This window comes from Lentisphaera araneosa HTCC2155 (assembly GCF_000170755.1).
GTDB lineage: Bacteria > Verrucomicrobiota > Lentisphaeria > Lentisphaerales > Lentisphaeraceae > Lentisphaera > Lentisphaera araneosa.
Window position 1 is genome coordinate 1 of record NZ_ABCK01000027.1, and the last position, 57671, is coordinate 57671.

General features: G+C 41.1%; 47 protein-coding genes (1 of these 47 running past the window's edge). 21 read left to right on the forward strand and 26 right to left on the reverse strand.

The window, feature by feature from the left end; genetic code table 11:
* The first annotated feature begins 171 nt into the window (after positions 1–171).
* From LNTAR_RS20070 to LNTAR_RS20080, 3 genes are all read left to right on the forward strand, one after another.
* Positions 172–1650: a sugar ABC transporter ATP-binding protein gene (locus LNTAR_RS20070; protein WP_007280596.1), complete on the forward strand. Its 1479-nt coding sequence runs from the start codon at positions 172–174 to the stop codon at positions 1648–1650.
* A 137-nt stretch (positions 1651–1787) separates the two neighbouring features.
* Positions 1788–2816, forward strand: a complete 1029-nt coding sequence (locus tag LNTAR_RS20075; protein ID WP_007280597.1) for an ABC transporter permease — start codon at positions 1788–1790, stop codon at positions 2814–2816.
* A 135-nt stretch (positions 2817–2951) separates the two neighbouring features.
* Positions 2952–3533 (forward strand): RNA polymerase sigma factor, encoded by a 582-nt coding sequence (locus LNTAR_RS20080; protein WP_007280598.1) that lies wholly within the window; start codon positions 2952–2954, stop codon positions 3531–3533.
* A gap of 1 nt (position 3534) precedes the next feature.
* Here the strand turns inward: LNTAR_RS20080 and LNTAR_RS20085 are convergent, their stop codons facing one another.
* The 4 genes from LNTAR_RS20085 to LNTAR_RS20100 all read right to left on the reverse strand — a co-directional run bounded on the left by LNTAR_RS20085 (position 3535) and on the right by LNTAR_RS20100 (position 10099).
* Positions 3535–5718: a protein kinase domain-containing protein gene (locus tag LNTAR_RS20085; protein WP_007280599.1), complete on the reverse strand. Its 2184-nt coding sequence runs from the start codon at positions 5716–5718 to the stop codon at positions 3535–3537.
* Positions 5719–5830: 112 nt separating this feature from the next.
* On the reverse strand, positions 5831–7006 hold the full coding sequence (locus LNTAR_RS26160) for an EF-hand domain-containing protein (protein WP_007280600.1): 1176 nt from the start codon (positions 7004–7006) through the stop codon (positions 5831–5833).
* 9 nt (positions 7007–7015) lie between these two features.
* Positions 7016–8983 (reverse strand): monooxygenase, encoded by a 1968-nt coding sequence (locus LNTAR_RS20095; RefSeq protein ID WP_007280601.1) that lies wholly within the window; start codon positions 8981–8983, stop codon positions 7016–7018.
* Between the two features lie 111 nt (positions 8984–9094).
* A complete protein-coding gene (locus LNTAR_RS20100; RefSeq protein ID WP_007280602.1) occupies positions 9095–10099 on the reverse strand; it encodes an aldo/keto reductase in 1005 nt (334 codons plus the stop codon).
* Between the two features lie 274 nt (positions 10100–10373).
* On the opposite strand from LNTAR_RS20100, the gene LNTAR_RS20105 reads away from it, so the two are divergent.
* The 4 genes from LNTAR_RS20105 (at position 10374) to LNTAR_RS20120 (ending at position 17208) form a co-directional block, all read left to right on the forward strand.
* Positions 10374–10814 carry a hypothetical protein gene (locus LNTAR_RS20105; RefSeq protein WP_007280603.1) on the forward strand — a complete coding sequence of 147 codons (441 nt, stop codon included), beginning with the start codon at positions 10374–10376 and terminating at the stop codon, positions 10812–10814.
* Positions 10815–11122: 308 nt separating this feature from the next.
* Complete coding sequence (locus LNTAR_RS20110) at positions 11123–12049, forward strand: sugar phosphate isomerase/epimerase family protein (RefSeq protein ID WP_007280604.1); 927 nt, start codon at positions 11123–11125, stop codon at positions 12047–12049.
* A gap of 9 nt (positions 12050–12058) precedes the next feature.
* A complete protein-coding gene (locus LNTAR_RS20115) occupies positions 12059–15442 on the forward strand; it encodes a PVC-type heme-binding CxxCH protein (protein ID WP_040915429.1) in 3384 nt (1127 codons plus the stop codon).
* Positions 15443–15450: 8 nt separating this feature from the next.
* On the forward strand, positions 15451–17208 hold the full coding sequence (locus LNTAR_RS20120) for an arylsulfatase (protein ID WP_007280606.1): 1758 nt from the start codon (positions 15451–15453) through the stop codon (positions 17206–17208).
* Positions 17209–17250: 42 nt separating this feature from the next.
* Here LNTAR_RS20120 and LNTAR_RS26165 read toward each other — a convergent pair whose 3' ends face one another.
* From LNTAR_RS26165 to LNTAR_RS20150, 6 genes are all read right to left on the reverse strand, one after another.
* Positions 17251–17778: a hypothetical protein gene (locus LNTAR_RS26165; protein WP_007280607.1), complete on the reverse strand. Its 528-nt coding sequence runs from the start codon at positions 17776–17778 to the stop codon at positions 17251–17253.
* Between the two features lie 9 nt (positions 17779–17787).
* A complete protein-coding gene (locus tag LNTAR_RS20130; RefSeq protein ID WP_007280608.1) occupies positions 17788–18921 on the reverse strand; it encodes an ABC transporter permease in 1134 nt (377 codons plus the stop codon).
* Positions 18921–20069: an ABC transporter permease gene (locus tag LNTAR_RS20135; RefSeq protein ID WP_007280609.1), complete on the reverse strand. Its 1149-nt coding sequence runs from the start codon at positions 20067–20069 to the stop codon at positions 18921–18923. The genes LNTAR_RS20130 and LNTAR_RS20135 overlap by 1 nt, the downstream gene beginning before the upstream one ends.
* Entirely contained in the window at positions 20056–20754 is a 699-nt protein-coding gene (locus LNTAR_RS20140; RefSeq protein WP_007280610.1) for an ABC transporter ATP-binding protein, read from the reverse strand. Before LNTAR_RS20140 ends, LNTAR_RS20135 begins: the two co-directional genes overlap by 14 nt.
* On the reverse strand, positions 20747–22084 hold the full coding sequence (locus LNTAR_RS20145) for an efflux RND transporter periplasmic adaptor subunit (RefSeq protein WP_007280611.1): 1338 nt from the start codon (positions 22082–22084) through the stop codon (positions 20747–20749). Before LNTAR_RS20145 ends, LNTAR_RS20140 begins: the two co-directional genes overlap by 8 nt.
* A gap of 97 nt (positions 22085–22181) precedes the next feature.
* Positions 22182–22586 (reverse strand): hypothetical protein, encoded by a 405-nt coding sequence (locus tag LNTAR_RS20150; protein WP_040915430.1) that lies wholly within the window; start codon positions 22584–22586, stop codon positions 22182–22184.
* A 228-nt stretch (positions 22587–22814) separates the two neighbouring features.
* Here LNTAR_RS20150 and LNTAR_RS20155 point away from each other — a divergent pair, with 228 nt between their 5' ends.
* From LNTAR_RS20155 to pdxA, 8 genes are all read left to right on the forward strand, one after another.
* Positions 22815–23918 carry a protein kinase domain-containing protein gene (locus tag LNTAR_RS20155; protein WP_007280613.1) on the forward strand — a complete coding sequence of 368 codons (1104 nt, stop codon included), beginning with the start codon at positions 22815–22817 and terminating at the stop codon, positions 23916–23918.
* 181 nt (positions 23919–24099) lie between these two features.
* Complete coding sequence (gatC, locus tag LNTAR_RS20160) at positions 24100–24390, forward strand: Asp-tRNA(Asn)/Glu-tRNA(Gln) amidotransferase subunit GatC (RefSeq protein WP_007280614.1); 291 nt, start codon at positions 24100–24102, stop codon at positions 24388–24390.
* Positions 24390–25856, forward strand: coding sequence for an Asp-tRNA(Asn)/Glu-tRNA(Gln) amidotransferase subunit GatA (gene gatA / locus LNTAR_RS20165; RefSeq protein ID WP_007280615.1), 1467 nt, complete (start codon positions 24390–24392; stop codon positions 25854–25856). Before gatC ends, gatA begins: the two co-directional genes overlap by 1 nt.
* Positions 25857–25858: 2 nt before the next feature.
* Entirely contained in the window at positions 25859–27328 is a 1470-nt protein-coding gene (gatB, locus tag LNTAR_RS20170; protein WP_007280616.1) for an Asp-tRNA(Asn)/Glu-tRNA(Gln) amidotransferase subunit GatB, read from the forward strand.
* A 47-nt stretch (positions 27329–27375) separates the two neighbouring features.
* Positions 27376–27753, forward strand: coding sequence for a Dabb family protein (locus LNTAR_RS20175; protein ID WP_007280617.1), 378 nt, complete (start codon positions 27376–27378; stop codon positions 27751–27753).
* A 7-nt stretch (positions 27754–27760) separates the two neighbouring features.
* On the forward strand, positions 27761–28720 hold the full coding sequence (locus tag LNTAR_RS20180; RefSeq protein WP_007280618.1) for a calcium/sodium antiporter: 960 nt from the start codon (positions 27761–27763) through the stop codon (positions 28718–28720).
* Positions 28720–30255 (forward strand): YiiX/YebB-like N1pC/P60 family cysteine hydrolase, encoded by a 1536-nt coding sequence (locus LNTAR_RS20185; RefSeq protein ID WP_007280619.1) that lies wholly within the window; start codon positions 28720–28722, stop codon positions 30253–30255. The genes LNTAR_RS20180 and LNTAR_RS20185 overlap by 1 nt, the downstream gene beginning before the upstream one ends.
* On the forward strand, positions 30242–31222 hold the full coding sequence (gene pdxA, locus LNTAR_RS20190; protein WP_007280620.1) for a 4-hydroxythreonine-4-phosphate dehydrogenase PdxA: 981 nt from the start codon (positions 30242–30244) through the stop codon (positions 31220–31222). The genes LNTAR_RS20185 and pdxA overlap by 14 nt, the downstream gene beginning before the upstream one ends.
* Positions 31223–31297: 75 nt before the next feature.
* Here the strand turns inward: pdxA and LNTAR_RS20195 are convergent, their stop codons facing one another.
* From LNTAR_RS20195 to LNTAR_RS20220, 6 genes are all read right to left on the reverse strand, one after another.
* Positions 31298–33145: a hypothetical protein gene (locus LNTAR_RS20195; protein WP_007280621.1), complete on the reverse strand. Its 1848-nt coding sequence runs from the start codon at positions 33143–33145 to the stop codon at positions 31298–31300.
* Between the two features lie 218 nt (positions 33146–33363).
* Entirely contained in the window at positions 33364–35925 is a 2562-nt protein-coding gene (gene acnB, locus LNTAR_RS20200) for a bifunctional aconitate hydratase 2/2-methylisocitrate dehydratase (protein WP_007280622.1), read from the reverse strand.
* Between the two features lie 198 nt (positions 35926–36123).
* Positions 36124–38016 (reverse strand): response regulator, encoded by a 1893-nt coding sequence (locus LNTAR_RS26170; protein WP_007280623.1) that lies wholly within the window; start codon positions 38014–38016, stop codon positions 36124–36126.
* Between the two features lie 12 nt (positions 38017–38028).
* Entirely contained in the window at positions 38029–39165 is a 1137-nt protein-coding gene (locus LNTAR_RS20210) for a cysteine desulfurase family protein (protein WP_007280624.1), read from the reverse strand.
* The gene (locus tag LNTAR_RS20215; protein ID WP_007280625.1) at positions 39149–39682 is read right to left on the reverse strand and encodes a DUF84 family protein; all 534 of its coding nucleotides are present in this window, start codon (positions 39680–39682) and stop codon (positions 39149–39151) included. The genes LNTAR_RS20210 and LNTAR_RS20215 overlap by 17 nt, the downstream gene beginning before the upstream one ends.
* The gene (locus LNTAR_RS20220) at positions 39682–40524 is read right to left on the reverse strand and encodes a hypothetical protein (protein ID WP_007280626.1); all 843 of its coding nucleotides are present in this window, start codon (positions 40522–40524) and stop codon (positions 39682–39684) included. Before LNTAR_RS20220 ends, LNTAR_RS20215 begins: the two co-directional genes overlap by 1 nt.
* A 236-nt stretch (positions 40525–40760) precedes the next feature.
* Here LNTAR_RS20220 and LNTAR_RS20225 point away from each other — a divergent pair, with 236 nt between their 5' ends.
* The gene (locus LNTAR_RS20225; protein ID WP_007280627.1) at positions 40761–42257 is read left to right on the forward strand and encodes a glycerol-3-phosphate dehydrogenase/oxidase; all 1497 of its coding nucleotides are present in this window, start codon (positions 40761–40763) and stop codon (positions 42255–42257) included.
* A 6-nt stretch (positions 42258–42263) separates the two neighbouring features.
* On the opposite strand, the gene LNTAR_RS20230 is transcribed toward LNTAR_RS20225, so the two are convergent.
* From LNTAR_RS20230 to LNTAR_RS20240, 3 genes are read right to left on the reverse strand one after another with little or no spacing between them, the layout of a single operon-like run.
* Positions 42264–42461 (reverse strand): SlyX family protein, encoded by a 198-nt coding sequence (locus LNTAR_RS20230; RefSeq protein ID WP_007280628.1) that lies wholly within the window; start codon positions 42459–42461, stop codon positions 42264–42266.
* Entirely contained in the window at positions 42458–43171 is a 714-nt protein-coding gene (locus LNTAR_RS20235) for a glycerophosphodiester phosphodiesterase (RefSeq protein WP_007280629.1), read from the reverse strand. Before LNTAR_RS20235 ends, LNTAR_RS20230 begins: the two co-directional genes overlap by 4 nt.
* Before the next feature lie 2 nt (positions 43172–43173).
* On the reverse strand, positions 43174–44319 hold the full coding sequence (locus tag LNTAR_RS20240) for a leucine-rich repeat domain-containing protein (protein WP_007280630.1): 1146 nt from the start codon (positions 44317–44319) through the stop codon (positions 43174–43176).
* 249 nt (positions 44320–44568) lie between these two features.
* Here LNTAR_RS20240 and LNTAR_RS26790 point away from each other — a divergent pair, with 249 nt between their 5' ends.
* Positions 44569–45240 carry an IS30 family transposase gene (locus LNTAR_RS26790; protein ID WP_007280631.1) on the forward strand — a complete coding sequence of 224 codons (672 nt, stop codon included), beginning with the start codon at positions 44569–44571 and terminating at the stop codon, positions 45238–45240.
* Positions 45241–45303: 63 nt separating this feature from the next.
* On the opposite strand, the gene LNTAR_RS20250 is transcribed toward LNTAR_RS26790, so the two are convergent.
* From LNTAR_RS20250 to LNTAR_RS20260, 3 genes are all read right to left on the reverse strand, one after another.
* Positions 45304–45846: a MerC domain-containing protein gene (locus tag LNTAR_RS20250; protein WP_007280632.1), complete on the reverse strand. Its 543-nt coding sequence runs from the start codon at positions 45844–45846 to the stop codon at positions 45304–45306.
* A gap of 88 nt (positions 45847–45934) precedes the next feature.
* A complete protein-coding gene (gene arsJ / locus LNTAR_RS20255; protein WP_007280633.1) occupies positions 45935–47134 on the reverse strand; it encodes an organoarsenical effux MFS transporter ArsJ in 1200 nt (399 codons plus the stop codon).
* Positions 47135–47143: 9 nt separating this feature from the next.
* Positions 47144–48151, reverse strand: a complete 1008-nt coding sequence (locus LNTAR_RS20260; RefSeq protein WP_007280634.1) for an ArsJ-associated glyceraldehyde-3-phosphate dehydrogenase — start codon at positions 48149–48151, stop codon at positions 47144–47146.
* A gap of 183 nt (positions 48152–48334) precedes the next feature.
* Between LNTAR_RS20260 and LNTAR_RS20265 the strand changes: the two genes are divergently transcribed.
* Positions 48335–49171, forward strand: coding sequence for an Opr family porin (locus LNTAR_RS20265; protein WP_007280635.1), 837 nt, complete (start codon positions 48335–48337; stop codon positions 49169–49171).
* A 450-nt stretch (positions 49172–49621) separates the two neighbouring features.
* On the opposite strand, the gene LNTAR_RS20270 is transcribed toward LNTAR_RS20265, so the two are convergent.
* Positions 49622–50716: an IS110 family transposase gene (locus LNTAR_RS20270; RefSeq protein WP_007276754.1), complete on the reverse strand. Its 1095-nt coding sequence runs from the start codon at positions 50714–50716 to the stop codon at positions 49622–49624.
* Between the two features lie 126 nt (positions 50717–50842).
* Here LNTAR_RS20270 and LNTAR_RS20275 point away from each other — a divergent pair, with 126 nt between their 5' ends.
* From LNTAR_RS20275 to LNTAR_RS20285, 3 genes are all read left to right on the forward strand, one after another.
* Positions 50843–51235 (forward strand): porin, encoded by a 393-nt coding sequence (locus LNTAR_RS20275; protein WP_337998512.1) that lies wholly within the window; start codon positions 50843–50845, stop codon positions 51233–51235.
* Between the two features lie 109 nt (positions 51236–51344).
* Positions 51345–51815 carry a DUF6746 family protein gene (locus LNTAR_RS20280; RefSeq protein WP_007280637.1) on the forward strand — a complete coding sequence of 157 codons (471 nt, stop codon included), beginning with the start codon at positions 51345–51347 and terminating at the stop codon, positions 51813–51815.
* Between the two features lie 260 nt (positions 51816–52075).
* Positions 52076–54292 (forward strand): TonB-dependent receptor family protein, encoded by a 2217-nt coding sequence (locus LNTAR_RS20285; RefSeq protein ID WP_007280638.1) that lies wholly within the window; start codon positions 52076–52078, stop codon positions 54290–54292.
* A 202-nt stretch (positions 54293–54494) separates the two neighbouring features.
* On the opposite strand, the gene hisD is transcribed toward LNTAR_RS20285, so the two are convergent.
* The 3 genes from hisD to LNTAR_RS20300 all read right to left on the reverse strand — a co-directional run.
* Positions 54495–55781, reverse strand: a complete 1287-nt coding sequence (hisD, locus tag LNTAR_RS20290; RefSeq protein ID WP_007280639.1) for a histidinol dehydrogenase — start codon at positions 55779–55781, stop codon at positions 54495–54497.
* A 2-nt stretch (positions 55782–55783) separates the two neighbouring features.
* The gene (locus LNTAR_RS20295) at positions 55784–56425 is read right to left on the reverse strand and encodes an IMP cyclohydrolase (RefSeq protein ID WP_007280640.1); all 642 of its coding nucleotides are present in this window, start codon (positions 56423–56425) and stop codon (positions 55784–55786) included.
* A 121-nt stretch (positions 56426–56546) separates the two neighbouring features.
* Positions 56547–57671: the 3' portion of a DEAD/DEAH box helicase gene (locus LNTAR_RS20300; RefSeq protein WP_007280641.1), read on the reverse strand. Its footprint extends 189 nt past the window's final position; only the last 1125 of its 1314 coding nucleotides appear in the window; its start codon lies beyond the right edge, outside the window — the gene reads right to left on this strand; its stop codon occupies positions 56547–56549.

The following is a 57671-nucleotide window of genomic DNA, read 5'->3' on the forward strand; positions in this document are numbered from 1 at the left end:
AGTCGATTAAACTGCTTCATAAATTGGCTCAAGGAAAGACTCCTGCTGAAGTTGGAGTTCCCGCCAATCAGCAAATCATTATACCCACAAAAGCTTTGACTAAAGGTCAGGGTATGGAGTATAAAAAGTATTGCGATGATCTAAAAGCTGGCCTTAAAGAGTAAGCTTATTATGTCTGTTCTATTAGAAATGCGTCAAATCACCAAGGAATTCCCTGGAGTCAAAGCTTTGGATCAAGTGAGCTTCAGTATTGCACCTGGGGAATGCCTCGCACTGATTGGGGAAAATGGAGCAGGCAAATCAACCTTGATGAAAGTCATTGGTGGCGTTCATCAGCCGACTTCAGGTGAAGTCTTTGTGTATGGTAAAAAAGCCGAAATTCATTCCGTTGCAGATTCTTCTGCGCTAGGGATAGGTTTTGTTCACCAAGAACTCAATGTTTTAGATAATATCGATGTGGCGGGCAATATTTATCTCGGTCGCGAAGAACGCAAATTTGGCTTGATTCGCAAGAATGAAATGCACAAAAAAGCAGAACCTTGGCTTAAACAATTAGGCCTCAATATATCCACTTACAGCAAAGTGAAAGACTTAACCATTGGTCAACAGCAGATGGTGGAAATTGCCAAGGCACTCTCAATGAATGCGCGCTTGATTATTATGGATGAGCCCACTTCGAGTTTAACTCTCCAAGAAACAGATCAGCTCTTGGCGACTATTGAATCACTTAAAGAGCAGGGCATTGCAGTTATTTATATTTCCCACCGCCTCAAAGAAATTGAGCAATGTGCCGACCGTGTGGTTGCCTTGCGTGACGGAAAAAATGCGGGGGAACTTGAGCGTAAAAATATTAATTACGATGCCATGGTGAAACTCATGGTGGGCCGAGAGCTCAATGCGATTTATCATAAAATTGAGAGTGAGAAAACGCCTGGCTACTTTAAAGTTCGCAACTTGCGAACCAGCACTTACCCAAATGACGAAATAAACTTTGAGCTCGCAGCAGGCGAAATCCTCGGTTTTGCGGGCTTGGTGGGAGCAGGGCGCTCTGAAGTAGCTCAAGCGATTTTTGGGGTTGATCCAGCTTTGGCGGGAGAATTAGAAATTGATGGCAAAAATCTGACCCTCAATACCAAAGAAGCCATTAAGAATGGTCTTTATTTAGTGCCAGAAGATCGCAAAAAGAGTGGGCTTGTTTTAGAGATGAGTATTCGAGAAAATATGAGCTTGCCTTCACTCTGTGATTATTCTAAAAAAGGCCTCATTGCGAAAAGCGCAGAAAAAAAACTTGCCGGTGAACAAATTGATAAAATGCGTATCAAAGTTCCCGATGATAGCTATACGGCGAATACTTTAAGTGGCGGCAATCAACAGAAGATTGTCTTGGGAAAATGGATGTCAATGAATCCACGAGTGATCATTTTTGATGAGCCAACTCGGGGAATTGATATCGGCGCACGTAGTGAAATTTATGATTTGATGAACGAGTTAGCGGGGAAAGGCTGTGCGATCATCATGATTAGTAGTGACATGGAAGAAGTCTTGGGCATGAGTGACCGCATTTGCGTAATGCATGAAGGGAAACTCACGGGAACCCTAAATAGAGAAGAATTTAGCGAAGAAGCCGTCATGCAATTGGCAGTAAATTAGTGATTTTAATTTGGGCGTAGCCCCGTTCGCCTGGTTAAGGACTGGCAAGTCCTTACAGGGGAGTACGAGGGGACAGAGTCTCTTCGTGGATAAACTTTAAACTCGTCAGAGTTGAATAGATAAAAGGAATAAAAAATATGAATCAATTTTTAAAATCACATCGTAAAGAAGTGGGTATGACTATTTTGCTTATTATACTATGCATTTGGACGGCAGTGGGCTCTGGTGGGCGTTTTCTTTCTCCGATTAATGTAAGTAACCTTTTGCGCCAAGTTGGGCTTTTTGGTATTTTCAGTATGGGCATGGGCTTGGTAATTATTAGTGCGGGGATTGATCTTTCAGTGGGCTCATTGATGTCACTACTTGGGGTAATTTTCTTTTACACCCTCACCGGGGATTCACCTGTGATATGGATTCCTGAGCTCTCTTGGCCCCTTGGCTTGGCACTTGTGCTTGGGGTATCCTTATTTGTTGGTTTTGTCTATGGTTTACTGATTGGTAAATTCAAAATGCAGGCCTTCATCATTACCCTCTGTGGGCTTTTATCCTATCGAGGGCTGTCGCGCTATATAGCAGAAGATACTTCCGTGGGCTACATCGATGCGAAACAGAATTTAGATTTCCTCTATAATGCTTGTGCGGGGACGATTAGTATGGGTTTTGTTAAAGTGCCCATGGCTTTTATCTACATGCTTATCATTGCGGCTATCATGATTGTTGTACTGCATAAATCGGTGTTTGGGCGTTACCTCTATGCAGTTGGTCGCAACGAAGAAGCCACTAAGTACTCTGGGATTAATACGAATAAAATTATCATTGCCGTTTATATGATTAGTTGTTTGCTAACGGCTTTTTCTGCTATCCTTTTCGCCTTTTACACCAGTTCAATCACTCCCTCAGTTCATGCCAACTTTTATGAACTTTATGCGATTGCCGCTGCCGTTTTAGGTGGCTGTAGCCTGCGTGGTGGAGAAGGCTCTATCTACGGTATTATTGTGGGAACGGTCATTTTACTCGTCATCCAAAATATGATTAATCTTCTCGGCTACCCAAGCTCTCTCGCGGACGCGATTACTGGCCTCGTGATTTTCTTCGGTGTGCTCTCTGACGAAGTACTCAGTGACAAAATCATGGGGTTTTTCAAGCGTAAGCCTACTAAAGCTTAGTTTCTTATTGAATAAGTTCGAGAAATTTGATTTCTTAGTCCAAAATTCCTTTCCTGCTGCGTTCATCAGTTTATAAGTCTTTTGAAATTGAATTTAGAAGGCTTTATTGATGAGATAATGGGAATACATTGAGCTATGAAGCAAACGAGACAAACTTTAATTGCCAGACTGAGGGATCAGCACGACGAAGAGTCGTGGGAGACTTTTGCTCAAATTTACCGGAGGTATATTTATGTCGTCATTCGGCGTATGAATTTAAGTCATTCGGAAGCCGAGGACTTAGTTCAGGAGATTCTTTTTAAAGTTTGGAACAAGTTACCGGAACTCAATTATAATCCGCATAAGGCGCGTTTTAGAACCTGGCTGAGTACCGTGATAAAAAACCATGTCATCAGTTATATCCGTTCAAGTCAAAGTCATAGTAATAAGCTCAGTAAAGCCGCAGAGGAAATGAATGAAACTTATTCTGATCATGAAATCGACGAAATTATTCGCAAGGAATGGGAAAATTATATTAGCAACATGGCTATGGAACGCATTAAGAAAAGTTTCCCTGGGCAGGCTTTAAAGGTTTTTGAAATGAGTTTGGAGGGTAAGTCCGTTGCGGAGATCGCAGAAACTCTTAATCTCAAAGAGAATAGTGTGTATAAGTCTAAAAATAGGGTGAAGGCACGTTTAATCGAAGAGATTAGTCTATTGCGCAGCGACTTGGAATAAATTAATTCTTTTCCGCCTCAAGAAGCTTCTTAAATTCATCGAGCTTAAAGGTGTTAATTTCTTTTACCGAAATAGATCCATTCTTGTCTTTATCACAAAACTTTAAGAAAAGCTTCAATTCCCGTTCTCCATATTGATGAGCTGCTTGCAGGAGTTCGTTCATTGAAAGTTCTCCACTCCTATCTAAATCAAGAGCTTCAAATGAACTGAGTAGTCTTTTAACTCCTTTGTCAATATTACTACTTGGGTTTGCTTTGCTGTATTCAATTTGAAAGGGCCACTTTCCTCTCGCCATTTTACTTTGGTCTTGACTAAGGACCACTTTTTTTATGCTGGGCATTTTGAGTAGGGGTCTAAGATCTAAAACTAAGCTGTGACTGATATCCAGAGACTCGAGTTTTAAACCCTGAAGTTGGTCGAGCTTGCTAAAGTTTGTGTTGCTGAGGTTTAGAGTTTTTAAATTGAGGAATTTGAATAGGGGAAAACTGCTGGAGCCGGGAATGACTTCACTATCAACATAAAAAAGACCGGAGTTATTGGAGACATCTAAAGAATTCTCGGCATATATAAAGTTGAAATTCTCGGCTTTATTGCGCTTTTCCAAATAGTACTTAACAAGCTGGCTGTGCTCATCGAGCTTAGCGCGATTTTGGCCGTCGTAAATAAAGAAAAAACTCAAGACAAGCTCAGGTTTTTCTCCAAAACCTTTTATGACTTGCAGGGTGTCATCGATATTTAACATCCCTTGATTATTCATATGCTGTGCAGATATGGCTTTGGCTTTTTGAATTTCATTTTCAAAGCCGGATTTTTCAAAAGCCTGATGAGCTTCGGCAAATTGATGTCCAATAAAATGAGCATAGCCTTTCACCAACCACGCTTCGGCGTTTTCGGGGTGTTGTTTAACAGCGTAGTTGAGGTGTTTTAAAGATTTATTGAGCTCAAAGCCATGGAGATTATTTTTTGTCGCCTCAACTAGAAGAGCTGAAAAATGCCGGGCAATTTCTTCTTTGTTTTTCTGCTCAGCTTTGTACATGACTAAGTTTTTTTCAGCTTGCTCTTTTTGCTTCATAACTATTTTTCTGCCCCGCTTAATATCAGAGATGTAGCTATTTAAGATGAAGCTGATTAAAAGTATAAATGCCAATACGATGGAGCAGGTCAGGGTGTTTCGTTTAATGAGCAGCTTAAGTTGTTTCAAGAAACCGGCATTTTCTGCAATTGTCGCATAGCCTTCTCTGAATTTATTGATGTCCTGTTTGAGCTCTTCAACACTGGAGTAACGCTTACTGGAATCAACTTGAAGTGCTTTTGTATAAATAGAGCTAATGCCAATGGCTAATTTGGAACTCGCAGGTCTGACTTTGCCCTCGGTTGTGTTTTTTAAGATGTCCGTCATGTTTTTCCCAGCGAAGGGAATATAGCCATTGAGCAAGGTATAGAGCAAGGCTCCTAGCGAAAAGATATCAGCCTGAGGAGACTTGTCGTTTTCCATTCTTTCGGGTGCCATGTAACCTGGAGTTCCACGAAAGTAGCCATGCATGGTTTTATCATTTTGTAGATCAAATTTATCCAGTTGGTAGTCTTCGGTATTGGGTTCATCTGAGTAGAGAATGTGGCCCAAGCCCCAGTCACAGACAATTACTTCACCATAGCGACCAAGTCGGATGTTTTCCGGTTTAATATCTAGGTGAAGAACGTTCTTGGAATGAGCGTAGGCAATGGCATCGCAAATTTTATTAAAAATATCGAGCCTTTCAAATAATGGCCAAGTTTCCAGCTTATTGCGGTGGTTTTGAATTTTTTCTTCCAGTGACTGACCTTCAATAAGCTCCATGCTAAACCAAGGGTAATCATCGTAAGCGATATCGTAAATTCGAATGATATTGGGGTGCTGTAATGATGCGGTTAGGCGAGCTTCTCGAAGAAAGCTTTCAACTGCTTTTGGATCTGAGCTGTCGCGTAACTTTGCTTTGGCGACTTTTCGTCCGCTTGGGAGATCTTTGACTTCAAAGATTTCCTTCATGCTTCCTGAAGCTAGCTTTTTCGAATCCTGAAATTTATCAACTAAGCCTTGTAGTTCTTCCTGAATGGGAAAGAGGTGTTCAGCTGATTGATGATCGGGCTCATAAAAACCAGAGAGCTTGGGATTCATCGAATCAAAAAAGTCCTTGTCATCATTCATTCAAAATTACTCATAAGTTTATTTAGATATCTATGGGGAATAGTATAATTGCTTAAGGTGATAAAGGAAAGAACTAAAATTCTCTTGTGAAATTGAGGGCTTTATAACGAACTTATTTTTTAAGCTCTCGAATTAAAAAGCCGTGAAAAGTATCATCTTCCGGGTTGTCATTAATTCCAATAGCATGAGCGTGGCATTGATGCCTAAGGCCGACTTCTTGAGCTTTGTCTTTTAAGGCTTTTACGTGAAGAGGATGGTGCTGGACATGACCTTTGTCATTTATATCCACTTTACCGCCGCGCGTCTTGTTATTCGCATAGAGGGGTGGGTCATCTTTACTTATATGATTCACAAGGTCAGCGTCCTGAATGTGGCGCTGTCCTTTCTCAGTCTTAAGTTCTCCTGGTTTAAGACCGTAAAAAAACTCGAGCTCAGCTTCGTTACCCTTTTGAGGTTCAAGTTCAAACATAGCTGTCCATTTTGTGAAGTCATAAGAACATTGTGTATTTAGAGCAGCTACAGCGGCCACTCTTGTGGATTCTTTTAGAATTGGATCGCTATTGTTCGGATCAGCCATGTCGTCTTTGTATGCTAACCAAAGGCAAGTTCCTGCACCGGCACTGCCTCCGCACAAAGCAAATTTACTTCTGTCTAGGTTCCATTCTTGAGCTTTACTACTGATGAATTGTAGTGCGCGCTTAGAATCGTTAAAACAATCGAAGACGCCATTGCGGGTCTGTGGAAGGAAACGGTAATTAATAGCAGCAAAAGAAATTCCTTCTTTTAGGAAGCTATCTCTATAGCGTAAGCCTTTCTTTTTATCGCCACCTTTAAAGCCACCACCGTGAATATAAATAACCATGGGGCTTGACTGATCTGATTTCGCTAGCCACACATCCATGACATTGCGCTCGTGTTCACCATAGCTGAGGTTGAGAAATGATTTACTTTCGTAGGGGCTTGCTTCAATATTACTACTAGGTTCTGAACTTACTTTTGTGCTTAAATTTCCATTGGAATTGAGTACTGTCTGTAATTCCATTTTACTGATTCCCTTGTCCGAATTTTTGTCTAAATGATTGATGAGTTTTTCTAAGCTAAAGTTTTTGTTTTGTGCCATTTTCTTCTGAAGAATTTGCAGCTCTTCTTGCGATAAGTTTCCATCTTGATTTCTGTCGAGTTGATCAAAATGCTGGAGTAGTTTATTTAAGGGTTTAAGCATTTTGTTATTCGCGCAAAGGCTTGCGGATGAAATGATGCAGATGAGAGTGAATAATTGAAGTCTCATGATGTCCTCCTAAAGTTGGCTAAATTGATTTTTTAAAATATGGACGTATTGCGGTACTTTGTCTTTTTGATAAGCTCCAGTTTTGACTCCTTTTTGGATGTTTTTTGTAAGTAGATTTTTAGCTTGTTGACGATTGAGTTCTCCAGAGATTACTTTTTCTTTAATCTTTAGCGCATATTTCTTTAAAGAATTGGGTAGTGGTTCTTTGGTACTTTTCACTTGAACTTTTGAGGATGAATTTGCGTTCTCCGCATACCAATTGAAGTAGCCAATCATCATTTCATCATCGGTTTGTTCTCCTGCCCGTACAGTTGCATTGGGGTTGGGATTAGCTTTGTTATTTGTTGAATTATCGTAGGCCGCCGTTACTAATAATTTTGCTCCTTGGGGAACGTAAACCGGTTCAGCCAGTTGATAATCCATTTGCCAGTTAAAGTCATAATTTGGAATATTGAGTAGAATCTGTTTTTTACCGTTGGCTTCAACTAGTTCATATTTGAAAGATTTACCGCGGAGGTGAGCATGGGGATTGAAGGCCGTTAAGAAGCCGCTCTGATGAAATTTATGTTCAGCAGTGATAATATGGTTTTCGGCGTGAGGTGGAATATGGATTTTCTTGCTATAGGCAGATTTGACTTCAAGGATGTGCTTAGGTGGCTCGTCGTAGAAGTCAAAAACTAGTGATACTTGGTCCTCAACTGGAGTGCCATTGGGAGTGTAGTGAAGTTGGATGATGAGGTAGGAATCCTTAGGTAGAAGTTTACCCATGCCTTCAGGGTAAGTTTGTGTTGAGGTTCCAGGAACGTATCCGGAGAAGTAGCCTCTAATGGCATTGACGTTTTTTTGGTTTTTGTTTTTGGTCACAAAGGATAAAGCGTGATGAAGAACCTGTGGGTTTTCAGTTCTCGTTTCAATAGATCTCACCCACTTATCTTCTGTAATGGGGATTTTTACCATGACATGCTCATAGTCCATAAAACCTTCTGCCTTGACCTTGACTTTAGGGAACTTAACTATGAGGTCGGGATTGGTGATGTCACCTTCACTTGACCAGTTTTTAGGAGCCGGGGCATGAGCTATGTCTCCTTCAGGACTTCCTGATTTGAGCCAGTTCAGCAGCGTTTCTTTTTCTCTTGGTGATAAATCGAAGTTGTGGAGCCAGGGACCGCCTTCTTCTGCAAACCAGGGTGGCATTAAACCTTTAGTAAGCACATAATCAATCATTTTTCCGCGACGTTTAGCCTGGGAATAGCTCATGAGTTTAAAGGGACCGACGCCTCCCTCTCTGTGACATTGCTGACATTTATTTTGTAGGATTCTGGCAACATCTTTGTGGTAAGTGATTTCCTGTTTCTGTTTTACTTCATCCGCACTAACCATGCAGCCGGGAGCTTCCGTAAGCGCATAGGTTATATTTCTGCCTTGAATCACGGCTTTGAGAGCATCTTTCAAATAATGATTTTCAGGCTGCTTTTTGGTGATGTTGATGCCATACTGATCGTCAAAAGCTCCCCTGTAGAGCAGAGTTCCTTTATTATCGATGACAAAGTTTTCGCAAGTCGTTTTTACATTGAGAGTTTGAATAAATAACTCGTTGTTATCATTGAGAAGTTGCCCTGTGTACTGACGTTTTTGAAACTGTTGCGCCACTTCCTCGGTACTTTCTAGGTCATTAATATAAACGTGTTGAAACTTGAGTTCGGGAAACTCCTGTTCAAGTCTTTTTATCTTCGGAGAAATCTTGAGGGCTAGGGGGCAATCAAAGTCAAATATGCTAATGACGGTGAGTGGACTCTCTTTGCAGTAAAGATCCAGCTCCTGCCCATTGGCATCTTTGAGTTTAATATTTTCGATATAAGTCCCGACCTGATTTTCAAAAAGGTCTGTTTGTGGTTTTACCGCCCATCTTTCGATGCTGTAAGAGCTTATTCCAAAGCAGCCCACAAGTAAAATAAAAAAGTTTTTCAGTAGTTTCATCTTGCTTCCAGTTTAGTTGGTTTGAACTGTTGAACGCAAGTACTTTTAAATTTTGGACTCCTTTCGGGAAAATAATGTAAATTATTTAATCTGTTCCTTAAAAGCTTTTAATTAAGCCTTAAAGTTTTCCATTTTTCCCGTTTCGGCAGCAGGGCGGCAGCGCTCGATGAGTTCGGCCTGTTCTTTGCTGGAGAGCGGCTTGAAGTTCCAGATGTTTTTCAGGTTATCGTGGATTTGCTGAGGTTCATCGACGCCACTCACCAGGGTTGAAATGGGTAGAGATAGGGCAAAGTGGTGAGCCTGAGCAATGCTGACTTTATTGGGGATGACACTTGGGACGTCCTTATAGCGGCGACCTGATTTACCATTACCGAAAAAGCCACCATTACAGAGTGACTTCATAGCAAGAATTCCCATTTTTCTCTCTGTCATGGTTTTCATAGTGCTGTTGATAAAACTCTTGTAGGATGGATCAGCCAGGTTGATGGGCATGAGGCAGGCCTCAATTTCGGGTAGATTTTTATTGAGAAGGTGAACGTGAGCTTCAAAATCTCTATGCCCAGTGAAACCTATGTGTTTGATCTTACCTTTCTTTTTATATTCTATTAAAAGATCAAGAACACCATTTTTGAGACGGTTATCCACATCTGATGGACTGCCAATACTATGGATCATAAAGAGGTCGATGACATCGACTTTTAGACTTTCGAATGATTGATCTAAGTGTTTTTGTAGTTGAGCACTATTTTTAGCCATGCTCTTACTCATGATTTCTACCTGCTTGCCGTATTTCGGAGTGAGAAACTTCCCATAATGTCGCTCACTTTTACCGCCTTGATAAATATTTGCGGTATCAAAAAAGCGCACACCTTGCTTGATAGCATTTTCAATGATGCCTTGTGCGCCGAGTTCAGTCTGTCGGCCCACATGCCAACCGCCGACCGTGTAGACTGTTGGATTTAAAGATGTTTTGCCAAGCTTTCTACGAGGAAGCACTTTACCAAATTGATCATTTTCTGAACTTGAGTCCTCGTAGGCTTGAGTACTTCCTGCCAACATCAGTGCTGAAGAAAGTTGCGCGGAACGGCTAATGAACTGGCGTCGAGAATAAGACATGGAAAACATCCTTTTAAGATTGAAAGCTTTAAGAAAATTATTTTAATGAATTAAGCTAAGTCATTTAGCATTAATAAACAAGAAATATTTTTCCGAGTTACATAAAGCCTATGCTTTTTTATCAAAAAGTACCTTCTCGAATATGCAGAAACTAAAAAGGCGTGACTTTAGGGATAAAATCACCTTTGAAGATGAATCCTTTTGAGGATGGATTTGCGAATCTTTTGAATGCGGTTCTTGTATGAGAATTTAAGAGATAAAACGAGGATTATTAATGAAGTATGTATTATTAATGTTTTTAGCTTTTTCGCTAAATGCCAAAGATCTAAAAGAAGATATTGATGATTGGTTAGCGGGACGAAAAATTCAGATATTAAAAACCACTGTAAAAGATTTTTGGCCCGACAAAACTGAGAAAAAAGAAGAGCGCATTACTTTAGCCAAAGTAGAGAATCAAAAGATTTTAATTGATACCAATGAAGAATTAGCCGTCTTAGTAAAAGTTCCAGGACTCAAAGAAATTGGCAAAGGTCGTACGGATGGAGTTGTAGTAACGAGTTTTAAATATAAGCATGATGGCAAAAGCTTACGCATTTTAGCTGTTTTTGAGTACAAGAAAGCCCTAACAAAAAGGACTTTAAGTCAAGTTACTTTTAAAACGAGTCATGTCCAAGAAAGTAAAGTTCGTTACGCGATCATCCCCTCTCAGCCCTAAGGATTTGGTGTTTTCATTCAGTGTTTTTTACTAGTTAAACTTATCAAAATCGACCAATTCACCAAACTTCTGTAAGAAAAGTTAGTTCTTAATGAACTAGCTTTTTTTGTGCTCATTATAGCAATAGTTCGAAATTTAAGTCACTAATGGCTGTTAAGGTCTGTAGTACTTTTGGTATTTATCTTTATAAAATCTTCTTTTTTTGAGTCACATGTTTTATTTTAAGGACAATTTATGTGAAAGCTGTCCATCTGTGGTCTGTTGGAACGAAAGAGGATGAAAGAACTTAATTAAAATAGGAATGAATCATGACAGAAATTAATCGTAGAAATTTTTTTAAAGGCGCAAGTGCAATTACTGCAGGATCATTCCTTTCAGTTTCATGTGAGAGCAAAAAAGAAGTTTCAGCTCAAGCTCAAGAAGAAGGTCTATTGTTTGATCTGTCTTTAGCTCAATGGTCGCTTCATAGAAAGTTGAAAGCAAAAGAATTAAATAATCTTCAATTTCCTGAGTTTACCAAAAAAACTTTTGATATTAATGCAGTCGAATACGTCAATAAATTCTTTCAAAGTACGGATAAGAATTATTTACGAGGCCTTAAGCAGCGTTGCGATGACAATGGAGTCAAGAGTTTACTGATTATGTGCGATGGTCTTGGTCAGCTCGGTGATGCTAATGAACAAAAGAGAAAACTTGCCGTAGAGAAACACTATGCTTGGGTGGAAGCAGCTAAGTATTTGGGCTGTCATTCTATTCGTGTCAATGCACGTTCTCAAGGTTCATATCTTGAACAGATGGAACTAGCGACTGATGGTTTAAGTTCTCTATCTCAATTTGCCTCAGATTATAATATTAATGTAATAGTTGAAAATCATGGAGGCTTATCTTCTAACGGTCAATGGCTTTCTGGTGTTATGCGAAAAGTGAATATGCCCAATTGTGGTACACTTCCAGATTTTGGTAATTTCAAAGAATATGATCGTTATAAAGGTGTGAGAGAGCTTATGCCTTATGCTAAAGGTGTAAGTGCAAAAAGTCATGATTTTGATAATGAAGGCAATGAAATCAATACTGATTATCATAGAATTATGAATTTAGTAATAAAATCAGGCTATCGCGGTCATGTGGGTATTGAGTATGAGGGTAAGAAATTAGGTGAAATTGAAGGTATCAAGATGACGCGTGATTTGCTTATTAAATTACGCACTGATTTTAGCAAAACATATTCAGTTTAGGGTGACTTTATGATGAAGTTTACTGATAAATTTCTGAGGCTAACTTCCTTAGCTTTGATGCTTGGAATGAGCTTGCAGGCTAAGAGTCCTAAGGATTACGAAAAAGCCGAAGCTCAGAAGATGAAGAATTTTAAAATGCCTGAAGGTTTTAAGGCACGTTTATGGGCAGATAAATCTCAAATCACGAATCCCATGGCGATTGCTTTTGATTCGAAGGGACGCCTACTGGTTACGGAGATTCACCGTTGGCGTTTTGGTGTGGATGATATCCGTCACCGTCCCTACATGCTTTTAGATGATATCCTGATTCAATCGAGTGAAGATCGCTTGGCGATGTATGAAAAACATTATGATAAGCACCCTGAATCACATTACACTGCCAAGCAAGATATTATTAAAGTCCTCGAGGATACAAATGGCGATGGCCGTGCGGATAGCGCAAAAGTATTTGCCGATGGTTTTAACGATATCCTTGATGGCCCAGGTCTCGGCATTATTGAACGTGATGGTAAAGTGTATTACACCAATATTCCTCATTTGTGGATGATGGAAGATACAAATGGCGATGGTTTATCGGACAAAAGAACTTCTCTACAGGACGGCTTTGGGATTCGCATGAGTTATTCCGGTCATGATATGCACGGTCTGTCTTGGGGACCAGATGGGAAACTCTATTGGTCGATTGGTGATCGCGGTTTTAGCTTCACAACTAAAGAAGGCAAGAAGTTTCACGGTCCCAATGAAGGAGCTGTCTTTCGTTGTGATCCTGATGGTTCTAACTTAGAAGTTTTTTACGATCGTTTGCGTAATCCGCAGGAGTTGGTTTTCGATGATTACGGCAACCTTTTTACGGCGGATAACGATTCTGATAAAGGTGATTTGGAACGTATCAATTATCTTGTGGAAGGTGGAGATTCGGGCTGGCATGCAGGTCATCAAAATCTCTTGGCTTTTGCTTCTAAATTAAACTTTCGTTCTTACGATTACGCTGAAAAAAAGTCTTTAAATAGTTCCTGGATGACCGAGCGCCTCTTTTATGCCAATGATGAGAATCAACCGGCCTATGTCATGCCGACAATAGGTCAGATTCAGGGCGGCCCGTCGGGCTTTCTCTACAATCCATCTAATTCACTAGGCGATAAATACGATAATAAGTTCTTTGTGAATATTTTTAGAGGCGGTGTACCCAGAACGAATATCTCTATGTTTGATGTGGAAGAGGCTGGTGCGGGCTTTAAGATGATTAATCTCGAAGATTTCTTTGTGGGCTGCAATATGGTGGATATGGATTTTGGACCCGATGGCAAAATGTATGTTTCCGAGTTCAATAATGGTGGCTACCTCAATCGTGACGAAGGCAATATTTTTACCTTGGAAGTGCCCGGAGAGACGGATAAAGCCGAGGTGCGTGAGAATGAAAAAATCCTCACAAGTGACTTTACTTTAAAAACCAGTAATGAGCTTTATTCGCTACTCGCAAGAGATCATCAGCAAATTAGGCTTCGAGCTCAATTTGAACTGGCCAAGAGGAATGATGCCGCAAAGCTTTTTGCGAAAGCCGCAAAAGATCAGTCAGCGCCACAGCTTCAACGTGTTCATGGTGTTTGGGGGCTCGGTATGCTGGCGAATAAAGATCGTTCGCTTCTCGCTCAATTGAAAAATCTTTTGTTGAATGATTCAGATGATCAAGTGAGAGCGCAGTGCGCACGAGTTCTAGGTGATCACCGAGATTCTTCCGCGCTAAAAGAAATGATCCAAGCACTTGAAGACAAGTTTCCTCGAACAGCAATGTACGCAGGCATTGGTCTCGGTCGCATTGCGGACGCATCTGCGATTCCCGCAATCATTGAAGCTCAGCGTAAAAATGCAGGTAAAGACCGCTTCCTCCAACATGGCTTGATGATGGGGCTCGCGGGCATGAAAGATTCTAATTCTTATGTGAAGTATGCCCAAGACTCTTCTCCTGCAGTTCGTATGATCGTTCTTCTCGCCATGAGAAAAAATTTAGATCCAGCAATTCAGGTTTTCTTAAAAGATAGCGATATGAAAGTTCGTTATGAAGCCATGCGAGCAATTAATGATCGCGTCATTGAAGGTGGTGCACAAGAAGCCTTAGCCAAACTCTTACTTGATTTGCCTAAGCCGCAAAATAAAGTTGATGAACTGATGCATTTACGACTTATCAATGCGAACTTCTATCTCGGTGATAAAGCGTCGGCAGAACGTTTACTGAAATACGCAGCTCGTCAAGATTTAAGCGAAAGCATGACTCAAGAAGCTGTGGCAGCCTTACAAGCTTGGGATGATAAAGCTCCTTTGGACAATACTACAGGTCTGCCTCGAGAATATAAACTTGAGAGGCAGGACATAAAACAAGTCCTCCATGCTCAATTGGGAGAACTCTTTAAAGTTGCCAAAGGTAAACTTCTTGCCCAAGTGAATCGTTTAGCAACGAGATGTAAATTCCCCGTGACTTCGGAAATCTTAGTGGCACATTTGAATAATGTTGCGCTCATTGATGAAGTTCGTTTGGGAGCTTTTCAAGCCTTGCATGAACGCCAAGAATTAAAAACGCCTTCAGTGATTAAATTATTAAATGACAAGAGCATCGCCATTCGACTTAAAGCACTTAGGGTTTTAAATGATTTGGACGCTTCAAAAGCCCAAGTTGAAGCAGGGAGAATTAGTCAAAAGGGCCAGGTGCAAGAACGTCAATTAGCCTATGATCTTATGGCGAAAAGTTCAGTAAATGATGCAATTCTGCTCAAACAAGTGGATTTAGCCACAGAGGGAAAAGGTGATAGAGAAGCCTTATTAGAGATCCTTAATTCATCGAGAACTAAAACAAGTGAAGCTTTTAAGTCAAAACTAGCGACTTATGATGCCAAGATGGCAGCGGGGAAAAATACTGATAAATTCGCTTATGCCATTGAAGGTGGAGATATGAATCAAGGTCGAGATGTCTTTTTTAATCACGGCGCAGCTCAATGTTTACGTTGTCATAAAGTCAATGGCTTTGGTGCGGATGTGGGACCCGACCTCACTTTGATGGGGAAAATGTATGACCGTCGCTACTTGTTAGAAGCCATAGTTGATCCTGGTGCCGCAGTTGCCCCAGGCTACGGAATAACAAGTGTGACGACTAATGACGGAAAAACTCATAGTGGCACTTATATGGGAGAAAACAAAGCCGTAGTTAAAGTCAAAGGAGCCGATGGTAAAGTTACTGCCTATCAACGCTCTAAGATAAAAACGATGATGCCCCCGGTTTCACCCATGCCACCAATGCATATGCTCATGAAGCCCGAGGAATTAAGAGATGTAGTGGCCTATTTAAAAAGTTTAGATACGCCCCTCAAGAAAAAGAAGAAAAAAGATAAATCAGCTCACTAGGATATTTAATGAAATATATTGCCTTAGTACTTATCGCCTTAATTCAGTTTATGGCAGCAGAAAATAAAAAACCTAATATCATCATTTTTTTAACGGATGACCAAGGATGGGGTGACCTAAGTATCAATGGCAATAAAGATATCTCAACGCCCAATATTGACTCTCTCGCTCACGATGGAGCCCTGTTTGAAAACTTCTATGTTCAGCCTGTTTGTTCTCCAACACGGGCTGAACTTTTAACTGGGCGTTATGCCTTTCGCAGTGGAGTCCGCAGTACCTCTGAAGGTGGTGAACGTTTTAACCTTGATGAACAGACAATTGCTGATGTGTTTAAAAAAGCTGGGTACGCAACTGGCGCTTTTGGGAAATGGCATAGTGGAATGCAGTATCCCTACCATCCAAATGGTCGAGGCTTTGACGAATTTTATGGTTTTTGTTCAGGTCATTGGGGGAATTACTACTCGCCCATGTTGGAGCACAATGGCAAAATAGTGAAAGGGCAGGGCTTTTGCGTTGATGATTTTACATCCAAGGCAATGGACTTTATTGAAGAGAACAAGGAAAAACCTTTTCTAGTTTATTTACCCTATAATACACCGCACTCACCCATGCAGGTTCCAGATCGTTTTTGGGAAAAGTATCAAGACAAAACACTCACGATGAAAAATACCTATAACAAAAAGTGGGGGCATGGCGAAGACTTCGTTAAGGCAGCTTTGGCGATGTGCGAGAATATTGACTGGAATGTGGGACGCGTGCTAAATAAATTAGATGAACTTCAAATTGCTGATAATACCATTGTTTTATACTTCAGTGATAATGGCCCCAATAGCCCGCGTTGGAATGGTGAGATGAAGGGCAAGAAAGGTAGTGTAGATGAGGGCGGCGTTCGTTCGCCACTGCATTTGCGCTGGCCGCAAAAAGTGGCCCAAGGTCAAGTGATTAAAGAAGTGACAGGGGCGATAGATTTACTTCCTACATTGAGCAGTATGGCGGGAATCGAGTTTCAGAGTAAGAAAAAGCTCGATGGCCTCGATTTTAGTTCCCTACTTACCGGCAAAGAGAAAAACTGGAATGATCAAAGAACTATGTTGGCTTATTGGCGAGGCAAAATGACACTGCGTTCTCAGCATCATCGCTTAGATAGTCAAGGTCGTCTTTATGATATGAGAAATGACCGAGCACAAGAAAATGATTTGAGAAAGGAGCTAAGTCATTTAAAAACTCAACTTATGAGTGAACTTAAAATTTATGATCGTGAAGATAAACAACTGATGTCACAGAAGGATGGGCGTCCCTTTGTGATTTGCCATAAAGATTTTGAGTGGACTCAAATTCCTGCTCGTGATGGTCGGGCATCAGAAGGAATCACTCGTTCTAATAAATTCCCGAATTGTTCTTTCTTTACTAATTGGAAAAAACTTTCTGACTCGATTTCTTTTGATGCTAAAGTTCAGCATGCCGGTGAGTATGAAGTCGAAATTTACTACACCTGTCTCAAGGGCTCCGAAGGTTCTGAATTCAGGATTAGTTTTGGTGATAGCTCTATCGATGGGAAAATTACTAAAGCCCATGATCCGCCACTCTTTGGTATGAAAGAAGATCGCTCAAAACGAGGGGAATCCTACGTTAAAGACTTCAAGGCTTTAAAGCTTGGAACAGTCGTCTTAAAAGAAGGCCAGCAAAAGATCGAAATGCGTGCTCTAAAAATTCCCGGCGATCAAGTCATGGACTTTCGCCTTATGATGCTTCGTAAAGTGAAGTGATGAAATGCTAATTCCTCTTGAGGAATTAGCATTTAGGGGAATTTACTTAACTTGGATGGCAGTGGCGTTGATGATCATGGCTTGCTCACTTGACTGTGGTGAAACAGTGCCTTGAACAGTTAGCAAAGCGAGTTCTTTGAGGCCACTTTTTCCCTTGAGGCCCGTTTTTAAAACCATGCCATTCTCATCTGCCAACTGAACACTTAGAGTATTCGCAGTTATATCTTTGCTATCTTCGCAGCAGACATCCCAAGGGGACTTACAGCTGTCACCTTCGCGAAGATCGCAAGAAGTGAGCTTTTCGGGATCGCCCATCACAAAAGAGGCGCGGCCATCAACAAAGACCGTATTAGTACCCATGATTTTCCCATTGACAGTAACTTGATCTCCTGCTTTGAGTTTGCGGGCTTCGCTAATAGTGACGCCCTCATCAAGTTTTTGACTGAAAAGTGTCGGGTCGAGAGTAATCTCTGCTACGGGAGCTTTTGCGGGGGTCGCAGCTTTTTCTTCTTGGCATGAAGTGAAGATAAGTAAGCTGAGAGCCGCGAGTGTAAGGGTGAGGTATTTCATAATGAACTCCTAATCGTTAAGGGTGCTGTTAAGTTGAGGATGGAGACAGTGCCATCCAGGAAGAATAATGACCGCAAAAGCAAGGACGATTGCCAGTGCAAAGCCAAAAAAGATTTGTAGGTGAGTGATTCCCAAAGTGAAAAAGGTACTTCCGAAATTGATATTCACCATAGGAAAAAAATACATGGCAGATGAAATGGCAAACACATAAGCGGCCAAATGAATAAGCAGTGATTCACCATACAAAGAGAGGAAAAGTTTACTGCGTTGGAAGCCGATGGCCTGTAAAGTGGCAAGCTCTTTTTTACGGCTTTCGACGGCGGCATAAAAAGTATTGAGTCCACCAAAGAGAGCGCCCGAAGCAATCAGTAGGGCTGTGAGCCAGGCCATGAATTGAATCGGCTCATAAAAGGAACTGACTTTAGCGTAGTAATCCTGTTCACTAATCGCAGCCACTTGCAAGTCGAGCCTTTGTTTAGCAAAGAGATCCACGTCATCAAATTCAGCTTGATCGAGTCGCAAGGTGATGGACGAAATACTATCTCTTTGAGTTAGAGAAATCATGTCGTTGAGGTTTATCCAGATTTCGGATTCCATCAAAGTGCCAGGTGCAGCAAAAATGCCTGCGATGGTGAACTCCTGTTTCTCAAAAATAATGCTTTTGCCAATGCTAAGTTCACTTGGGGTGAGGCCAAGTCTTTTCCAAGCAAAACGTCCCACCATGATTTCTCCGCTATTGGGAAAGTGACCTTCGTGGAGTTCGAGTGCAGGGTAGACGTTTAATGCCGTTTTTTGAACGCCACGAATGAGTGCTTCTTTGTCGACGCCATTAAACTGCAGAACAGAATTGTAGTGGATTTCAGGTGATACGGCACTTTGATCAAAAGATTTCTTCAGCCCAGGGATCGTTTTAGCTGCCGCAATTGCACTTTGATGAACTTCGCTGCGCTCTAGACTTTCTTCACTTCCCGTACCAAGAAGAATGACATTTTTGTCATCGCTATTGACTGAAAGGCTCGAAGACATGCTCTCTTGGAAAGATGAGGCCAATAAAATGAGCATAAATACTAGGAAGCAACTAGCGAATAATTGCAGACTTCGCAAAGGGGATTTGACTAAGTTCATGAGTGTATATGTAAACATTAGTGACTCCTTAAACGATTGACTAAATGACCTTGGATCGAATGGAATGCAGGATAAATACCCGCAACAAAACTGATTGCCAAAGCCAAGACGCTCGCTTTTAAAACTGTTTCGAGATGAATGTTAAAGACAATGCTTAAGCCCTCTGCGGAAATCGCAAAGTTGCCATTAATGAGGAAGAGGTAGGCCCCCGCAATCCCACTGAAACCGCCAATGAGGCCCATGAATAAGCCTTCGGCAAGAGTCATCCAAACGAGGTGTTCCATTTGGAAACCCATAGCTTGCATAACGGCATTTTCAGTGACACGACCTCGAACAGCAATAATCACTGTGTTGGTGATGAGAAAACTGACGGCTAATACGGCAGCCAGACCCAACCAGCGCGTGAAAGAGATGAGTTCAATCATGTCTTTTGCGGTATTCGCAATAAAGGCTTTCTCAGGACGCGTGTGAGTGGGCTCACGATCGTAACGAAAAGTTTGGTCAATTTCTTTGGCGACTCGATCGAGTTGAGTATGATCATTGACTTTAACGTTAAATTGCGTCACTTCACCGAGCCCACGCTTAGATGATTTCTGCAAGAAATCGAGGTGAACAAAAGCGGTGTTTTGATCCTGGGGGTCATCAGATTGTAAGATACCTGAAACTCTCACGGTAATGCCTGCGGCATCAAAACGATCGCCGGCTTTGAGTCCTCGGCGCTCGGCAAATTCTTTGCCGAGTATCGCTGAATCTGACGCCATTTTCCAAGACTCATAGAGACTGGGATCCATGTCTTTTCCAGCGAAATAATTCTGAAATTCACCTGCGGGGAACCCACGGAAAGTTATGGTGTCGAGACTCGTTCCACAGTTATTAACAATGACTTGAACGGGAACCACACTTTTGACGCCGTTTATCTTTGCGATCTTGCTCGAGTAATCTTCTGGTAAGCGACTGGTAAAGGGGCAGAAACGTTTATCGCGGTAGACAACGAGTGTGTCGTCTCCTGCTTGCATTTCCGTTGCGCTTTTTAAGCCATCTTGGAAAGTTTCGACCGTCATAAACAAAAACATACCACAAGCCGTGCCCGCAACTGTGAGAAGCGAGCGCAACCAATGTCGCCGAATTTGTTTAAAAGACAGTAGGCTGAGGTTAATGAGCCACATGATGGTCACCTTTGATTAAGACTCCCTTTTCGAGGAAGAGGGTGCGATCCGCATAGGCGGCAGCTTTTGGGTCGTGGGTCACCATGACAACAGTCTTGTTGAGTTCTGCACAAAGTGATTTCAAGAGCTTTAAAATCGCTTGGGCTGATTCTTGGTCGAGATCACCTGTGGGTTCATCCGCAACAATAAGAGGAGGATCAGTGACTAGGGCACGCGCAATTGCTACGCGTTGTTCTTGACCACCGGATAATTGTTTGGGATAATGATCGGCGCGGTCGGCAATATTCGCGAGTTCAAGCGCACGGCAAACGCGATCATGACGTTGCTTGGCTGAGAGTCTATGCGTCAGTAGGGGGAGTTCAACATTTTCGTAGGCAGTTAAGACGGGGATTAAGTGATAAAGCTGAAAGATATAAGCCATGTTTTGCGCACGAAAATTGGTGAGCTGTCGACGCTTGAGTTGGCTGATGTCTTGCTCTTTAAAAAAGAGTTTGCCATGAGTCGGGGAATCAATGCCAGCAAGGATGTTGAGGAGGGTTGTTTTACCACTGCCAGAAGGTCCCATGAGGGCGAGGAACTCGCCTTGAATGATTTCTAAATCGAGTTCGTTGAGGGGAGTGATCTCCTGTTTGCCTTTGAAGTAAACCTTTGAAATTCCTTGGCAAGAAATAAGTGTTTTATTCATGGATGCTCCCAGTCTTTACAGAAAGACCATCTTTGAGTTGAGTGTTGGGTTGGAAAATGGCTTTTTGACCGGCTTGTAGACCGCTGGTGACCTCAATCCATTCGCCATTTTTTTGATTTCCTACTTGGACTTGTTGGATTTTGATTTTTCCTTCTAGATCAATGAGGTAAAGAGACTTGTTTAAGAGACATTTTTCATGGATAAACACACTCGATTGGCTTTCGTTTTTAGTGCTTTGCTTAGAAGAAATGAATTCAACTTGAGCAAGCATTTCGGGACGTAAGCTGAGGTGACCTTTCGGTATGGCGACATGAACCTCCAAAGTGTTTTTTTGGTAATCTGCTTCACCTTCAAATGAAACGACTTCACCAGAAAGTTTTTCTTTAATTGATTCGAGACTGATGCGAGTTTTTTGTCCAATTTGTACTTTGCTGAGCTCATTGAGCGGGACGTCGACTTTTACTAAGATTTGAGTCGGATCAAAGATTTCAGCCACAGTGGTAGAAACCGCATTGTCAGAGTTGAGCATCTGCTTACGACCTACGCGGGCGTGCATAGTTTGGATAATGCCATTGACGGGAGCAGTGATGGTGCAACGCTTCAAATTAAGTTCAATTTTTTGAATTCGGACTTCTTGAATAGCGACTTGTGATTCGGCAATGGCAATGAGCTGTTGTGTCTGCTTTATTTGGGCTTCGATCACTTGGTTCTTAAATTTGTACTCATCGACTTTATTAAGTTTTTCCACATGCTCTAATTCAGCTTGCTCTTGGGTGAATTTCGAGGTGCCAGGTCCCGCTTGTTTGAGGCGTTTTTTACGATTGTTTGCGGTGTCCGCAATAGCACTTGCGGTTTTCTTCAAACTCTCGTTTTCTTTGATCTTAGCGTTTAAGACTTCAATACTTAGGAAGTGTTGTGCGACGTTTAGATTAAGTTCTTGGAGTTTGTTATTAGCTTCCATGAGCTCAAGCTTGATATCTTCCTTGTTGAGCGTGGCGAGTACTTGTCCCTTTGTGACCTTATCTCCGCCTTTAACAAAGATTTCTTCGACCACACCACTGACGAGAGCCGTGGCGCGAATGGGGTAGGGGTTGGCTTGGATCCAGCCAGCTGCTTGGAAGAGCGTCTGCCCTTCTTGAAGACTTTGTGCACTCGTTGAAACTCTAGCTCGAGCAATATCGTATTGAGGAGGGGGAAAGAACTTCTCTTTGCCAGCGCTGAATAGGAAGCCAGCAATGGCGAGAAGGAGTAAAATGGGGATAAGATATAAAAATCGTCGCTTTGGAGTTTTTATATCTGATTTATTTTCATTATCAAATAAGCTTTTCATTACGTAATTCAATTTATTTTTTGCTAAAAGGGAGGGGAGGAATGCCGTCTTTAAGTTGAGGGCAGGGATTAGCGTCCGAAATCAATCGGAAAATAAATTAACAGAGGTAGGAATTATGTAATTTAAATAGGGGTGATGAAGAAGCTCGGGGAGGAGGCGCATTTGAATAATGGGTCTGCTCACTTGAATCATAGGCGTGGAGTCCATCTTCAAAGATATGATAAGCCAAAAGTTGTGCTTGTTCGAGCTCAAGATTTTGATTCAAAAATGTGTTATAGACAGGGGATGTAGTGTAATCTAATTGTTCACAGCATTTAGTATCAAGGTTTTGTTTGGCTTCGCTTGAGTGGCCACAGCAGCTTTGTTTTTCTTCGCCCGGGTCAAAACATTCCATACTGATGTGTAGAGTATTTTCTTTTAGACACTTCCATACAGGAACTGTACCGATTAAGATATAAGTCAGTACACTTAAAAGGAAAATGCTGTTGCTAAAAATCTTCATTTATACTCTATTGTTTGTTAAATATATAATCTAGAAGTTAAGAATCAGCAAATCTTTTCATGAATAAAGTCTAATTTAATCTTGAACTTGAGGGGAAAGGCCTTAACTGTTTTTTAATTAATTGATACTAACAATTGTAACAGAGCGTTTTATATTAAAAGATTGTTAAAATCGAAGTGCCTTAGCGTTACTATAGAATTCATTAGTCTTTTTTACTTGGAGCAAAACATGAGCGATACGTCTACTAAAGATTTGAAAAAAGATCTTAAGTCGTCCGATACATTAAAGATCGTTGCAAAAGATCTTGATATAAATAAGATGCTCACGAAAGCTGATACAATTCGGATTAAGGAACCTGATAATATCCAAGTTAGTGCCTCGTCTGGAGGTAGTTTAAAAATTAAAATCCCCGCAATGAAGAAAAAAGAGGGTGGTTTTGCCATTCGAATTATTTGTCCTTCTTGTGAGTTTAAGAACTGTACCAATATTCAAAACCTTTTTGATAAAGTTTCCTGCCATAAATGTTCCACCCAAATCCGTGTTCCTGTGGAAACTCCGAAATTCATTTATGAAAATTATATTGCGGAAACTCCCTGCCTAAATATCTTCAAAGCTTATAATAAGAAGCATGATTTTCATGGCGATGTGGTGACTTACGAAAAGTTAGAATTAGGTGAACACGACCCCGCCAAACTTGAAGCGAGATTAGGTAGGCTGAAAGATTTAGAAGTCAAAAATTATATAAACCCTCGTTATTTTCAGCATGATGAAACAGGCTATTTTGTGACTCGTGCGAATGCGAAATACCGCATGAATGTTTATTTACAGAAAAAAGGGAAAGTTGATCCTCGCAAAGCTGCACAGATCCTTTATCAAACTTCAGTTATCGCTGATGACTTGGCCAAAGAAGGTGTTTTTGGAGCTTTCTTACCGACTGATATTATGTTAGATGAAAATGGTGATGTGAAATTATGCGACTACGGTGTGCGCGATGGTATTTTTGAAGAAATGAATGAGCATCATCATGTGTTCATTGACTCATTGGCGCCAGAAACAATTAGTCACCGTTTTCATGATGAGCATTCAGCTGTTTATTCCTTGGGGATTTTAACAATTTTGTTTTTGACTGGAAAAAGTCCTTTTCAAGAATTCAGCCCTTCTAGAATTAGTAAGGAACGTGAGAATTACTGGAGCCATTTAGCAGAATATGAATTGCCAGGTTTTCTCGAGTATATGCTCGATATGAACGTGAATGCGAGGCCAAGTCTGGATGAATGTAGTACTTACTTCTTGCAGATGATCGAAAATTTAGATACGCGTAATCATTATTAGATTGTAGCTAAATATTCATCTTTTAGCCCGCTTTTCGCGGGCCTTTTTTTTGCTTGGATTCATAGCTGTTAACTTTGCTTTAAACTAAGTGCGTAATAGGGCTTATGAGTGGCTTGAACAGGGGACAGATGGAGATAGTTTTGGAGACTAAATTTTTTATATAATTAAACAGAGGTTCAGAATGAGCGATTTTGATGTAGAGCACTTTGCTAAGCTCTCGCGATTGAACATAAATGAAGAAGAGAAAGTGACTTTGCAAAAGCAAATGAATGATATTCTCGGTATGGTAAACGAGCTCATGGAGCTCGAACTTGATGGCGTTGAAGGAACAAACTTTGCCGTTCAAATGGAAAATGTAATTCGTGAAGATAACTCAGCGCCTTCATTGCCTGCGGAAGTTGCAGCGGCAACTTTCCCTGATAGAGAAGAAAACTTGAACCGCACGCCGGTGATTCTTGAGGATAATGACTAATGAGCTTAATTAATCTTTCACTCCACGAAGCTGCCGACAAGCTCGCAGCTGGCGAAGTTACGTCACGTCAACTCTGTGAAGCTTTATTGGCACAAATTGACAAGGTAGAAGGCAAGGTTGGTGCTTTGGTATCAATCAACAATGAAAAAGCTTTAGCGGCTGCGGATGCATCTGATGCGCGCCGTGCAGCTGGTGAAACGCTTGGCCGTTACGATGGCCTGCCGATTACGATTAAAGATAATATCGTTGAAGCTGGCGAAGAAGCCAAATGTTCTTCATCAATTCTCGATGGTCTCGAAAACGTGTATGACTCAACAGTTGTTCGCAAGCTTAAAGAAGCGGGCTGTGTTGTTTTTGGTCGAGCCAACATGGATGAATTTGCCATGGGTTCCACCACTGAAACAAGTCAGATCAAAAAGACTTCTAACCCGCACAATCTCGATTGCGTTCCCGGCGGTTCATCTGGTGGCTCTGCAGCGGGTGTGGCGTCCAAAGAATTTTTAGGTGCCCTCGGTTCCGATACGGGTGGTTCTATTCGTCAGCCAGCATCATTTTGTGGTATCGTTGGTCTCAAACCAACATATGGCTTGGTTTCACGTTTTGGTCTCGTTGCTTTCGCATCTTCACTCGACCAGATTGGTCCGATGTCAAAAGACGTTCAGGATTCAGCGCTCATGCTAGATATCATCAATGGTGAAGACGAAAAGGATTCTACTGCGATTCCGGGTAAAATTACTGATTTTGAAGCCTCACTTCAAGGTGCAGATGTTAAAGGTATGAAGCTCGGTGTACCAGCTGAGTACTTTGAGGTAGATGGCATGGATGCCGACGTGAAAGCAAGTGTTGAAGCGGCTATTGCCAAACTCGAAGCCATGGGTGCAGAAATTGTTCCTGTTTCACTGCCTCATACAAAATATGCGATTGCAACTTACTACGTGATCGCCACGGCTGAAGCTTGCACGAACTTGGCGCGCTTCGATGGTATTCGTTATGGTAAGCGTTACACGGGAACTGATGACATCATCGAAACTTACTTCGAGTCGCGTTCACGCGGTTTCGGTAAAGAGGTTCAGCGTCGTATCATGCTCGGTACTTATGTTCTTTCTTCCTATGAAGATCACAAGTATTATCACCGTGCCCAAAAAGTTCGTACCTTGATTCGTCAGGATTTTGAAAAAGCCTATGAGCAATGTGACCTTATTGTTGCCCCAGTGTCACCTGAAACAGCCTTTAAATCTGGCGAGAGTTCAGAAGATCCGATGAAAATGTACCTCGCAGATATTCTCACAACTTCAGCGAACCTTGCGGGAATTTGCGGTATCTCTGTACCGTGCGGCAAAGATAAAAACGATATGCCTATCGGTCTCCAAATTATGGGTCCGGCCATGGGCGAGAAAAAATTACTTCAAGCGGCTTATGCTTATGAGCAGAATGCTGGTGTAGAACTCAAAGAAGTGGAGCTCTAATCATGTCAAAATATAAGGTTATTATTGGTCTTGAAATTCACGTTCAAGCACTCACTGAATCAAAAGTTTTCTGTAGCTGTAAGAATGAATTCGGTGCACCATCAAACTCCAATGTTTGTGCCGTTTGTTTAGCTCATCCAGGCGTGCTTCCTGTTGTTAACCGCGAAGCGATTAATCAGATTATTAAAGCGGGTCTGATGACTGACTCGGAGATCGCCCTTTACTCAAAGTTTGACCGTAAGTCTTACTTCTACCCAGATCAGCCAAAAAACTATCAGATCACTCAGTTTGATCTGCCTTTCGCGGCTAATGGCAAGATTCCAATCGGTGGTAAAGGTCTCTCAGGAGAGATGATTGAAGCACGTGATATTAACATGGAAAGAATTCACTTGGAAGAAGATGTCGGTAAATCAGTTCACCATGGCACACACTCAACAGTGGACTACAACCGTGCAGGCGTCCCGCTTCTCGAAACAGTTTCAATGCCAGAAATGCACTCAGCGGACGAAGCTTACGCTTACGTTCAATCACTGCAGCAAATCATGCGTTTCGGTGGTATTTCTGACTGTGACCAAGAGAAAGGTCAGTTCCGTTGCGATGTGAATATTTCACTTCACAAGCCAGGAACTCCCTTCGGTACAAAAATTGAAATTAAGAACCTCAACTCAACACGTCACATCTGGCTCTCGATCAATCATGAAATCGAGCGTCAAACAGAGATTTTAGACGAACTCGAAGGTACAGGCCCAAATGGCGAAGATGGTGTATTGCCAGTTCAGGAAACACGTCGCTGGAACGATGCTCGCCAAGAAACCGTACTTATGCGTACTAAAGAATCTGCGGATGATTACCGCTACTTCCCGGAGCCAGATCTTCCCCCAGTAGTGACCACAGCTGAAGAAGTCGAAGAATTTCGTGCCAATCTTCCCATGAAGCCTCAGGCTTACCGAGAGAAGTTTGTCAAAGAATTTAAAATCACTGAGTACGACGCGCATGTATTAACACTTGAAAAGCCTACGGCAGATTTTTTCTTAGAGGCTGCTTCAGGATCTAAGAATCCTAAAGGTGTTGCAAATATCATGATGAATAACCTCAATAAGCTTCTTTCTGAGCTCGATAAAACGATTGCAGAAACGGCGCTTGAACCCACTCACCTAAGTCAATTAGTTGACCTTGCTGAAAGCGGTAAAATTGCGAAATCATCTTTCGGTAAACTTCTTCCTGAACTCTGTGAAAAGGGTGGTAAGGCTGAAGAAGTAGCGAAGTCGGCTGGTGTGATCATCGAGCAAGACGAAGGTGCGCTCGAAGGTTGGGTCGACGAAGTGATCGCCGCTAATCCGAAGGCAGTTGGAGAATTCAAAGAAGGTCAAAAGAATGCCGTCAACTTCCTCATGGGACAAGTGATGAAAGCCTCGCGAGGCAAGGCTAACCCGCCGATGGTTATTAAAATGATCAATCAAAAACTCAGATAATCACCACGGGCGACTTTTGGTCGCCCGTTTTTATAGGTATCACAATTATGAAAAAGTTATTATTCCTCTGTGTTGTATTATTATTTGTAAGTTGCCAAAGTAATAGGCAGCCAGATCCGCGCATTGTTCACGTTGTTCTAACGTGGTTAAATGAACCTACAAATGAAAAACATCGCAATATGGTGATCAAGGCCAGCGAAGAGTTTCTCAAGATTCCTGGAGTGCTCGATGTCGGTGTAGGAATACCCTTGATGAGTGATCGTGATATCGTCGATGATAGTTTTGATGTGGGCATATTTTTAACCTTCAAAACGGAAGAGGATTTACAAGCTTATATTGATCACCCGGATCATCAGGCCACAGTAAAACTCATTTTAAAACCTTTAGTTAAGAAGATAAAAGTCTACGATATTGTAGATCTCTAGGAAAATTATGTTAGAAGCAATTTTGCTGATTATTGGTGGTGGTTTACTACTTTATTATGGTGGCGACTGGCTCGTTGATGGCGCTGTAGGTTTATCTTTGCGCTGGGGCATGTCTCCACTCGTTGTGGGGCTTACGGTCGTAGCTTTTGGTACTTCAGCCCCAGAACTCGCAGTATGTATTAAAGCCACGCTTAATGGCATGGATGACATTGCCCTCGGTAATGTGATTGGCTCTAATATTTGTAATATTGGGCTTGTTTTAGCTATTGCGGCTTTGTTGAAACCGATTGCCGTTCAAAGTCAATTGATTAAAATTGACGTTCCGGTTTCCATCATTGCGGCGCTCGCATTTTTTCTGCAAATTCAAGATGGTCAACTCGACTTTTCTAATGGTATCATCCTCTTTGCGATGGTTGTGTGCTATGTGTTTTTTAGTCTCAAAATGTCGAAGAAAGAGGGTAAAGAAGTGGAAGAAGAATTTGATGAAGAAGTTAAACCTTCTGATAAATCAACCTTAGCGCTATTTGGTCTGATCTTTGCGGGGCTCGCAGGAGTCACTTATGGCGGCAGTATCTTTGTTGATGGCGCTTCCACTATCGCTGCAGGTTTAGGTGTGAGTCAAGCGGTGATTGGTCTCACAATTGTGGCTTTGGGCACGAGTCTTCCTGAATTAGCCGCGTCTATTATGGCGTCCTTAAAAGGGCATGGCGATATGGCTTTGGGCAATGTGATTGGTTCATGTATTTTCAACCTTTTGGCGATTATGGGCATTACTTCCATGATTGAAACGATAGATGCGATGGGGATCAACAAAGTCGATTTAGGAGTTATGCTCTTTCTGATGGTGGCTTTGCTTCCGGTCTTGTGGACTCAGAAGAAACTTTCGCGCTTAGAAGGAGCCTTTTTTCTGCTGATTTATTGTGGCTATACCGTTTATTTATTCATGAATCAAGGTGTGGTTGCCTAATGATTCTAAGACTGTTACTATTGAGTTTTTGTACTTGCTTTTTTTTCTCTTGCTTAAGTACTCCAGATGACTTGATTGATGCGTCTTTGATTAAGGTGGGAGACGACTCAGCTTTGAGTATGAGTGGCTTGAAAGTCTATGAAGAAAAAGCTGCCTTTGAGCGAGTTCGCAAAGAAAAAGAAGAAGAACTCATTAATGATGATGTTCATTATTTTTCACGACTCCACGAATGGAGCTTAAAGTACCGAGATCAAATTTTTGACTTGGCTAAACAAGTGGAGCAGGAAAAGGGGCCTTTGAAAGCCGATCTCATCCATCGTCTTGTCTTATCTAATAATGATTTTGTCCATTTGCGTTACGCTTTGTATAGTTTACTGAAGAAAAATCGTAACTATTATCAAAAGCCACCCTCGGGTTGGGAAGGTTCTCAGCACTCCTTTAAGGGCTTGTGCCTCAGTTTGGCAATTGTTGTCACCCTATACGATAATATGTCACTCTCGATGAATTTGCTTGATCAACATGAAAGGGTGCAGCACCTCTTTTTAGAAGGCAGTGTGGATTACGATATTTCCCCTGAGTATAATAGAGAAGTCGTCAAGTCATTTTACTCTAGTCGCCGGCGTTTATTAATTCGCGAAAAAATGCAGCTCTTTAGTGAATCTTACGAACTTTTAAAAGATGACAGTAAAGAAGATAACTACCTTGATTATTTAGCTGTCATGATACTGCAATCACCCTCGGCAGCGATTATTGAACAATCGGATTTTTCTAATGATTTATCTCAGAGCGTGTCCATGCGTTTGGATCATTATCAAAACTCACTTTTTAGTAGTCATAAAAAGTTACTTTTTGATATCAGTAAAGACTTTGGCAATACAATGGGTAAATTTCAGAGTCGAGTAGGCTATCTTTACGAGGATGAAAAGGTCTTAGCTGATGTTCAAGCAGTTCTTAAGCCGATGGATATTCTTTTGGAGAAAACCCCTTTTCGACTTACAGATAAATTTATTCCGGGTCACTTTGGTCACGTTGCGATATATATTGGGACTGAAGAGGATTTAAAATCTGTGGGGCTTTGGGAGCATCCGAGGATTGTTAAATATCATGAGCAAATCCGTCAGGGTAAGGTAGTGTTAGAGGCTCTTCGTGAGGGGGTGGTATTGAATACTTTGGAGCATTTTATGAATGTGGATGACTTGGCAGTGATTAGGAAAAATGATATGGATGCTGTCCAAGGTCGAACTTATACACTGAATGCTTTTCGCCAATTGGGTAAAGAATACGATTTTAATTTTGATGTTGAGACCTTAAACAAAATTGTTTGTTCTGAGTTAGTCTATCAAGTCTTTACAGATGATGATTGGGCAACAGGTGAAGTCTTGGGGAGCGTGACGATTAGTCCTGATGCTGTTGTACAGAAATTAGAAGATAATATGAATTACCGTTTAGTACTTTTTTACCACAAAGGGGAAAAAGTTCAGCCAGAAAAAGACACTAAGCTAGTGTTAAATTTATTGAGTCATGATGAAAAATAAAGCAATGATTTTAACCAGTGGAGATCCCGCTGGAGTCGGTCCGGAAGTGGCCGTAAAAGCTTTTGCGAAACTCGCAAATGAAAAGTTTCCTTTTGTAATTGCGGGAGATGCCTATGTGCTTTCGGAGGCGATTGAATTATATGCCCCTGAGTTTAAGCTCAAGCCCTATATCCCAGGAGAGTGGGAAGAAGGAGTCGTTTATTACGACGATTTTGGTCTCGCTTTTGAATCAAGTTATGAGAAGTGCAAAGCCTCTGCGCAATGCGGTCAACTTTCTTATGATCTCATTGTGGAAGCCACCCATGCGGTCATCGCAAAACAATACTCAGCAATTGTCACTGCTCCAGTGAATAAAGAATCAGTCAATTTAGCCGGGATTACCTTTTCTGGTCACACCGAGTTGATTGCCGAGCTTTGTGAATGCCCCGAATTCAATATGATGCAGAGCGCCGATCGCTTGCGTTGTGTTTTTGCCACATGTCATATTGCGCTCAAAGAAGTTCCTAAGGCTTTGACTGTAGACAAAATTCTTCAGGCAGGTCGGTTACTTCATCAGGCCTGCTTAGCCGAAGGCTTAGTTAAGCCCAAGCTCTCAGCTGCAGGACTCAACCCTCACGCCGGAGAAAACGGCTATATGGGACGAGAGGAAATTGAGACCGTAATTCCCGCCTTGGAGATCTTGCGTTCTGAAGGCATTGATATAGAAGGGCCGTTCCCTCCAGATACACTCTTTGTACCCGCTATTCGTGAGCGTTTCGAAGGTTTCCTCTGCATGTATCACGATCAAGGCCACATACCCTTTAAAATGCTCGCTTTCGACCGCGGAGTCAATAGTACCCTAGGGCTTCCAATTATTCGAACCAGCGTCGATCACGGCACCGCTTTTGATATTGCCTGGCAAAATAAAGCCGATATCGGCAGCCTCGAAAACGCCCTCAAATTAGCCTGGAAACGCACTGGAAATTAGTTCGTTAAATTATGTACTGACACTAAAAAAGGCCGATCGTGATGATCGGCCTTTTTTATGAAAGTGTGGGGTGGTTTAAAGGCTGGACCAGCCAGATTTCCAAACGCTAATGGGTTTGGCGTCCTGTTGTTTATCGAAAAACTTATAATACTGCTCGTAGTTGGAGTAGAGGTGAGGCATAGTTGTGGGGTCAACGGGTATGGCAATAAGCCCCCAGTCTTTCTTTTTGACACCGATAAAATCGAGATAGTCACCATTATAGGAAAAGTCCTTTGAAGATTCGAATTTCTGAATGTCGTCGAAGCTTGAGTCAGATGTTTCGATCTTATTGTTTACAGTGATGTAATAGCCCATATATGGCATGACTTGGTATTTGTAATCTGCTAGGCCTTTGGGGTCTGAACGAACGAGTTCTAATGAGTATTTAGTGGTAACTTTACTGTCGTTTTGGTTGAGATAGTACAAGCTCGCTAAATCCTCTGCAAAAACGATATTGTTTTCTTGGGGCAGAAAGTTAGAAATAGAGTGGATCGAGGCCATGGCTTGAGCGACCTTTTGGATTTTACCATAGTTGCTTAAAAGCTGATCTTCTTGTATTTGAGTTAGCTTTTGAAGATTGATGACTTGATCAATGACTTTTGTTTTTGCCTTTGTGGGGACCGAGATAACGAGCTTTTCGGGGTAGCCCCAGTAGCAGTTGTTTTTAGCTTTGAGTAAAGCAATACCTTCTTTATTGTAAACAGCTTCAAATGTCACAGCAAAAGGAGTGATGTCAGAAAGTTGTACAACTTGCTCGTTTTTCATAAATTGGTAAGTGAGATGATTCTCGTTAAAATAAACTTGAAGAGAGTGTTCATCATCGATTGTGATTGTTTGTGAGTCTTTGTTTGCTTTGCGTGTAACTTCGATCTTTAATTGCTCGCTAGGGGCTAAAATGCGCGTTTTAAGTATGGCTAATAGGGTTTCCTTTCTTTTGCTCAGATCAATGGTCTTGGTGAAGTCTTCTTCGAGGTAAGTTGCTGAGAGTTTTTTGATGTAGGCTTTGCCTAATAAGACGATTGATTCATCGTTAATAATATTCATATGATCTTTGAAGCTGAAAGCTTGTTTTTCTTTTGATAAAACAATTTTGTTATCTATGAGCTGATAATTAAGTGCGTTGAGAGCTTCATCTGTAATGATTGATGGTGTGGGGGGTGTCAATCTCTTGGAAATGTCTTCACGAGTAAAGAAGCGATCTGAGGGGAGGGTGTCTAGTTTTTTTGCATAAACGGAATCGAAGTTGAGTGAAAGCATTAAGGGTTTTTTATAAACTTGGGCTTTTAAAGTAACTTTAATTTTATGGAGAGGGTTTTGCTTGTCGGATTTAGCTATGGCAAATTCATTTTTACTTGTTTCAACAATGGGAGTTCCTTTTTTATCGTAGGCAATGAACTGGAAGATGAAATTTTCTGGAGTTTCGAATTTGAAAGATCTTCTATTGATCGATGTGAGCTTGAGTACTTCACCATTTGGGAGCTTGACTTGCTTTGCTTTATCTTTTAAAGAGAATTCTACTGGACTACTATAGGGGAAGGTTTTTTGAGTACACTCAGCTGTGAGTGAAACGGGAATGTCGATAGGCTTGGAGGCAAAAGTTATGGGGATGTCAATTTGATTACTGGAATCAATGGTGACGGTTTTGTCATAATTGATCTTGCTCTTATCATGGAAAATAAAAGTCTTTAATTTTAATTGGTAGCCGTAGTCATGATCAGCGTAGAGGGGGTCAATAATGATTGACATCTGCCGTGCTTTTTTCTTTTCTACAAACATCTGTTTGTGGATTAAGTCTGAAAGGCTTTTGACTTCTTTTTCAGTCGCAAAACCTATTGTGCTGACCAACTGAATAAGTATAAAGGTTTTTAATAAAAAATGACTCACTGTAAACTCCATATCTAAGTGTGAGCTTACCTATACCACAAGATGAATTTTTGTAAAAAATACTTATGTGAAAAAGAAGTGTTTTTTGTGTAAAATATAACAAATCGTTTTATCATGGTTAATTTATTATAAAAAGTTGATTAGAGAATTATGAATTTAGTAAATAATAAAAAAGGCCGATCGTGATGATCGGCCTTTTTTGTCAACTTACAGCTTAATTAAACTGTTAAACCATCTTCGAGGAGGTGGAAGTTGAGGTATTGATAAATAGCATCATCTTTACCTTCGAGCTTAGGAGTCACAATATCTTGGTATTCCTTAGGAGTAGGAATACGGCCGATGAGTGCAACTGCAGCTGCGAGTTCCGCAGAACCGAGGTAAACTTGTGCGCCATCACCGAGACGGTTGTTGAAGTTACGTGTAGAAGTTGAGAACACAGTTGCATTATCTTTCACACGAGCTTGGTTACCCATACAGAGTGAGCAGCCAGGCATTTCGAGACGAGCGCCAGCAGCTGAGAACTTTGAGTAGTATCCTTCTTTAGTGAGCTGTTCAGCATCCATTTTAGTAGGAGGGCAAACCCAGAGGCGTGGCTCAACTTGGCCTTCACCTTCGAGAACAGTCGCAGCAGCACGGAAGTGACCGATGTTGGTCATGCAAGAACCGATGAAGACTTCTTCGATGCTGTTGCCAGCAACGTCAGAGATTTTTTTCACGTCATCAGGGTCGTTAGGGCAAGCGACGATGGGTTCAGTCATTGCATTGAGATCAATCTCGATAATAGCAGCGTACTCAGCGTTTGAGTCAGCTTCCATGAGTTCGCCGTTAGCCATCCAGTCTTTTACGTCAGCAATACGCTTGCGGAGTGTATCAGGATCTTTGTAACCACCTGCGATCATCGCTTCCATGAGAGTGATATTTGAGTTGAGGTACTCTTCGATTGGTTCGCGGTTGAGTTTAATGGTTGCGGCAGCAGCAGAACGCTCAGCAGCAGCATCAGTAAGCTCGAAAGCTTGTTCAACTTTAAGTTCAGGAAGACCTTCGATTTCGAGAACGCGACCAGAAAAGATATTAACTTTACCCTGTTTAGCTACTGTGAGGTGACCCTCTTGGATAGCTTGGTAAGGAATCATGTTAACAACGTCACGGAGTGTGACCCCTGGCTGAAGGTCGCCTTTGAAACGTACGAGTACGGACTCAGGCATATCGAGTGGCATCACACCGAGAGCGGCAGCAAAAGCTACGAGACCAGAACCGGCAGGGAAAGAAATACCGAGAGGGAAACGCGTGTGTGAGTCACCGCCAGTACCTACTGTGTCAGGTACGAGGAGACGGTTGAGCCATGAGTGGATAACGCCATCACCAGGTGCTAAAGAAACGCCACCACGATTTGAGATGTAGTCAGGAAGTGTTGCGTGAGTGTTAACGTCAGTGGGCTTAGGGTAAGCAGCCGTGTGACAGAACGATTGCATCACGAGGTCAGCGTTAAACTTTAAGCAAGCGAGCTCAGTCATTTCAGAGGCAGTCATTGGACCCGTTGTATCCTGTGAACCAACCGTCGTCATTTTTGGAAGACAAGCAGTACCAGGAAGAATACCTTCTACGCCGCAAGCATTACCAACCATTTTCTGTGCGAGTGAGTAACCTTGACCCGCAGCAGGAGCTGGATTATCAGGGTTAACGAAAAGACCACTTTCTTCGATTGAGCTGAGACCTAAAACGCCACGAGCTTTTTCAGTGAGCTGTTTACCGATGATGAGTGGTACACGACCACCCGCACGGTATTCGTCGAGAATAGTGTTTGGCTTAACTTCGAAAGAAGTGATTTCAGAACCATCTTCAGCAAGAATTTTACCTTCGAGTGGTTTTACAGTGATGATTTGACCAGTTGAGAGACCGCTTACGTCAGTTTGTACGGGGAGAGCACCAGAGTCTTCTGCAGTGTTGAAGAAGATAGGAGCAATGATGCCACCGATGATAACGCCACCGCGACGCTTGTTAGGGATGAAAGGGATATCATCGCCAATGTGCCAGAGAAGTGAGTTACAAGCAGACTTACGTGAAGAACCAGTACCAACGACATCGCCTACGAAAGAAATAGGAAGGTCTTGCTCTTTAAGTTTAGCAATTGTTTCTGGGCCTTCTGGGAAGAGGCTGCCACCCATGCAAGTTGAGTGAAGTGGAATATCAGCACGTGTAAATGCGAACTTCGCAGGTGAGAAGTCATCTGTGTTTGTTTCGCCATCTACTTTATAAATGATTGTTTTGATTTCGGCCGGGATATCCTCAGCATTTGTGAACCATTCAGCATTTGCCCATGAAGCAACGATTTCTTTAGCTGTAGCGTTGCCGCCGTCAGCAAGAGCATTTACCTCATCGAAGCAGTTTACTGCGAGAACCATGTTTTTAAGTGCGTCAGCAGCGAGAGGAGCGAGTTCTGCATCTTCGCTAGCGACAACGTCGATAAGGCCTTGGAGGTTGAAACCGCCAACCATGGTGCCGAGAAGTTTAACGGCGTCAGCTTTCGTGATGACTTCGCAAGAATTAGCACCTTTTACGACACCAACGAGGAAGTTTGCTTTTACGTGAGCAGCGGGGTCTACACCTGGATTGATACGATTAGTGAGTAGATCGAGAAGTTCCTCACCTTTTCCAGCTGGGATATCTTGAAGAAGTGCAACGAGTTCTTCAGCTTGTTTTTCACTTAGTGCGAGGGGAGGGATGCCTAGAGCTTCACGCTCGGCAACGTGCTTGTAGTAGTCTTCGAAAAAAGTCGACATGGGTTCTCGTATGTTTATCAGTTTGCAATAAAAATTTATGACGTAAAAAGTACGACAAAATAACGCGATAATTATAAATTGATTTTAGAGAAAAACAATCGACAAAGACAAAAGCTTAAGAAATAATCGAAAATAGGTGGCTTAGTTAAGTTTTTTACGTTTTTTAGAATTTTAACTGGTGTAAGAAAAGTAGAGGGCTCACTCAAAAACGAACTGATTTAGAGCGAGTAGAGTATTTTGGTGATTGAGCTCTAAGGTATCGTAGAGTTTAAGAGCTCTATCGAAGTTGCCTTCGCGTGTGTGAGTCTCCATTTTTTTGGCGATTTCACGAATGGTCAAAAAGCCCAAGCTAGCAGCACCACCTGCATATTTATGTGTGTGTCGAATAAAGTTACCTTCATCACGTTCTTTACAGGATTTTTTAATATGACGCAACATTTCTTGAACTTCTTTGAGATACATCTCGATGAGTTTATTAAAGCCTTCAGCGCCAAGAGATTCATGGATGTCGAGTAACATTCTTGAGTCAATGAGTTCAAGTGGAGGCGGCGTGTTATCAAGCTTGTCAAGAACTCCATTAGGTCGATTGACCAACTGGCTAACCGTTTTTAATAATAATTCTTTTGAGTAGGGTTTAGGTAAATAAGAGTTCATGCCAAGTTTGAGGTAGCGCTCGCGGTCACCCTCCATGGCATTTGCGGTGACCGCAATGATGGGAATATTATTATAATCCTCATTAGATTTTCTAATGAGTTCTGTCGTTTGAATACCATCGAGATCAGGCATTTGAATATCCATTAAAATAAGATCGAATTTATCTGACTTAAGAAATTCAATAACTTCATTGCCATTTTCGGCCGTTTTAATATAATGGGTTTCATCCGAATTGAGGTAGGAATACATAACGCGTTGATTGACGTGATTGTCTTCGGCGATGAGGATTCGAAGGGGGTTAAGTAGGGATATGTTTACAGACGTCTTTTTAGTCTTTGTCGTCGTTACGGGTAAACTTATGGTGAAGCTAAAAGTTGAGCCGGCTCCAGGTTGAGAATTTAATTCAAGGTTGGAGTTCATGCATTGCAGGATCATTTCTGAAATTGGGATGCCTAGTCCTGTTCCTTCATTTTTTCGTGAGTGGGAGTTGTCGACTTGTGTAAATTTCGAGAAAATAAGCTCATTCTCTTCTTTACTGATACCTATACCCGTATCAGCTATAGAAATAGTGATTTTTGCTTGCTTGTCATTGCGCTCTATGAGTTCTAGTTTGAGTTTGATGTAGCCTTTGTCAGTGAATTTAACGGCATTTGATACAAGGTTGGAGATGATTTGTCGTAAACGGTTTTTGTCGCCCATAAGAAAGAGCTTTTTTAGTTCGTTGGGGGCATCGAGAAAGAGTTCTAGATCGTCCTTGTCGCAGCTCGTTTTTGCCAAGTCAATCACCTGAAGGCAGAGTGAAAAAAGTGAGAAAGGCTCTGGTCTTAAAGTCAGTTGCTTGCCTTCAAGTTTAGCGAAATCAAGTATGTTGTTCACTAAGTTGAGAAGGGCTTCAGAAGAATGTGAAATGATATTCACGAGTTCGGCTTGGCGTTTATTGAGGTTTGTTTCTTGAAGGATATTGAGAATGCCAATAATGCCGTTCAGTGGAGTCCGAATCTCATGACTCATGGTGGCGGAGAACTCCGATTTGATTTGGAGGGCATTCTCTAAGTCGCGATTTATTTGATCCTGAGCGATGAGTCGTTTGACTCGTGAGGAAAACTCTTCACTACAAATCGGAGGGTAAATGAGGTCTGAACAGTTTAGGTTGAAATAGTCTTGTATTTCTTCTGGACTGAATTTGGGGAGAATAATGAAGGTGTTTTGAGTTTTGAGCTCTTGAGAGATCTCTTCGAGAAAAAAGCTTTGGCGGTCCAGTTTTTCTTGATGATCAATGATGATTAGCGAAACTTGGTGTTGTGCCTCTACTTGTTTGAGTTCTTCAATAGATTCACATTTATAGAGATGGATCATGCTATGGTCAAGGTATTGATTGATTTGTTGGAAACTATCTTTTGTCGTATTACAAACGGCAACATGAGCTAGCTTATTCATCTCTTTTTCCCTTTAATAATCAAGAATAACTTCTTGTAGTTCTTCTATAAATTGTATTACGTCACTTTCTGTATTTTGCCAAGCAAAGCTAATACGTAAAACTCCAAAGCCATTTTGATCATTGAGACCCAGGCTTTTCAGCGCAGGGCTAATTTTTTTACTGTCTGCAGAACAGGCGCTCCCCGTGCCAACTATGACGTTTTTATTTGATAGGGCACGCATTAAAATGGCTCCCTGCATATTTTCAAAGTTGGCAAGTAGAATATAAGGGGAAGCCGATTCACATGAAATAATATCGATAGGACAATTTTGCTGCTTGTCCTTAAGCGTGAGTAATTTCTCCCTGCAGAGTGAATTGAGTTCTTGAATTTTTTTTGTTTCGTTCAACTTTTCTTTGGCATTGTGTTGAGCAGTGAAACCCAAAGCAGCAACAGCGGCGGCATCAAGAGTTCCAGATCTTAAGCCATCTTGTTGGCCACCACCAAAAAACAAAGCTTTTGGGAGCTGGTTATTTTTTACGATGAGTGCGCCGCTACTATTGGGCCCGTGGAATTTGTGACCCGCAAAAGAGAGTGAATTTATTCCCCAATCATTCATGTCAATTTCTCTTTTTCCAAAACCTTGAACGGCATCGATATGAACATGAATAGAGCTTCCGTAAGTGATATTGCTCAGTTGGTCGATATCGAGTAAGCCTCCAGTTTCATTGTGCAGTAAAGTTAAAGCGATGAGCTGTGTTTTACTTGTGATCAGCTGCTCTAAATTTGTGAGATCGGGAGCTCCTGTGGAATTTAAAGCTAAATAGTGGACTCGAACATTTTTTTTCTCAATTTCTTTGATGACATTTAAAATGGAAGGGTGTTCCGCCTCACAAGTAATGATTTCATCACCTTCCTCAAGTTCTGTTCCTAGAAGAGCTAAATTATTGGATTCTGTTCCACCACTAGTAAAAATAACTGTATAATCATTGCTGTCGGCATTGGCCGCCTTGAGGATCTGCGCACGAGCTTTGTCTCGTAATCTTAGGCATTCATGTGAGAGTGCATGACCTGCATGAGGATTGGCATAATATCGGTCGATAGCATCGAAATAAAATTCTTTTACTATAGGTAAAAGAGGTGTGGATGCGGCGTTATCGAGATAAATCATTTTGTAATTTCCAGCTGCTAAGCAAGTTGAGTAAGGCTTGACGGGTGTAATCTTTTCGGATGAGCTGACCTTGAGTAATCAAGCCAATTGCGCCTCCTTGAGAACCTATATTAGTGTTAGTGCTTAAGCCTGTTTTTACTAAGGCTTCAGATAGTTCAACATGATCCTCTTCGATACATTTTTGAACTGTAGGAGGGAGTTGAAATGAAGATGAGCTTGCAAGAAAAGTACCGTTGCCGTCCCATAAGCAGACACAAGAAATGTTTAACATTTTTCCATCAATATGATAACAGCCATCCTCAATTCCAATAGAAAAATCAGAGTCATGCTGAAAAGCAACTTTAGCTCTATTGATTGCCCCCGAAAAGCTTTCGTCTAAACTACGAGGCTGATCCTTCACCCCGGAACTCACATCCAGAGAGATGACGGAGGCGTTTAAGCTTTGTTCGGCAATCTCTTCCTCGAGAGCTTGTATCTTGGCCTGATTGCGAGTGCCAATGTGGACTCGCAAAGACATTATTTCTTTTTCTTGATGCTAATTTTTTTGCGTGCGCCGCCAGTACGTAATTTTCTACCTCCAGCAGGAGCAGCAGCTGGAGCAACAGGTGCTTCTTCTACCGGAGCGGGAGTAGAAGCATTGCCAGCTTTTGAAGCTGTACCAGCACGACGTGCGTTGAGCTTTGATTTGCCAGCTTTAAGAGAACGAGTAGGCCGTCTAGGCTTCTTCATATTAGCCGAAGTGCCTGTGTCCACGTCACGTTGAGTCGTTTTTGCCTTAGACGCGATCGGTTGAGGAGCGGGTACATCAGCGGGCATTGGTGCTGCAGCTAAAACATTGCCGTTGCGAATGAGATAAACCATGTTAGAAACTTTTTCATAACCTTGAGAATCGGAGGCATGGTAACAGTCATTTAGATAGATAAGAAGAGCTTCAGGAACGGCAGCCGCAATAATTGTATTGCGATTAGGAACGGCAAATCCCACTGATTTTGTACCGAAGTGCTGTTGAATTTCGATAAGAAGTTTTTTACGTAAAATACTGCTAGCTGTCAGGTCATCACCTTCTCTTTTTAGGAGTGTGTGAGTTGTGCCTTGGTATTTGACTTCGACTGGTTCCCATTCAGGTTCTTCATGTTTATCCAAAGCTTGAAGAGCCAAGTCTTCAACGAATTCAAGTGACCAGTTGTTTTCTAGAGCTTCTCTTCTCCCAATGAAATGGGTCTGACCATTTTGCTTGAAGCCATAAGAGACGAGAGCTCTACTGTCATTGCTATTGGCAATGAGGTCACGGTGGAGGATTTGATCAATATTTTGAATATTGAGATTGCTGAGTATGGGGACTGGTACAACTTCTGTCATTTTGAGCTCCTAAATTATCTATATACTATAAATTTAAGTCGAGCTAGCTGATTATCAATTTTGTGATTTGTGGAATAAATAAAAAACATCAAGAAAAATGCAAAACTTTTGTAAAAATAGTCAAAACTTAAAAGAGGCCTTACCTAAACTTCATTATTTAATTTTAGTGTATGTATTGTAAAAATATTTTTTTTAAGAGTTCGAAGTCTTATATTGGATTTAAATTTTAGGTTGTTATGTCAATTAAAGAATATGATGTTTTGATTGTAGGAGGCGGCATCAATGGCGCCACAAGTGTTGCAAATTTATCCTACCAAGGACTTAAGCTTGCCTTAGTAGAACAGCGGGATTACGCGTCGATGACGAGTCAGGCTTCGTCCAATATGATTTGGGGGGGGATTAAGTACTTACAATCGGCAGAGTTTAGTTTGGTTCGAGCCTTATGCGAATCGCGCAATCGGCTCTTGCAAGCTTACCCAAGTCGAGTGAGAGAAATCGCCTATTTCACGAGTTTCTATAAGGGGAACCCTTATTCATCAAAACTTATTTATGCGGGAGCATGGTTTTATTGGCTCATGGGAGGCTGTCAAACTTTTAAACCTCGCTATGTAAAAGCTAATCAAGTAAGACATGAAGCCCCTTTGCTCAAGCAAGAAGGCTTAAATGGTGCAGTATCTTACGCTGATGCCTACCTGCCAGATAATGATGCCCGCTTTGTTTATCAATTTATTCGCGATGGCCAAAAACGAGGTGCGAAGTGTTTTAATTATACTCGACTTGAAACGGCATCTTATGTAGATGGCTGGTGGCTGGTAGACTTGCTTGATTTGCGAACTTCGCAAAAATCGCAAATTCGAGCTCGTAGTTTAGTCAATGCTTGTGGACCCCAACTGAAGTCATTAAGTGGAGATATTCCTGTAGAAAGTCAGGTGGCTTTTTCAAAAGGTGTTCATTTGATCGTGCCGAAAATAGGTCCATCTGATCGGGTGTTAACTTTTTTTTCAAAAGATGGGCGTCTATTTTTTGTTTTACCCATGGGCAATCGTAGCTGTATTGGTACGACGGATACAAGGGTGAGAAGTCATGAATGTGAAGTGACTCAAGGAGATCGCGAATTTATTTTGGAAAATATTAACTCCTATTTAAATGACTATAAAGATTTGAGCCTCAAGGATATTATTTCCGAACGGTGCGGAGTCCGCACCTTGATCGTCGACGGAGATGATCAAGGAGAGGATTGGATAAAACTGACTCGTAAACATAAGATAGAAGTGGATAAGAGTAAAAAATCTTTGACCATTGTGGGAGGTAAGATTACCGATTGCCTCAATGTAGGAGAAGAGGTTGGTGAAGCGATTTGTGAGATGCTTCAAGAAAGGTATCGTGAGGGTGTTTGGTATGGCGAAAGTTCGGAAAAAGAAAAGTTCATCAAATCAGCTCAACAATTAAACTTAGGGCAACACTTTGATGGATTGAGCATGATCGAAGATCATTTATGGAGGCGTTACGGAAGTGAAGCTTTTACCATTCTAGATTTGATCAAGGATGATCAGAGCTTAGCTAATGAAGTTCACCCGGGGAGTGGTTACATCAAAGCTGAGTTTGTTTATATGGCTAAGTTTGAACAGATCACTTGTCTAGAAGATGTCTTGCGTCGTCGAACGACTTTAGCCATGGAGTACAAAGAAGAAGAAATGGATTTAGAGATGATGAAGGACTTACTCGGACTCTAGATTAGATCAATAATGGGGAGGTCTTTGATTCATTTCGATGGGGTCTGATTCAATGGATTCCTGCATAGTCTTGATTTCTCTTTTGATGTCTTGAAGTTCCATTTGCTGGCTAGTAATAACCTCATTTAAGGTCTCAATCATATCATCTTGCATGCTGATTAAACTTTCTAAACGTATGAGGCGTTGCTCAAAATCGGAGCTCATGATTTTTCTCTCTGTAAACTTGTTTGAATGTAGCCTGGACGATTTGTTGAAATTGAATGACAGCCGAGTTGTTCTAATTCGCGATAGCGTTGACTCGAATCCACTGTCCAACAATTAATTTCTAGGCCTTCAAACGCTTTAATAAATTCTTGATTAATGCGATTAGCGTTGGCACTGATGCCATCAAAATTACATTTTTCAATGACAGCTCGAGTTTCTTCTAGGCAAGGGTTAAATTTTTCCTTGCTTAAGCGAAAGTTACGAATCCACAAAATCTTGATCTGTGGACAGATTTTGCGAAGGCGAATGAGTGTGGGGAGGCGAAATGAAATGACAGTTATTGATTCAAATTTAATTTGCGAACTTCGCAAAGTATCAATAAGGATTTTTTCAACTTGACGGCCGCACTTCAGTTCTATAACTAAACCTTTGCCTTGAGGTATAATATTGAGGACTTCATAGAGTTCTGGGATTTGGTAGGGACTGAGTTTGCGAATCTCGCTGAGATTAAGAGTTTTTGTTGAGAGATCTTTTTGAAGTAAACGTTTTGTGTTGAGGTCGTGGTAAGCGATAAGTTTACGGTCGCGCGTTAACAGGAAATCTCCTTCCACCCCATCAGCCCCCTGTATAAAGGCTAATTGAAAAGATTCTAGCGTGTTTTCTTGGGCATTGGCACTTGCACCACGATGGGCTATGAGGCGAGTATTCACTTCTAGTTATTGATACGAAATTTACATTCAGGTAGAAGTTTTTTGAGGATCTCGATCTCTTCATTAGGTATATTGAGACTGTAGCTAAGTCGACGTAAATACTTACTTTTGTGAAGATGGCTTAAATCTTTGATTTTTGTTTTATTTAAGTTCAAGCTTTTTAGATTAGGGCAATTTTCTAATGCTGAAATGTCTGTGATTGCGGTCTCAGCAATATTTAAAATTTGAAGCTGTTTACAGGATTTTAGGGGGCTGAGATCAGTGACTTTAGTACCTTCAAGATCGATCTCTTTTAAGTGGATTTTGTTTTCAAGAACGGCAATGCTATTGATGGGAGCGTCCGTGAGGTCAACTTCTTTGAGTTTAGAGCAGTTCTTTAAAGCGTTAATATTATTAAGTTTACGGCACCATTTGAGATTAAGTTCCACAAGTTCAGAGGCCTTGCTCAGAAAGTCGATATGAGTGATATGATCGTTATTACTTGAGCTAAACTCTTCAAGTTGAGTTAGATTGGAAAAGACGGTCATGTTTTCATTGGTGGCTTGGGTATTCATATAGGTGTTTAATTTCTTGAGCTTCACAAGTTTTTCAAGGGGGGCATAATCTTTGAAGGTATGCGCAAAGCCGTAGAGATCGAGTTCTTCGACTTCGAGTAAGTTACTTAAAAAAGAAATGTCATCAACAGCACTCATGTAGAGGCTGAGTTTCTTGAGTTTTGTTAGCTTACTTAAAGCAGCCGTATTTGTTATGCGAGTTGCATAAAAGTTGAGTTCTTCTAAATCTGTTAAAGACTCGAAGGGTTCCAAATCTATGGGAGTTTCTGCTGATTTGGTCCAGTTGATGGCTTCGAAGTAACGTAGCTTGGTGAGTTTTGCGAGGGGTGCAAAAGACTCGAGATTTTTGTTGCCGTATGAGGTGTTAAGCTGAGTGATCCATTTGAGGTCGGAGCAGATCTTTGCAAAAGTTTTTTGATCAATTACCTTACCGATGCTTATTGAGTAATCTGAGCTTGGTTCAATTTTTTTGACATCAGAGCGAGTGTTAGAGCTGTACTCATTAATTGTGGCAGAGTACTTAGATATTTGGCTATCAGCTGCCTGTAAGCAGCTAAGACTTATTAAGCATGAAGTGAAAAGTGTTTTAAACATGATGACCCTCATTAAATTTGTTTTTTCTACTATAAGTCAATCAAAGTTAATTGTTATAAAATTGACTGTAAAAAGTTGATTTAATAGAGGTTTTTTATAAAAATTTAATCTTGAAAAATTCATATCTGCTGAATTCGGGTAGTAAGTGCAACACCTCTGTTAGTTGCTAGTACAGAAGCTATTGAGTGAAACAAGACTCAAATGTACTCTGTATTAGTGACCAAACCAAAAACAGAGGAGACAAGAAATATGTCCTATAAACATCTGAGTCTTGAAGAAAGACATTACCTTGAGTTGGAACAAAAGGCAGGTACATCCATCAATAAAATAGCAAAAAAGCTATGTCGTCACGTGAGTACTCTCTCACGGGAACTTAAACGTAACACAGGTAAACGTGGTTATCGTAACAGGCAGGCTAATGAATTAGCTCAAAAGCGACTAAAAGAAAAGCCAAAATCCATCAAATTAACAGTTGAGGTTAAAATTTATATCGATGAACATCTTACGAAGGATTGGAGTCCAGAACAAATCGTTGGGCGATTAAAAGATGATATGTCAATATCACTTCATCATGAAACAGTTTACCAAAAAGAACAAGTTCACACTCTCACCTTTGATAACGGGAAGGAGTTTGCTAAACATGAGAGTATTTCTGAAAAGTTGGAATGTAAAAGCTATTTTGCAAAACCATATCATTCATGGGAGCGAGGACAGAACGAAAATGCAAATGGCTTACTACGTCAATACTTTCCCAAGTACATGACTCTTGATAAAGTTAATGTTTCAGAAGTTGAAATTGCTGTCGACAAGCTTAATAATAGGCCTAGAAAATGCTTAAAATTTAAAACACCTTATGAAGTATTTCAGAAATTAACTGGAATTGATTTAACAAAAACAAAGGGTGTTGCACTTATGAGTTGAATTCAAGTCTTATAATTTATCTTCTTTGAAGATTAAAGAAGGCAAGTTACAGGTGGGATATATCTATCCTGGACAACAATGGCGTTGACACTTTTTACGGTGTTTGAAATTTAAAATGTGGGCTAGCAAAATAAAGGCTACTCCAATGGGGACTGCTGAAAATTTGATTTCTGATTTGTTTACGAAAGCGGTGTCACTAGTTTCCGATGTATCTATACTGTTAAGTAAAGCGGTCTCAGCACAGCTTTGATCTTTACAAGACGTTTCGCAAGGACTAGAATCTTCTTCAATAACATTGGCGACTTCATTTGTTGGAGGTGGGCAGCAGGGTTCTTCTTTAAAGGTGCCATAACTCGTTAAACTAAGGCCAATGAGTCCACAGAAGAGAACGAGTTTGGAGTTGTACTTTATGTAAGAACGTAAAAATACAGGTATGCCAATTAATAAAGCGACGACGAGCATTAAGTGGTGGAAAAGTGGGTGAGTGAAGTACTGGCTCAACCAAGCACCGGAAAACATAATCACCCAAGGCATAAAAAGGCAATGAATGAGGCATACAACTGAAGCGAGACTGCCAATGAGGTCAGCATCTATTTTTTTTAACATAATTAAACCCTAAAGATATTGATAATTCATTATCAACAATAGACCGATAAGTTTTATGTGCAAGAAAAGTGTATAAGAAAGTAAAAGACTATTTTTGTGAATTGAGTTTTTTGCTGATGAAACTTGTGATTACCAGGAAGCTTAAAGAACCAATGAGACAAGCCATTAGCCCGCCGACTTGATAGAGTATACCTGAGAGCAGGGTGCCAAAGAGACGACCTATGGCATTGGCCATATAATAGAAACCCACACTCATTGCGGCTTTATCAGATTTTGAGAATGAAAGAATAAGGTAAGAATGAAAGGAAGAGTTGAGAGCAAAGAAAAAGCCAAAAAGCATGAGTCCACCTACGAGGATGTAGGAATTATAGTCAAATATTGCGGACCCCGCTATGATTAAGCTCATAGAAATGCAGAGCGTGAGCGAGAGTTTAAAGGCCTTGTTCTTATCCTCTTTTGAGCCGTCGGCAGATTTCAGTAATTTGGGAGCAGAGGATTGTACGGCACCATAAGCAATAACCCACACAGCGTGAAAAGTTCCCACTTGTGTGAAGGACCAATGAAGATATTCGTGAAAAAAGACGGGAACGGCCACAACAAACCAAATATCTCTAGCACCAAAAAGAAAGACTCGAGCAGCAGCTAAAAGGTTGATCTCACGCCCTTGATTAAAGAAGTCTTTGAGGCGGTCTTTACTTTTTACTTGGCCTAAATCACCTTTAAGTTTGAGAAGTACAGTAGCGAGTATCAGGGCAATGCCTAAAGCCATGATAATGAGCGAAGTACTAAAACCCCAATTCTGTAAGAGGAAGGCTCCAAAGAAAAATCCAAAACCTTTCACGGCATTTTTCGAACCGGTCAAAATAGCCGTCCATTTAAAGAGCTTTGATGAACTATCGGAAACGAGGAATTTTACCGCTGTTTTGGAACTCATTTTTGTGAGGTCTTTTGCGATTCCCGCAAAGGCTTGAGCTCCCATGACAAAAGCTAAGGATAGTGCGGGTTTCCAGCTATCACTTAATTGCGAAAGTGCGGAAAGCGCAAAAACCTGCAGAGCTAATCCACTAATTAAACTCTGCCGTAGACCTTTGCGTTGCGCATACCAGCCTCCAAAGAGGTTGGTGAGAACTCCGCAGAGTTCATATAGCAAGAACATAAATGCCAGTTCAACTGCAGTGAAACCCTTGCTATGAAAATACAAAAGACAGAGCATGCGCAAAGCACCATCTGTAAGCATGAAGCTCCAGTAAGCGGCTGTGACAATACCGTAGTCTTTGAGATTTTTCATGAGTTTATTTTAAAGCGACTTTTCCACTTTATCCAAGAGGTCAACCATGCGGTTGATATAACCAATTTCGTTATCATACCAAGCGAGAATTTTGACTTGTGTTCCATTAATGACCATGGTAGATGGTGCATCAATAACTGAAGAACGCTTTTCATCTTTGTAATCAACCGAGACGAGTGGTTTCTCTTCATAACCCAAGATGCCTTTCAAATAGCTTTCTGAAGCCTCTTTAAAGAACTGGTTCACTTCTTCTTTGGTCGTTGGACGCTCTAGTTCAAAAACACAATCCGTTAAAGAACCGTTGAGCAAAGGAACTCGTACCGCTAAGCCATTGAGTTTACCTTTGAGTTCTGGATAAATAACTGTGATAGCCGTAGCTGATCCAGTAGTCGTTGGAATCAAGGATTCGCCACAGGCACGCGCACGTCGCAAGTCTTTGTGAGGAGCGTCAATAATAGTTTGTGTATTGGTGATATCGTGGATAGTTGTCATGCAACCATGCTTGATACCGAGCTTTTCATTGATTACTTTCACTACGGGAGCTAAGCAATTTGTCGTGCACGAGGCAGAGGTGATGATATTTTGACTACCGTCGTAGAGTTCATCATTTATACCATAGACAATGTTGAGGGCGCCTTCTTCTTTGACGGGAGCAGATACGACAACTTTTTGAGCTCCATTTTCAAAATAGGGTTGGAGGCTAGCTACAGACTTGTGAACTCCTGTACATTCTAGAACGATATCAATATTTTTCCCTGCCCATTGACACTCAGAAGGTGAGGCTGCATTAGAAAATGTAATTTCTTTGCCATCAATAACAATAGCTTTTTCTGTAAAACTAATATTACGATCCCAACGACCGTGAACTGAATCGAATTCGAGTAGGTGAGCTGCGCATTCCGCATCACCGTGGAGTTCATTAATGTGAACGATATTGAGTTCTCCGCGATCATAAGCTTCACGGAAAGCGAGACGGCCCATGCGGCCAAAACCATTAATGGCAATATTTGTAGACATATCTTATTCCTTTTAGTTTCTGCACTCTAATTAGGGTATGATATCTATTAGCACCAGTTCTAGTTAAATTATAGTTAAATTTAAAGCTAAAAAACATTAATTGAGTTATCAGTTCAAATTGGAAAGATAATATAAGTGTGTTTAATTTAAGGCGTATTTAATAATTAAAGACACAATTTGAACATGAAAAGCAAAACAAAAGTAGGCTTATTTTTGGCTACCTTATTATCTTTAAGTCTTAGTGCACACGATTCAAGTGCTCATGAACACAATGACCATAAGCTAGGAGATCAGTTGAAAGCAGATGCCGATTTAAAGTCGGGTAGCCAAGAACATGAACATGACAGTAAACTAGCTAGTTTTATTGGTGTAGAAGAATATATCAGCTTATCAGGTACGATTGGCCTTTACGGTCAAACTATGGATGCTAATGATGACAATATTGATCGTGATGAGTTAGCAGCAATTTACGGTGCCTTGCATTTAGAAACAAGAGAGTGGCAAGGTTTTCGGTTGGGCTTAACAGCTCTTGCTCATGGCGAGCTCCATGATCATAATGATAACTATAATGAATATTACGATAATAATGCAGCGCTTTTAGCTGAAGCATTTTTAAAGTATAATTATAAAGAAACAGAGTTCACTCTTGGACGTCAAGGTGTGGATTGGTTGATGCTCGGTGACTATTTTGAAGGTGTTTTTGTTGAATCAGAGGCAATAGAAGATTTTCTAATTAGAGCGGCATGGGTTCACAAAGGTGCTGTGTTTGATCCGGATGAAATGTTTGATTATGACGAACTCAATGATGACGATGGAGTATTTGGTACAGAAATCACTTATAATGGTATCGAAGGTTTAGCCATTACAGGGCTTTATTACCAGGCTCCAGATGCTTACGATATTTATGGTGGTGAAGTTTTTCATGAATACGCGTTCTGCGATAAATGGAGTAATGCCTTCTTAGTTCAATATTTTGAAACTGATGAGAAATCTAGTTTTGCTGATTACCCATCCATTTAGCCATATTTGTCAAGTAGACAATAATCTATTGTATCCGTTTTTTGTTATTTTTGCTTAAAACGAAGCTTAGAATTAGCTCTTTACTTTGTGCCCATCTTGATTTCAACTTTGTGGGTACGAGTCTTCACAAAAGTGAAGCCCTCCAGCCATCCATATAAGGTCAACGGTTTTAAAGGAACCGTGTTGATCAGTCCAACTTTTTCTTTTAGCTGCGCTCAACGCCTTAGAAACTCCTAACGGTCATATCCTCGCCGTCCCATTCAGTTGGGTGTTAGGGCTCAGTCCTTCTCTATTGGACTGTCCAGGGTTTTAGGGGCTCGGGGAGGAGTGGGTCATCATCAGTAAATTGCTGTGAGTGTAAAGTGTACACTCAGCCATATCCTAATCAGTTAAGTTGTTTCGACGGAACAAGGGTAATCAATAGGTTCATGACTGAGGTACTAAATTTATTTAATGAACTTTTTTTGTGAGTCGCTCATATTTTTCTCTGCCGAAAAAATCGATAGGATCAAAAGGTTTCTTTCGTAAAAGCATAAAATAAATAGCTCGGCATATTTTATGTATAAAGATGGATCGTCCTTTGCGTTTACCGTGACGTTGATCGAGTTCATCGGCAAAGAATTTCATTACTGGATCTGATTTTGCTAACATTGCGATTTCACCAAAGGCCCACTTTAAGTTAGGGTTGCCCATTTTTGTCCCACTATAACCATAACTTTTTCCCGCACTTTCTTTTTTGCATTTAACAACGCGACAGTAACTTGCATAATCACCTGGAGTTTTAAATCTTTGAATATCATGAGTTTCATAAACCAGAGTCATACCTAAAATATCTCCGATACCTTTCATTGATTTCACTATTTCAAAATCTTCTTTGAACTGAGAGTCAAGGGTGAATTTCACAAGGTCCTTATCTATTTGTTTTAACTGATCAGTAAACATCTTTAGTAAATCGGCGTTGAGTTGATAGTTTCGAGCCATAGCATGATCTTCTGGTAGGAATGTCTGAAGATCCATGAACTGAAGTGATGACTTTGCATTTCGTCGAAGCTCAGCAGAACTATGTTTTAAATTATTTTGGTCTTCGAAGAGATTAAGATAAATTGATATACCTGAGCGAATACTCACGAGCTTGATTCGACGGCGTAGTAGATCTCGGTGAGAACGAAACCGACGTGGACAAGCATACGCTTTGGGCAGGAGATTAGTTCGTAACAAATCTGTTATTTTTTTACTGTCTATTTTATCGTTCTTTGCTTTACCTCCATGAATTGCTCCCATATAAAGGGCATGGCCTAGGGCAAATTGAACGGGCTCTGTTTCACAAAAATCAGATAATTTGTACCAGTTGTAAGTAGTTTCGCAGGCAATAGTAAGGTCATCCCAATAAGGAGAGAGGATTTTCTTCATGTACTGAAAGTCATTATTTTTGATCTCTGTGTGCACGTATATTTTTCCTTCTTTGTCCATCACGCAGATATAAGACATCGATTTGTGAAGATCAATTCCGCAGTGAAATTTTGTTTTTGTAGTATACATTTTCATGGCAATATCCTTTTTTGTTTTGTGGAATTACAATTTAGGTTATTGCCATTTCTTTGCCAAATTTTGTAGATCACGTTTGACCGTGAGTACTATTGGCTAAGCGTACTATCAGATGGAGATGGCTCTATTTTTCACGTCAATAATGTTCTAACATACGAAGATTTGAGTTTTGGTGGGGGTTATATCGAAGCGGCTGATGGTGCTGGTGCGGGCAATATGCTCAACAATCCTTGGGACCCCTTTGAAGAAGATACTCACACAGATCGCCCTAATAGTGAAACCTGGTATGTTCAGGCTGAGTATGCTGTAAATGATGATTTAACTTTATCGTCTGTCTATGGTGAAAGTGATACAGATGAAGGTAATGGCGATGCAAAATTCAACGAGTTTAATTTTGTTGTTGCTTACCAGGTATGTGAGTCACTACTTCTTGAAGCCGCATACATAAATTTGACAACGACTGATGATGCTGACGAGGGCTTTGATAAACTGTGGATTCACGCCACATACGAATTTTAAAAAAGAAGTTTGTTCGTTTCTTAATGAGATGTAATGTCAATTACACTTGATCTTAATTGTTTTTAGTTCATTATTTATCACTCGTTAAAACTAAAAACAGGGAAAGTCAATGAAAAAATTATTCGCCTCCGCACTTATTCTTAGTGTAGTCATGTCTTGTAAACAAGAAGCAAGTCAAACTCCTGAAGCTCCTGCTACTGAAACAGTAGAATCTCCGGCTAAAAGCTCAACAACTATGGCAGAGGTAAAAAAGCCAACTCAGCATCTAAAAGTAGCTGATTTAACTTCATTGGATAATGCAGTTAAGGTTTTTAACGAAACAGTGGTAAAGTTGAAGGCCAAAACAAAATTTGATGCCGCAGAACTTAACGAAATCCATTTGATTACGTACTCTACTGAAAAAGCGCTTGCCTATTTTGGTGAGAACTTTACTGGCGAGCAAAAAGAGCTTGCTAAAAAGGCTGTGATTGTCTTAGAGGAAGTCCACCTCGCTTCTGAAAGCAATAATAAAGATGCTACACAGAAAAAATTAACAGAATTTTTAGCTCTTGCGGTTCAAATAGCTATGAAGCTTAAATAATTATAAGTCTCTTATAGAATCAAAAAAGCTCTTCGTCTGAAGAGCTTTTTTTTCTATTAATACGGATATATTTTCTTAAAACACTAAGCTTTAGGGCTTGGTGTTTTTTATTTCCATTGATTCCTATTGTTAAGACTTCGATAAAATAAAGACCAAATATGTTAAAATAAAGTTTAATTGCGATTGAATATCAATTACAAGATGCTAAAGTTGTGATTAAATCTCAATAACAAAAAGTAATAACAAATAGGACAAACGCAATGCTCCAAAAATTCGTCAAGTACTTCGCACTCTCATGTGCTTTAAGTGCTAGTGTGATGGCAGAAGAGGCCAAAGCTACTCAAGCTGCCCCAGAAGCTAATACCGATAAGAAAGCTCCAGAAACAAAAGCTACTGAAACTACTGAAGAAAATACTGCAGTTGAAAAAGAACGTGTGATCGTTACTGGTCAGATTATTCCTGAGGGTGGTCACCTTCTTACAGGTAGTTCTAAAAGAATTGATACGGAAGATATTCGTAAGCATTCTTACTCCGATATTAACCGTGTACTTTATCAAGTACCTGGTGTGAACGTGCGGGAAGAAGACGGCTACGGCCTTTTTCCAAATATTTCTATGCGTGGTATCAACTCTCATCGTTCTGCTAAACTCACTTTAATGGAAGACGGTATTTTAGCGGCTCCAGCTCCTTACTCAGCTCCCGATGCTTATTACTCACCAAATACAGGTCGTATGAGTGCAGTTGAAGTGATTAAGGGTGCTGCTTCTGTTCAGCACGGCCCTCATACTACTGGTGGTGTTGTTAACTATGTGTCAACTCCAGTTCCAACTGATGGTGAAACTTTTTATTGGAAGCAACTTTTTGGTTCTAACAACGACATCAAAACCCACATGTATTATGGCGATGTCTATGATCTAGACGCAGGTAAATTAAGTCTTTTATTTGAAGGTTACTACCGTGAAAATGACGGCTTTAATGATATTCAGCACAGTGATCGCAATACGGGTATCAATCATCAAATTGAGCCGATGCTCAAATTGCGTTTCGAACCTAAAACTTCTAAATACCAGTATTTAGAAATGAAAGTCGGTTATACTGATATGGAAGCTAACCTTTCATACAATGGTTTGAAAAAAGAAGATTTTAATAGTAATCCTCATGATCGCTACTGGGGTACCCAGTGGGATCACATGGATACAGAAGCTGTCCGTACCTACTTAAAACACTATATCGAATTAACTAATGATATTAGTTTAACAAACACTCTTTATTATAATCGCTTTAAACGTAATTGGCATAAAATTAAGGGTGATCCAGGTACTGATGTGTTGCGAGGTACAGCACCAGGGACAATTCGTTTGAAAAATAATAACCGTGATTACTATCAAGTCGGCTTACAATCAGAAGTTGATTGGGCTTTTGAAACAGGATCAATTGATCATAATTTAAAAGTTGGTACTCGTATTCACCGTGATAAATACGACGATTATTCTTGGTATGACTATTATGATGTTGGAGGGAATTATGATGTAACAGGTTATAGAGAAGACGTGAAAGGCTCTGCAGGTAATAAAGATTACAATACAGAGTCAATAGCATTCTTTCTGCATGATGAAATGTCTCTAACTGATAAATTGACAGTAACTCCAGGTGTTCGCTTTGAGCACATTAGTTATGATTACAACTCAAAAGGTGAAACATCAGATGTAGATATTTGGGCACCAGGTATTGGCTTTGCTTATGACTTTACAAATGAATACCAACTCTTTGGTGGTGTGCATAAAGGTTTCTCAGTATTAGCACCCCCAGATGCTGTTGAAGGTGGTAAATACGAAACATCCCTCAGTTATGAACTAGGTCTTCGTTATAATAATGAAAGTGGCCACTATGGTGCAGAAGCCGTTGTTTTTTATAATGATATTTCTGATCTTTATGATCCAGAATCTCAAGCGTCGGGAACTGAGTTTAGTCGTACTTTAGGAGATGCGGAATCTTATGGTCTTGAGCTATACACTTATGCAGATGCAGGTAAGATTAATAACTGGGGTTTTTCAAACCCTTGGACATTTGCCTTTACTTGGACGCAATCTGAAATTACAGATATTGCAGATGATATAGATACGTCTGATCCTGCTAATGATGGATCGTTTTACTTTGGCGCCAAAGATGGTTCAGAGACTCCTTATATTCCTGAGTTTCAGTACAGTATAGGTACGGGTGCTCATTTTGGAAAATGGGGAACTGATGTGAATGCTACTTATGTAGATGAGATGTTCACTACAGCAGAAAATAACACAAAAACTGATGCACATATTATTGTTGACTGGTCAGCTTATTATAGTATTGATAAAAATGCTCGCGTTCTCTTCAACGTCTACAATATTTTTGACGAAGAATATGAAGCAGCTCACCACCCAACGGACATCCGTGCGGGCGCACCACGTCTCTTCTACGCAGGTTTCGAATACAAATTCTAAGCTGAACTAGCAAGATTCCCAAAAGGGCGAAGATCATTGATCTTCGTTTTTTTTTTGACTATGTAAAATGTGTATGTGAAAATATTTTTTAATAAATTCTTTGAAGTGTACTAAGATTATACAGATTAATAGCAAGCAGTTGTAAACAAAAAGAGCCTCGAAGTGAATTCGAGGCTCTTTTAAGATCTTATTTAACTTGAACTTATTCGAAGCGGATGGTTCCACTGCGTCCGTGGGCGTCAAGGCCTTCAGCCTTTGCCATGGCCGCTACTGCACCGACTTCTTTTTGTAGAGCTTCTTTGCTATACTTAATGAGGCTCGTTCTGCGGAAGAATTGATCCACAGTTAAACCAGAGAAGTGGTGGCCAGCACCGCCAGTAGGAAGTACGTGGCTTGGGCCTGCAACAAAATCACCTACGGGCTCTGGAGTCCAAGGTCCGAGGAAAATGGCACCAGCATTAGAGATTTGTGCAGCGACTTCATCGGCATTTTCGGTAATGATTTCTAAATGTTCGGGAGCATAGAGATCAGCGACTTCTGCAGCAGCTTCCATATCATTGACTTTAATGAAGAAAATTCCATTATCTAAAACTTTGTCGACGCATTCTACTCGACCAAGGAGTTCTTTTTGTTCGAGGAGTTCTTTTTCGACTTCGTCGATAAGTTCTGCACAATCAGTGACCATCACTGCTTGCTCGTAACCTGAACCATGTTCAGCTTGAGAAAGAAGGTCAGCAGCAATAAATTTTGCTGGAGCCGTCTTGTCGGCAATGACCATGACTTCTGAAGGACCTGCGACTAAGTCGAGTGAACAGTAGCCATAAACTTGACGTTTGGCTGCTGTTACATAAGCATTGCCAGGTCCGCAAATTTTGCGAGCACGTTTAATACTCTCCGTTCCATAGGCGAGGGCACCAATAGCATAAACACCACCGAGTTTTAAGACTTCAGTAGCACCTGCTTTTTTGGCTGCGTAGAGAATAGCGGGGTTAACTGAGCCATCTTTTTGTGGAGGTGTTGTGATAACGATCTCTGGTACGCCAGCCGCTTTTGCGATTGCCGCAGTATGAAGCACGGTCGAAACGAGTGGAGCCGTACCGCCGGGAACATAACAGGCAATACGAGAGAGTGGGGCGTACTTTTCACCAAGTTGAACCCCTTCACGAGGAGAGTAGCCCCAAGCTTCGGGAAGCTTTTGACTCGAAAAATCAATGATATTAGCCGCAGCAAGATCTATGGCGTCTTTAACGTCTTGATCAACTTTTGCGTCGGCCGCATCAAGTTCTTCTTGGCTCACTTGGAATTGACCCGCAGTAAGTTCTACACCATCAAATTTCTTAGCGTAATCACAGATAGCATGATCACCGCGTTTGCGAATATCGCAAAGGATCTCATTAACGCTAGCGGCAATGTCTTCTGGAAAAGCGTTGCGCTCAAAGAGTGGGTCAAAGTCAGCCGTACAACGACCGGTAAATTCCAAGCGTATCATGCTTATTTATCCTTGAAAGCAACCTGGAATTTATCGCCATCAGCAATTGCACATACAGCGGAAATTGGCTTCTCTAGGTCGGCAAAAACACCTTTGCCTAAGATGTAGTCACAGGCTTCGTCAGCTGATTCAACGTGGAAGTCTGCGTCTTTGAGATGAACGCTCGGAGTGTTGTGATTGTATGTAGCAACGTAGAAAGCTTGGCCAGGTTCGAGTTTGATACGAGTTACGTGAAGAGCGTCTTCGCGAACAGTACCGAGTGCAGCTTCACCAGTTTTGATGTTGATAACTGAAGCGATACGCGGAGTGCCGAGGTGATCGTGCTCATAATCCATACCGAAAAGACCGCTCACGAGAGCGTCGCGCATATTCATTCCCGCATCGATTTTTTCAGTGATTGGGTCAGTGTGTGAACCATTTGTTGCAATGGCATATTGACCATCTTGGCTGATGCGCAAGCAGTTGTAGGCAATGTAAGGATTCTTCATGATGTCGTCTTCGTGGCCGGGCTTAGGAACAATAGCAATACCGCGCTCCACTTCGACAGCGTGACGATTTGGGAATGAGTTAGAAGAAACGCGATACATGGCACAAAGCTTGCCATCTTTAGTTTTTGCAACGGAAACAATACGACCTACGTACATGAGAAATCCTTGTGGTTTATAATGATAAGTTTCAAGGCGACTAATAAACTGCAAAGACGCCTTTTTTCAAAGCTTATTTATGATAAATTATGACAGTTGAAATCCTTGCGAGAAAGCGGGATTATTTATCGGGGTTTTGCTTTCTAGGACGACGTCTAGGCTTATGTTTTTTGTCTTTGCTAAAATCTTTTTTCTTAGGACCACCAGAACCAGGTTTACGCTGTTGAGAACGGTTTTGACGATTGTCATTACGGCGCTTCTTAAGTTCTTTTTCAGCTTCTCTAGCCTGACTTTGGCTAGGTGCTTTTTCTGTAATACCCGGGATTTCTTTTACATTAACTTTCTTGTTAATGAGTTTTTCGATGGCAAAGAGAAGGCTGGCTTCTTCTTTAGCCACTAAAGAGATAGCTTCGCCCGAGCAGCCGGCACGACCTGTACGGCCAATACGGTGAACGTAATCTTCTGCAATTTCGGGAAGTTCGTAGTTAACTACATGAGGTAAACGATCGATGTCAATGCCACGGGCAGCAATATCGGTAGCCACGAGAACACGAACTTTGATCGCTTTAAAATCAGCAAGAGCACGAGTACGAGCATTTTGACTTTTGTTACCATGGATTGCAGCGGCAGTAATGCCATCGGCAATAAGCATATTTGTCAATTTGTTGGCGCCATGTTTTGTGCGGGTGAAAACGAGGACTTGGTTCCATTCGCCATCGCGAATGAGTGAGGAGAGTAAGTTTCTCTTTTTGTTTTTACCAACGTGATAAACACTTTGATCGACGGTTTCAGCTGATGTATTTTGTCTGGCAACTTCCACTAAGCTGGGGTTTCTCAAAATACTTTCAGAAAGTGCTTTAATATCTTTTGAATAAGTCGCTGAAAAGAAAAGGGTTTGTCGTTTCTCTGGGACGAGCTTAATGATTTTTTTGATATCGTGGATAAAGCCCATGTCGAGCATGCGGTCGGCTTCATCTAAGATAAGGTATTCAATTCGAGATAAGTCTAAGGCTTTTTGTCCTGCGAGGTCGAGGAGGCGTCCTGGCGTTCCCACAACGATATCAACACCTTTGCGCAATTTCTGCTTTTGAGGATTGATGCCAACACCGCCAAAGATAACGGTCGATCTAATATCGAGACCTTTACCATAGAGCTCTACACTTTCGCCAACTTGCGCCGCTAGCTCACGTGTAGGAGTGAGGACTAAAGCGCGAGGACGGTGGCCGCCACGATTATCTGCTGTGCT

Coding starts and splice junctions, on each gene's coding strand:
- LNTAR_RS20140 (WP_007280610.1), bottom strand. CDS start 20,754: ATGAATAAAACACTTATTTCTTGCCAAGGAATTTCAAAGGTTTACTTC.
- LNTAR_RS20120 (WP_007280606.1), top strand. CDS start 15,451: ATGAAATATATTGCCTTAGTACTTATCGCCTTAATTCAGTTTATGGCA.
- LNTAR_RS26790 (WP_007280631.1), top strand. CDS start 44,569: ATGTCCTATAAACATCTGAGTCTTGAAGAAAGACATTACCTTGAGTTG.
- LNTAR_RS20220 (WP_007280626.1), bottom strand. CDS start 40,524: ATGACAGAAGTTGTACCAGTCCCCATACTCAGCAATCTCAATATTCAA.
- LNTAR_RS26160 (WP_007280600.1), bottom strand. CDS start 7,006: ATGAGACTTCAATTATTCACTCTCATCTGCATCATTTCATCCGCAAGC.
- LNTAR_RS20130 (WP_007280608.1), bottom strand. CDS start 18,921: ATGTTTACATATACACTCATGAACTTAGTCAAATCCCCTTTGCGAAGT.
- LNTAR_RS20215 (WP_007280625.1), bottom strand. CDS start 39,682: ATGTCTTTGCGAGTCCACATTGGCACTCGCAATCAGGCCAAGATACAA.
- LNTAR_RS20145 (WP_007280611.1), bottom strand. CDS start 22,084: ATGAAAAGCTTATTTGATAATGAAAATAAATCAGATATAAAAACTCCA.
- LNTAR_RS20150 (WP_040915430.1), bottom strand. CDS start 22,586: ATGAAGATTTTTAGCAACAGCATTTTCCTTTTAAGTGTACTGACTTAT.
- LNTAR_RS20265 (WP_007280635.1), top strand. CDS start 48,335: ATGAAAAGCAAAACAAAAGTAGGCTTATTTTTGGCTACCTTATTATCT.
- gatB (WP_007280616.1), top strand. CDS start 25,859: ATGTCAAAATATAAGGTTATTATTGGTCTTGAAATTCACGTTCAAGCA.
- gatC (WP_007280614.1), top strand. CDS start 24,100: ATGAGCGATTTTGATGTAGAGCACTTTGCTAAGCTCTCGCGATTGAAC.
- LNTAR_RS20210 (WP_007280624.1), bottom strand. CDS start 39,165: ATGATTTATCTCGATAACGCCGCATCCACACCTCTTTTACCTATAGTA.
- LNTAR_RS26165 (WP_007280607.1), bottom strand. CDS start 17,778: ATGAAATACCTCACCCTTACACTCGCGGCTCTCAGCTTACTTATCTTC.
- LNTAR_RS20295 (WP_007280640.1), bottom strand. CDS start 56,425: ATGTACGTAGGTCGTATTGTTTCCGTTGCAAAAACTAAAGATGGCAAG.
- LNTAR_RS20115 (WP_040915429.1), top strand. CDS start 12,059: ATGATGAAGTTTACTGATAAATTTCTGAGGCTAACTTCCTTAGCTTTG.
- LNTAR_RS20180 (WP_007280618.1), top strand. CDS start 27,761: ATGTTAGAAGCAATTTTGCTGATTATTGGTGGTGGTTTACTACTTTAT.
- LNTAR_RS20080 (WP_007280598.1), top strand. CDS start 2,952: ATGAAGCAAACGAGACAAACTTTAATTGCCAGACTGAGGGATCAGCAC.
- LNTAR_RS20230 (WP_007280628.1), bottom strand. CDS start 42,461: ATGAGCTCCGATTTTGAGCAACGCCTCATACGTTTAGAAAGTTTAATC.
- LNTAR_RS20070 (WP_007280596.1), top strand. CDS start 172: ATGTCTGTTCTATTAGAAATGCGTCAAATCACCAAGGAATTCCCTGGA.
- LNTAR_RS20285 (WP_007280638.1), top strand. CDS start 52,076: ATGCTCCAAAAATTCGTCAAGTACTTCGCACTCTCATGTGCTTTAAGT.
- acnB (WP_007280622.1), bottom strand. CDS start 35,925: ATGTCGACTTTTTTCGAAGACTACTACAAGCACGTTGCCGAGCGTGAA.
- LNTAR_RS20105 (WP_007280603.1), top strand. CDS start 10,374: ATGAAGTATGTATTATTAATGTTTTTAGCTTTTTCGCTAAATGCCAAA.
- LNTAR_RS20100 (WP_007280602.1), bottom strand. CDS start 10,099: ATGTCTTATTCTCGACGCCAGTTCATTAGCCGTTCCGCGCAACTTTCT.
- LNTAR_RS20250 (WP_007280632.1), bottom strand. CDS start 45,846: ATGTTAAAAAAAATAGATGCTGACCTCATTGGCAGTCTCGCTTCAGTT.
- hisD (WP_007280639.1), bottom strand. CDS start 55,781: ATGATACGCTTGGAATTTACCGGTCGTTGTACGGCTGACTTTGACCCA.
- LNTAR_RS20085 (WP_007280599.1), bottom strand. CDS start 5,718: ATGAATGATGACAAGGACTTTTTTGATTCGATGAATCCCAAGCTCTCT.
- LNTAR_RS26170 (WP_007280623.1), bottom strand. CDS start 38,016: ATGAATAAGCTAGCTCATGTTGCCGTTTGTAATACGACAAAAGATAGT.
- LNTAR_RS20075 (WP_007280597.1), top strand. CDS start 1,788: ATGAATCAATTTTTAAAATCACATCGTAAAGAAGTGGGTATGACTATT.
- LNTAR_RS20185 (WP_007280619.1), top strand. CDS start 28,720: ATGATTCTAAGACTGTTACTATTGAGTTTTTGTACTTGCTTTTTTTTC.
- LNTAR_RS20280 (WP_007280637.1), top strand. CDS start 51,345: ATGAAAAAATTATTCGCCTCCGCACTTATTCTTAGTGTAGTCATGTCT.
- LNTAR_RS20270 (WP_007276754.1), bottom strand. CDS start 50,716: ATGAAAATGTATACTACAAAAACAAAATTTCACTGCGGAATTGATCTT.
- LNTAR_RS20225 (WP_007280627.1), top strand. CDS start 40,761: ATGTCAATTAAAGAATATGATGTTTTGATTGTAGGAGGCGGCATCAAT.
- LNTAR_RS20155 (WP_007280613.1), top strand. CDS start 22,815: ATGAGCGATACGTCTACTAAAGATTTGAAAAAAGATCTTAAGTCGTCC.
- pdxA (WP_007280620.1), top strand. CDS start 30,242: ATGATGAAAAATAAAGCAATGATTTTAACCAGTGGAGATCCCGCTGGA.
- LNTAR_RS20260 (WP_007280634.1), bottom strand. CDS start 48,151: ATGTCTACAAATATTGCCATTAATGGTTTTGGCCGCATGGGCCGTCTC.
- LNTAR_RS20135 (WP_007280609.1), bottom strand. CDS start 20,069: ATGTGGCTCATTAACCTCAGCCTACTGTCTTTTAAACAAATTCGGCGA.
- gatA (WP_007280615.1), top strand. CDS start 24,390: ATGAGCTTAATTAATCTTTCACTCCACGAAGCTGCCGACAAGCTCGCA.
- LNTAR_RS20095 (WP_007280601.1), bottom strand. CDS start 8,983: ATGAAACTACTGAAAAACTTTTTTATTTTACTTGTGGGCTGCTTTGGA.
- LNTAR_RS20175 (WP_007280617.1), top strand. CDS start 27,376: ATGAAAAAGTTATTATTCCTCTGTGTTGTATTATTATTTGTAAGTTGC.
- arsJ (WP_007280633.1), bottom strand. CDS start 47,134: ATGAAAAATCTCAAAGACTACGGTATTGTCACAGCCGCTTACTGGAGC.
- LNTAR_RS20240 (WP_007280630.1), bottom strand. CDS start 44,319: ATGTTTAAAACACTTTTCACTTCATGCTTAATAAGTCTTAGCTGCTTA.
- LNTAR_RS20110 (WP_007280604.1), top strand. CDS start 11,123: ATGACAGAAATTAATCGTAGAAATTTTTTTAAAGGCGCAAGTGCAATT.